Here is a 57,320-nt window from a genome sequence, read left to right on the forward strand (position 1 = left end):
GCGCGAGTTGCACCGTGCCGTTCTCCAGCGCCAGCGCGCGCGATGCCGAGTCCGGGATGATGCGGTAGATGATCTCATCCAGGTACGGCTGGTCCTTCAGATAGTATCCTTCATGGCGCACCAGATGGACATGCGAGCCGCGCACCCATTCCTTCAGCTTGAATGGGCCGGTGCCGATCGCCTTGTCATTCAGCGGGTTCTTGCGGTAGTCGGTGCCTTCATAGATGTGCTTTGGCACGATCGGCGCCGAGGTGCAGTCAAAGCAGCCGAGGAACGGCGCAAAGGGCTGCTTCAGCTTGAACACGACGGTGAGCGGATCGGGCGCCTCGGCCGAAGCGACGCGCGCAAAATTCTGCCGCGCGCGCGGATGCGTCTCGGTCAACACCTTCATGCAGCTGAACACGACGTCCTCGGACGTCATCGGCTTGCCGTCGTGGAAGGTGATGTTGGGAAACAGCTTGAACGTATAGGTCAGCCCGTCCGGCGAAATCTCCCAGGACTGCGCCATGCCCGGCATCGGCTTGAGGTCAGCGCCATATTTGAGAAGACTCTCGTAGATCTTGCCGCCGAGCGTCAGCGTCGGCTGCTGCTGGTTGAAGGCGGTGACCAGCAGCGGCGGCTCGGGCTGGATGATGGTGTTGAGTGTTCCACCGCGGGTCTGGCCGGCCGCTCGCGTGATGCCGAAGGGGATAGCGGCGCCGGCGGCCAGCATGGCCTGGGTGAATTCGCGTCTGTTCATCGAGCTCTCCGTGTCGCATATCGGCGTGAGAAGGACCTCGCCAGACGCCGTATTCGGCTTTGACGAATCTGGCCGGCGCGAGCATTGTTGCCAAACGCCCTGTCCCGCGCTACCTGATCGGGGACAAGAACCATCGCGATCGGGCCATATCTGGCCCGGAAGATGCATAAGAGCCTTGCAGAAAAGGACTTGGATCGGGAGTTCACGACACGTGAAAGTCGTAGCGCGGCGAGATGTGACTGGCGAATTGCGCACCTGCAGCAAACAGGAGGGCCCCGCAGCGGCCGCCAACTATGCCGGACAACTTCAGACGATCGCGCGGCCGGTCGCCGCGATGACCGCAACTTATCCGAACGAGAGCACCAGCACGCGGCACGCGCATCGGCGCGACCAGTTCATCCTGCAGATCACCGGCGTCACGGCGATGATGACCGAGCGCGGTCATTTCGTGGTTCCACCCGGCCATGGTTTATGGATTCCGGCTGGCGTTGTACATCAGTCGCGCGCCTGGGGTGAAGTCGAGGCCCAGACGATCTATGTCACGCCTGATCGCCGACGAGGAACGTCGGAGACGTGCCGCCTGATTCGTGCATCCTCGCTCGTCGAAGCCCTGATGGACGAGGCGGTGCGGATGCCGCAGACCTACGACCAGGACGGACGCGACGGCAAGCTTCTCGAACTCCTGCTCGCCGAGATCTCACACATGCCGGAGGTGACGCTTCACGTGCAGGTGCCACCGGACCCCCGCCTTGCGGCGATCTGTAAGGCAGTGCTTGGCGACCCCTCCTCGGACCTCACGCTCGACGACTGGGCAGACAAATGCAGCCTCAGCCGGCGAACGCTGACGAGGCTGTTCCGCCGCGAGACCGGTCAGAGCTTTTCAGTGTGGCGACAACGCGTGCGGCTCCTGGAAGCTTTGGCACGCCTGGGCGCAGGCGAACCCGTCACATGCGTAGCGCTGGACGTGGGCTATGACAGCCCGAGCGCATTCGCCGCCATGTTTAAGCGCGAGCTAGGCGCTGCACCGCGGCATTATCTTCGCTGGACAGATCAAGAAGTCGTGTTGCGCTAGTCGCTAGCGACGATGCCGGTTCGTCGAGATGAAAGCCGCGCCGAGACAGCCATTTTGTAGTAAAGGTGGTCGCGCCAGCGTGTGCGTTCGCCCGTAGCGGGGACCATCTTGCAGCAGAACCATGATGTGTCATCGCGTGCTGAAGCGTACAGGCGCCGTGATGGATCGCCTGGCGCCTGCCGGAGGTACCGGCGAGGCACGGTGCACCAGCGCGATCACCTCTCGTCGAGTTCAGCCGAGCCTGCCGAACGGGCGAGGCTTGCGGAGAGCACCTTGCCTCGAGGTCGTTCACTCCGTAGACGATGTCGTCCGATTGATCCATAGTATTGCAATCGAACGACTTGTGTTGCGCCTTCGCGTGCTTGCCGGGCGCGGCGTCGACTGCTGAAACAGCGTCCGGTGGTCCGGCGACATCGGGGGTAGAATGACGAGACTTTTCCGGCGAATGCGATGGTGTCGGAGCGGAAGTCGGTCGAGGAGGCTACGATGTTCGTCGGATTTGAGAAATAGCGGCGCGCGGCGGGCTGGAAGTACAGCAGTGATATCCGCCATGGTCCGACACGCAATTGTGCTGGCGGCGGCTTTTGCCGCTGCCTTAGCACCTGCCACATGCTTTGGCGAAAGCAGCAAGCCGTTGCCCGCCAAGGCGACGCAGGAATTGCCGGCCGAGCTGCTCGCGCTGCTCGAACAGAAGAAGATGCCGAAATATTCCCCTATCCTTGTGCGTCTTTTCAAGGACGAGGCAGAGCTCGAAGTCTGGAAGCAGGACACGGCCGGCCGTTTCCAATTGCTAAAGACCTATCCGATCTGCCGGTGGTCGGGCGATCTCGGGCCGAAATTGTACGAGGGCGACCGACAGGCTCCGGAAGGGTTTTATACAGTTACGCCTGAGTTGATGAACCCCAACTCCAATTTCTATCTCTCGATCAACCTCGGCTATCCGAACAGCTTCGACAGGGCAAACAAGCGAAACGGCAGCTTCCTCATGATCCACGGCGACTGCTGGTCGAGCGGTTGCTATGCCATGACGGACGAGCAGATCAGCGAGATTTATTCGCTGGCGCGTGACTCATTCCGCGGCGGCCGAACATCGTTCCAGGTCCAGGCCTATCCGTTCCGCCTGACACCGGTGAATCTGGCGCGCCATCGAAACAATCCCAACCTGCCCTTCTGGGAAATGCTCAAGGTCGGCAACGATCATTTCGAGACGACACAACTCGAACCCAAAGTGGATGTGTGTAACCGCCGCTATGTGTTCGATGCGCAACCTTCCCCAAAGTCGCCGCACCCTCTCGTGTTCAATCCGATCGAGAAATGCCCTCCCTTTGTCGTCAATCCGGAAATCGCGCGAAGGGCGCTGGAAAAACGGCGCGCCGACGAGCGCGCGTACGCGCAATTGCTTGAAGACAACGTGCCAGTTGCCCCGATCTACAGCGGATTCGACGGCGGAATGAACAAGGCTTTTCTCGCTCGGTACCCGGGCAGGGTGACGCTTGCGAAAGTGATGCCATATGCATCCTACCTGCCGCAATTGCCACCGATCCCGTGGACCGACAATGATGGTTCGTTGACGAGCAAATGGTTTGGTACCTGGTCCTCAAGATCGTCTGTGTGTGATACGGCGCGTGCCGGCTTCCCATCGCGCCAGTGCTGAACACCTGTTGCAACTCAACAGTCCAGAGTGTTGTCTCGCTCCCATTGGGTCAGATGGCGTGCGTAGTCGTTCCACTCCTCATGCTTCAGCTTGAGATAGGCGGGTACGAACTCCCCGAGGTGATCCCGCAGCACGCTTGAAATGTTCGAGCGCTCGCAAGGCATCGAGCAGATTCATCGGGAGCCGCTTGGCCGAGGTCACGGTGTGCCTGAAGGTCTCGCGGAACCTGCGGAGGCACGACCGATTGGCCGGGCGCATGAATTAGCAGCAATCGCTCTGTAGGTACGGCAATCGCTCTGGCGCAGCAGCAGACCCGATCCGCTAAATCATCGGCCGACATCCAAGCGGACGGAGAGAAACGATGATCTGGAAAAACATTGTCAGTCCTCGTGTGATCGCACCGGCTTCTGCGCGCTGGTCCGCAAAGTCTGTTTTTTTCTCGAAGGCGGCTGTGACCGTGTCCGACATCGCCAGCATTCTTCAGAACCTGTTTTTGGACCTACGCGATAGCTACCGGCCCGAGCTGCACTACATGCGTGGCCCTGGCCCGAAATGGCGGGCCAAGCATCAGCCTTGGCCAAAGTTCGCCGGACCAGAAGCGAACTGAGGTCCTGCGAACGGTACGCATCGGGGATGCTGCCGTCGGCAAGCTTTGTCGCAGAAACGGACAAGGCGGGGAGGATTCGGGAAAGACGCCCAAGTTGTCCTGCCCAAGAACTTTACCAACTCTAGATCACGAGGTCCCGTCCTGCCCAAGTTCCCCCGCGGCCTTGCCGGCTCCGCATCCATAGTCGCCGCCATGAAGACGGTTGCCGGTCTTCCGCCAAAGTCACGTGCAAGCTTTGCCAATGGCCGATGCGTTCGCGGCACCTATACCCCATCGGACCAGGCGAAGGAGATCACGAAATCCTGTAGCTTCACCAAGCCTTCGCGCCTCCTGGCGCGCTTCTCGGTGGCGGAAGGCCTAGACACCAACTACCTGTTATTGCGCGGATTCAGCTTCCGGCTTGGCAGCGATGGCGAGCGCTCGGATATTTTAACCCAGAGTGCCCCGGTTCATTTCGCGAGGACCCCCGACCAGATGCTGGCTTTCCTTCGAGCACGTACTCCAGGACCCGACGGCAAGCCGGATCTGGAAATGGTCGAGACATTTTCAGTTGCCAATCCCGAGACGCTGCATCAGGCGAGCTACATCGCCGCGCATCCGCCTGCCGCAAGCTTTGCCTCAACAACCTATTGGGGCGTGCACGCGTTTCCCGCGACGAATTCAAGAGGCGAGACAAGGTTCATCAAGTTCAAGGTCACGCCAGTCGGCGAACAGGCGGCGAGGCGCAGGGCCGCAGCCAACGCAAAACCCACCGAGCTGCTGCACGACCTCGAATCCCGGATCGCGGCTCGCGATATGAGGTTCAGTGTGATGGCGCTGCTGGACCGTCCGGGCGACCCGGTCATGGACGTGACCGTCCGATGGCCCGATGAGGACGGACGCGAAGCGGTACGGCTGGGAACGATCGTGATCACTCGTGTCGAAGAAAATGATGCCTGCGACGAACCCATGTTCAATCCGGCAACTCTGGCCGAAGGAATCGGTCATCCGTTGGACGAGATGTTTGCGGTGCGTCGCGCCGCTTACGCTATCTCGCAGGCAACGCGTCGCTGAGCGAAAAGGCTTCTGCCGGGGCTCCGATCACTTCTCGCTTTCCGATGCACCCTGCGCCTCGCGGCGCCACGTTCCCGGGCTGACGCCGACCACAGACGAAAACACCCTCGTGAAGTGGCTTTGATTGGCGAACCCGGCCGATATTGCAATTTCCGACAGCGACAGGTCGCGAACCGTCATCAGTTGCTTGGCCGCCTTCACACGCTGGCGCAGCAGCCACTGGTGCGGCGGCAGGCCGGTGGAGATGCGAAACGCGCGCGAAAAGTGGCTGATCGAAAGATCGAACTCGGCCGCGATTTCCTGCAACGAAAGCTTTCCGCCGAGATCGGACTCCAGCCTTTCGCAGACGCGCTTGACCTGCCACGGCGCAAGGCCGCCGCGATTCGGTTCAGAAGGACGTAGCCCGCCGTAGGCCTGGGCGACGTGTGCGGTGAGCGCGAGCATCATGTGATCGATGAAAAGCTGGTTCGTCTCGTCTGGTCGACGCAGCGCTTGTTGCAATGACGCGCCGATATGACGGACGACCGTGTCGTCATGGCCTACGCCGAGTTCACAGGCAAGCTGACCGACGCGCGGCATGCGGGGCTGCTCAGTGAGAGCGTCGAGCGCCGAGCGCGGCAAATAGAAAAACAGGGAGTGGAACGGCTTGTCGATCACGTAGCGCGGATCGCGCTTGAGGTCGTACAGATAGGTCGCTCCCGCGGGAACATCCGCTTTCATCACGCACTTGCCATTTTCCCAGAGTTCGCAGTCGGGATAATCGTGAAGTTTGAGGCTGACGACGAAAGCATCCTCCGCGGTAAAGGAACCGGAAAGACCCGGCACTGGATTGTCATCCCGGGTTTCGGTGACCGCGAGCTCCACCCCGCGCAGCGAACTCGTTATCAGCGAGGGCGGCGCATCCTTCAGGTGCAAAAACCGCCCGAGCTTCCGGCCGAAGGCGCTCGCCTGGGTCATAGGATAACTCTCTCAGCGAAGTTGGACTGACAAGCGCCCGCACGTGATTTCGTGAACCATTATCTGACGCTAGCGCACGGTCGTCCAGTTTCGTCGTGGCAGTTTCGTGACACAAAGCTCGATGTCTGCTCGAGAACGTCAGCGATTTTGTCCATTCGCTGCCGCTTACGACGGCTCCCGGCGTCGATTGCCTATTTCGACAGCAGTTAACCGCCACCGTCCGCCGCGCTGATTGCGACTTTAATCGCGGCGCGGGCGCCTAGCATCAGCTTACAGCAGGATCAGGCAAAGCACGGGAGTTTTGAGAAAGACGCTGGGCCTGTACCCGCTTAGAACGCGCGCCGAACGCTCAACGATGCTCCTCGAAGCTAGGACAGGTTTATGAGCCAGCCAATCTTGCGCGATCATTCGCACCAACAAAACCAGTCAGACGCTTCCGGCGCGCAGCAGCGTTATTTGCAGGTTGCCGACCGCCGTCCTGCCGATGTTGAGATGGCACGCGTGCTTCACACCAAACCACTCAGCATGGCTTTGGACCCCTCTGGGAGCGCGATCGCTCACTGGAAACATGAGCCATTGCACGACGTCGTCGAGCCTATGAGCCATCACGTCATCATGGCTTACAACGGCTCGATGCAGCGCATGGAGCGTCGGACAGGCAGATCGGTTGCGATCGGAACGTTTCGGCCCGGTGTATTGATAATCATTCCGGAAGGATCAAGCTCACGATGGGATATTCCGAAACCTGTTGATGTCGTTCAGCTCTATCTTCCTCACGCAGTGCTCAAGCGCGTCGCTGACGAAGCCAACACCGCCACACCGATCGACCTCGTGGAGCGAACGGCGCATCACGACCCCATTACGTCCCGATTGATCTTGAGCGCGACGGATGTCCTGGAGAGCAATGAGGCGCTGGATACGCTGTTCAGGCACCAATTAATAGACCTTCTGGCCACGCGTCTTCTGGCTGCGCACACCGGCTCGCCAACGACGATCCAGCCAACAATGGGCGGGCTTTCGCCGAAGGTCCTGCTCCGTGCCACCGACCGCTTGCGCTCGGACAGCGATTCGGACGTCTCGCTCGCGGCGCTGGCTTCGGATGCCGGTCTATCGCGCTTTCATTTCTGCCGTGCCTTCAAGGAAAGCACCGGGCTTTCGCCTCATGCCTGGCTGCGCCAGTACCGGCTCGAGCAGGCCATGAGCATGCTGCGCGATAGCGATGAATCCGTCGTCTCGATCGCGGCGGCCCTCGGCTACTCCTCCCAGACCGCCTTCGCCGCGGCATTCAAGAAACTGACCGGCGAAACGCCAAGCGACTGGAGACGTCACAAGCGTTGACGGCATTCGTTCTACCGTAACAAGCTTTTCCCGCACTTATGGCCGACCACGTCCATGGCTTTCCCCCAGGGCATCACTGCGGTTCTAGCGGTGAGTGGGAAATCGGCGGTGTTTGGAGCGGCGCGTTCTCGCACGATGACACTCATCGACCGGTCTCGACCTCGCGATGGGTATTCCCGGGTTCTTGAAACGTGATGTTGTAATCCGCAGATAACAGTCGAGCGCGTTGTCCGGCACGGCATCCCTGCGATCTCTTGGACCGCGATCCAGCCGGTCATTGACGCGTTGTCGCCGATGGCAATGCCGCCGCACCGGCGAACACTTGCGCGGACATCGATACCGATGTCTCACTCGCGAGGCGGGCCTGTCGAGCTTCCACTTCTGCCGAGCCTTCAAGGAAAGCACCGGGATCTCGCCGCCCGTTCGGCTGCGCCACAGTACCGCTCGATCACCATGAACATGCTGCAAGTCGCCGACGCATGGTTTTTTGTCGATGGCGGCGGAGCTCGGCTACGCGGTCTCGTACGCCCTCGCCGTGGCGTTCAGCGATCGCCTGGGCGAAAGCCCTAGCGCAACGCCGCGTGCGTTAGCAGCAATTGCTCTGCAGGTACAGCAATCGCTCTGGCGCAGTCGCATCTTCGGTCCGCTAGATCATGAGGGTGCCCCACGCCCCAGCAGACGGAGACAACATGCTCAGGAAGAACTTGGTCGACCGGCTTGCAATCACTTCACGCCGAAAAGGCTTCGTGACCGCACTCGTGTACGGACTTTCTTTGGGAGTTCGCTTCACTTCAGCAGCGGGGGAGGAGGTGGAAATTCCAGCGCAGGCGGTGCAACGCGCCAGTCCCGTGATTTCCATCATGTCCAAAGTAGGCGCCCAGCTCCCCTACCAGAACTGGGGCCCGAGCCCAGCTTTGCCCGTGACCCTTAACCGTGGCTGGGCATCCCCTTTCGGAGGCTGCCGCGCGGCTTGTGAAAATCCCACGCCGATGTCTTCGGCACCGAACTGCCTACCATAGGGCCCGCCGGTCTTCGGTCCGCCTGTTCGCGTCGACGTCGATCGGAGGATGCTTGCCACCAAAGAGAAGCGGCGGGCACTACCGAGAAAACCAAACCAAGGAGTAGATCACATGCGACTTGTTATCATAGGAGCCGGCTTCGCTGGCATGTACGCCGCACTTTCCGCAGCCCGCCTGCGCGATATCCAGGGCGTTTCGCCCGAGGAGCTCGAGATCGCGCTGGTCGCGCCAGAGCCAACGCTGGTAGTGCGGCCGCGGCTGTACGAACCGAAGCCCGAGACCCTGACGGCGCCGCTGCTGGAGGTGCTCAAGGCCGTCGATGTTACTTACGTGCAAGGCAGCGCCGAAACCATCGACGCCAAATCCCGCACGGTGGGCATCGTCGCCACCAAGGGTGCGAAGAAGACCCTTTCCTACGACCGGCTGGTGGTGGCGACCGGCAGCCGGCTATTCCGTCCGAACATTCCGGGCCTTAGCGAGCACGGATTTAGCGTCGACTCGCTCGATGATGCAGTCGCCCTCGACAAGCATTTGCGCGGCCTGGCGAAACGGCCGGCGGCGAACGGGCGTGACACGGTTGTCGTTGCCGGCGGCGGTTTCACCGGCATCGAGGCGGCCACCGAGATGCCCTCGCGACTGCGCGGAATCCTCGGCAAGGACGCCAAGACGCGCGTCATCATCGTCGACCGCAACAAGGCGATCGCACCTGATATGGGCGAAGGCCCCCGCCCTGTCATCGAGGAGGCCCTGCGCAAGCTCGGCGTGGAGACCCGGCTTGGCGCCGGCATTACATCGCTGGACGAATCCGGCGTCACGCTTTCCGACGGCGAACACATCGAGGCCGAGACCGTGATCTGGGCGGCAGGTATTCGCGCGGCACCGTTGACCCAGCAGATCCCGGCCGAGCGCGACAATTTCGGCCGCCTACTGGTCGACCGGGATTTGCGCGTGCCATCAGTGCCAGGTGTCTTCGCTACCGGCGATGCCGCCAGGGCCGCAAGCGACGATATCGGCAATTACGCGCTGATGTCGTGTCAGCACGCCACGCGAATGGGCGCTTTTGCCGGCAACAACGCCGCCGCCGAACTGCTGGGCGTTCCGACCAAGCCCTATCACCAGAAGGGCTATGTCACCTGCCTCGACCTCGGCGAAGCCGGTGCGCTGTTCACCGTTGGCTGGGAACGCAAAGTGGCGATGGTCGGCGAGGTCGCCAAGAAGACCAAGCAGGAGATCAACACCGTCTGGATCTATCCGCCGCAGCCCGAGCGTGCCGCCGCGCTGGCCGCTGCCGATCCGGAGCGTGTGACTGACGTGAGTGGCTTCTTCTAGAAGCTTCACGCGAAATGGGCCGCACTTCTCGCTGGCTGCGCGGCCAGCTCAACCGAGACCAGCCAGTGGCCTTGAACATGAAACAGGAGATCGAACATGGACGTAGACACGAGCCTTGCCAACACCTCACACCGCAGTGGACCGGGGTCCAACGAATTGGTTCCGTCGCGCTACGCGGTGCAGGTCGGCGACATTGACGTGCTGGTCGTCAGCGACGGCGTGCTACCGCTCCCAACCGCAATGTTGGCACACAACATCGACCCGGCCGTCCGGGCGACCTGGCTGAAAGACATGTTCCTGCCGCCCGACGCCTACGATTGGGCGCTGAATGTGGTCGTGGTGCGTAGCGGCGACCGGACCATACTCGTCGATGCTGGGCTTGGGCTCGACCCGGACTTGCACTTGCCGCGCGCCGGGCAATTGATCAAGCGACTGGAGGCCGCCGGCATCGATCTTGCGTCCGTGACCGACGTGGTGCTGACCCACATGCACATGGACCACATCGGTGGGCTGCTCGTCGAAGGGGTCAAGGAACGGCTACGTCCGGACCTGCGGATCCACGTGGCGGCCGCCGAGGTCAAGTTCTGGGAGGCGCCCGATTTCTCCCACGTCGCCATGCCGCCGGGTTTCCCGGACGCGCTTCGATCGACCGCCAAGCGGTTCGTGAAAGAGTACCGCAGCCAGCTACGGCCGTTCGAGGAGCAGTACGAGGTGGCACCGGGAGTGATCGTCACTCGCACCGGCGGCCACACCCCCGGGCACAGCGTGGTCCGCGTGGCGTCCGGCGGCGACCGGCTGACGTTCGCCGGCGACCTCGTGTTCGCGGTCGGGTTCGAGCACCCCGACTGGTACAACGGCTTCGAACACGATCCCGAGGAGTCGGCCCGCGTTCGTATCAATCTGTTGCGGGAACTGGCTGAGACCGGTGGACTGCTGGTGGCCACTCACCTGCCGTTCCCGTCCGTCGGACATGTGGCAGTCGACGGCGACGCCTTTCGCTGGGTGTCCGTCTTCTGGGACTACTGATCGCACAGTTCGATCGAGAGGCGCATCGTAAGCACCTCATTCGATAAGGGCCGCGTTACCGGCGCCGGAGCGCGGCCCGCTCACTCAAAATCCTCTTGGAGCTCGACCTCGATGAAACACGAGACCGTGCGCGCCTCGCAGGTCAACGGCTGCGCCTTCTGCATGCACATGTATATCAAGGAAGCCACCCGCCACGGTGAGTGCCCGCTCCCGTTGATGACCCCGGCGCAACCTGAGTGTCCGCGCAAAGATGCTGCTGGCTTCACGGACCCTCCGCACGGCGATCGCGCCTCGAAGCCGCGCGATGGGAGAGTGTGATGAACGTCGTTGTCTTTGGCTCAACGGGGTCGACAGGACGGCTCGTCGTTGAGTCCGCCTTGTCCGCGGGTCACGTCGTCACCGCCTTTGTCCGTGACCCGAAGCGCATGCCCTTGACGCATCCGAATCTCAGAATCGTCAAGGGCGATGCAATGGATGCAGCCTCGGTGGCATCTGCGGTCCAAGGTGCGGATGCGGTGATCTGCACGTTGGGGATGGTACCTCAGGCGAAGGAGGATCTGGGTCGACGCCAGCCCGGTGTCCCGGTTTGCTCGGTGGGAACCAAGAACATTCTGGCCGCCATGCCTCCAGGCCAGAGTCGACTCATCGTTGAGAGCTCGGTGAGTGTCGGTGAGAGCTACCACACCGGGAGTTTTGGCGCAGGCTTCATGGTCAAGCTCGCACTCAAGGAGGTGATGGCAGACAAGGAGGCGCAGGAGGCAGCTGTCCGGGAGAGTGACTGCGATTGGACGATCGTTCGACCGGCGACGCTGACATTCAAGCGTGCTCGCGGAAACCTGAAGGCCGGGACCGATCTGAGCTGGAACATCACCTCAACAGCCACCCGCGCGGACGTGGCCGAGTATTTGGTCAAGATCCTCGATGACCCCGCGACATACAAGAAGGCCATAACGGTGCGCAACTAGGTTTGGCGACGAATTGCGGTGAACCGCGATCTCCGCCGATGGCGGCCGGAACGCGAGTGAATGGGCAGAGCTGTCAGCGACAACAACCGTTGCAGGAGGGTATTGTGGTGCATGCTAACAGGAAGGCGGTCGGCTTGGTGCTGTGCCTCGGCGCTGTCGTGCTTGTGGCTGGTGGCTGGGCGTATGCCCATTCGAACGAGAGATTCACCGATAACGCCTATATTCGCGGCGAAATGACCTCGCTCGCGCCGAAGGCTGCAGGCTACGTCACGGCCGTGGAGGTTCAGGATAACCAGACCGTTCGTGCAGGCGACGTCCTGTTCCGGATCGACGATCGCGACTACCGCGCACGCCTGGCGCAAGCCGAGGCCAATGTCGAAGCCGCCCAAGCCCGCCTCACCAATGTCGATGCGGAGATCCAACTCCAGCATGCCCTGATACGGCAGGCCGAAGCTCAAAGACTTGCGAGCGTGGCCGAGCTGAATCTGGCGCGAAAGGCCTCCGATCGCCGCCGCGAACTGATCCGCACCAACGCGGTCAGCCAGGCGCAGGTCGATGAAAGCGATGCGGCGCTATCGAGAACCGAGGCGGGGGTGTCGGCGGCGGCGGCAACGGTGGAGGCCCAGCGGGCACGCATCGCCGTCCTTGCCAGCCAGCGCGAAGCTGCACTTGCTGCAGTGGCGCAAGCGCACGCCGCACGCGATCTCGCCCAGATCGATCTCGACCACACCGTGGTGCATGCGCCGGTCGACGGCGTCGTCGGCAACCGCCAGGTTCGCGTCGGCCGGCTTGTCACGCCGGGCACCTCCTTGCTCGATATCGTTCCGGTCAAGGACGTGTGGGTGGTGGCGAACTTCAAGGAAAGCCAGATCGAACATATCCGGCCCGGTCAACGCGCCCGCATCAAGGTGGACGGCTATCCGAACCAGACGATTGAAGGTGTGGTGGACAGCTTTGCGCCCGGCAGCGGTTCTGCGTTCACCCTGCTCCCCACTGACAATGCGACGGGGAACTTCATTCGTGTCGTTCAACGGGTGCCTGTGAAAATCCGCTTCGACAGAAATCCATTGCCCGGCCGCGTCGTGCCTGGCCTGTCGGCGCGTGTCGAAATAGATCGAGGAAGCGGCACATGACCGCGATCGCCGACGCCACGCCAGGCTACGACAGACGCGCGGCAGGAAGCATTCTTGTCGCAGGCATCGTGCTCGCCACTCTGACGGAGGCAATCGCAAGCACCGTCCTGTCGCTCGGACGCAACGACATCATTGGCGACACCCATGCGACTCCCGACGAGTTCGCCTGGCTGGACATCGGATACACCGCAACAAAGCTAGTCGGGTTCATGGCCGCCTCCTGGCTCATGACACGCACCAGTCCGCGCCGCCTGATCATCGGTTCGACGCTGGTCATGGGCACGGCCTGCGGCATCGCCGCCATCACGTATCGGTTAGATCTGCTGGTCGCACTCCGCATCATACAGGGCTTCTCCGGCGGCGCCTTGCTTGTCGCGGGACAGTCGATCATTTTTCTCGCCTATCCGCGATCCTGCCAGCCGATCCTTCAGGCTCTGTTTGCGATGGGGTCTGTGGTGGCTCCTGCGACCATCGCTCCGGCGCTCCAGGGATGGTTGATCGACAGCCAGTCGTGGGCATGGATTTTCTTCGGCGTTGTTCCGGTAGCCCTCGCCGCTATCGGACTTCTGCTGATCGCAGACGGTCCCAGGCCCGTTGCGGCTGCGCGCCTTCCGTTCGACTGGGTCGGCTTCTTGCTGATCTCAGTCACATTCTTCTGCTTCACCTATGTTCTCAACCAAGGCAGCCGATGGCGCTGGTTAGAGGAGCCTCGCATCGTGTGGCTGACCGTGATCGGCGCAGCCGCTTTGCTGGCATTTCTCGGCCAACAAGCGATGGCCAAAAGCCAAGGCCTGTTCGATTTCACCCTGTTCCGGTCGAGCGATTTCTCCTTCGCCTTCATCGTCAGTTTCGTCGCCGGTGCCGCCTTGTTCGGCAGCGCGTATCTGATCCCGTCGTTTGCCGTGTCCGTACTCGCGTTCACGCCAAGTGAGGCCGGCCAGCTCCTATTGCCGAGCGGCGCGCTTTTCGTCGGCGCGCTCCTCATTGCTGCCTTTCTCATGCAGGTCAGGGGCGCTCCCCCTATCGCCACGGTGCCGTTCGGAATCCTGATGATCATGGCCGCGATGTGGATGCTGTCCGGCTCGACCAGCGAAAGTGGCGCCGACGACATGATGGCCGCCATCCTGCTTCGCGGCTTTGGACTTGGCTTCCTTTTCCTGTCGATCACCCTTATCGCTTTCAGCGACCTCAACAACCGCAATCGAGCGTCCGGCATCGGTCTTTTCAACGCCGGGCGCCAGCTCGGAGGCCTCATGGGGGTAGCCGGGCTCCAGACCATGATCGACCACAATGTCACCACCAATGCCACGGTGCTTGGCGCGAGTGTCACCGCAGGCCTTCCCGCGGTCAGCGAGCGGCTGGGAACGACGAGTGCCATGCTCGCAGCACGAGGAATGGACAGCGTGGCCGCCGGCCGGACTGCGATGGGTCTGTTGGGTCGAGCCCTCACCGGTCAATCCACGGTGATCGCTTTCGACACCGCGTTCGCTGCCATCGCTCTTCTTTTCGTCATCGCTGCGCCGGTTCTGGTCACCATCAAGATCGCGTTTGCCCTGCACGCGAAGAAGCGCGCGGCGCAGTTAGCCCGAACCGAGGAGCCGTACATGACATACCCCGCGTCGAAACCCTCCCGCCAAGCCAATGTCGTGTCGAGGCCAGACCCTCGCGCCGAGATCGTGCTGGCGGTCAGCGAGGCTCTCGCCCATCCGAGCGGCGCGCCCGCTGACCTCGATAGTATTTTGGACCGAAGCGGATACTCGAAGGAAGACATTCTATCGGCATTCGAGAGCGTCGACGATCTCATCGTCGCGATCGCCGAACACAAAGCCTCACTCATATCGCAGCCATTGGTGAGGAGAGCGCGCCCCGGCACCGTAGACGATGCACGCGAGACACTCATCGCGTTCGGCCGGGTTGCTTGGGAGGAATACTCGACCACCCTGGTCGGGTTCGTTCGGATGATGATGACCGAGGGTGCACGCAATCCTGCGCTCAAGAAGCGGGTGCACGAGGCGGGACAAGGGATTGTCACACTCAAGCTACGGGAGTTTCTGTCCGCAGCAAATGAGCGGGGGATCCTGTCGATATCGGACGCTCAGCTATACGCCGAGCAATTGCTGGGACTACTGAGAGAACCGCTCTACCAGGCGCTGATGCTGACTCCGGCAATGAGCCTGGAAGCCCCAGCCGCCGACCGCGTCAGAGCCAGTATCGAAAGCTTCATTCATGGATGCGGGAGCACGCGGAGTATGAAGCGATGAGCGCAGCCAATGATATTGGCCGGTCAAGATGGTCTGGCCCGAGCGAGAGCCCTTCAAGACTGAAGGTCGTCGGCGACGTCCCGGCGGACCTGGCGAACAGCATCGACGATAATGGGTCCCTGGTGACGGTCGACCCCGCCGACTGGATCGTCTGTTTCGTGCCCGGCCTTCGACGGCAATGGTGGCATCGCTTCGTCCATCACAGGCATAAGCATGTCTTTGCCATGCGACCCACGAGCACGGGGAGTTGGCTGCTCGTTGAGCCGTGGTGGACGCGCATGATGGTGACGATCCTGCCACCGGCCGATGCCGTCAGATTTCTTCGGTGGGGTGCGACGGGCGATATCCTGCGGGTCCGCGAAGCGGTCCCGGGCAAGGCGAGCCAGCTTCGCGGTTGGTCGAACTGCGCGGTTCTCTCGGCGTTCTTGCTCGGCCGACCGAGCTGGACATGGACACCGCACGGTCTCTACCGGCAGCTACTGCGCGAAAGGTCAACGCGGCGCGAGAACGTGCAGCAACTTCTCGTCGACCAGTTCACCAAAGTCGTCAGCCATTACTCGTCCAACGCGCTGAGTGTCAGTGCCGACCAGCTTTCCTTGCCACTCAGGGAACTACTCATCATCATTGGGCGCAATCTCCTCGAAACGATGATGACGCCGTCGTTGCTGGAGGTCTGTCATACAGCCATACTTGAAGCGGACCGCTACCCCGATGCGACACGTGCCTACGCGCAACATGGACCTACGCCAGCCATCGCGGTCCTTACGAAAATTCTGGCAAAAGCGAAGCAGGCCGGAGAAATCGATCTAGCACATTGCGAAGCCGGCGCCCGCCAGTTTCTTGGGATGCTCCATGGAAACGTCCATCTGGAGGCCGTGCTTCAGCTCGGCGACGTACCAACGCTTTCCGACATCGATTTGCGCGCTCGCACCGCGGTGAAAGTCTTTCTCGACGGCGCCGAGCCTGACGAGAGGACAGGAATCGTTGCGCGAGCGGCATTGACGGCATGACTGGTGCCACTCGCAGCGACAATCCTGCTGTGAGGTGGGGTTGCCATGGCCAGGATGCGCCGGTCTCTCTACATACTCGCAGCGCGGCGCAGCTGCCCACATGCGTCGCCGACGACAAAGAAACGAAGTGGGAAGATGCCGGCTATGTCGGCCGGCTCTAATCCAGACAGAACGTTGAAAGCGGTTCTGTCGGGCGGCCTTCGAGTCGGCTTCGCCTCCGCCTCGGCGGGTAAAGTAGATCACAATGCCGAGAGTGGCCCCGCCGATTGGTCGCCAAAATCACCGTTTGAAAAACCGTTTCAGTTCGGTCGTCTCAAACGGTTCGCGAGGGCAAGTCCTTGAAGAACTTGGTGGGCGCACCAGGGCTCGAACCTGGGATCCGCTGATTAAGAGTCAGCCTTGGGTTGAGAACGATCAATGACTTGCTGGTCGCACGACCGGGCTTATCCGACTGAAAGTGGGCGTTCGTCGCACGATCAAAGTGCTGCATTTCACCGGCTAACATCCGCGCGGTCGGAGCATCCGCGGGGTAGACCCTGGCATCTGGTTGGCGCCGTGTCTCTTGCAAGCTACCGTTAGAGTGGCTCACGCGCGGATTGGAGCCTTTTCCGTTCCGATTGATCGAATCCTCGGATACCCTCATTCCGCCGCGTCAGCGGAACTGGCGAAGTTCGATAGATGGCTGCATGGAGAGCGGAGATGGGCCGGCTCGATAAGCAGATGGATCCGTTCCACCCTGCCGCGCATCTGACGACGGCGGATCGCGTCGCCGACAATCTTGGGCTTGAGCAAGTCGACACGTCGTCGTCCGTTGAACCGGCCCGAGAGAAAGCCGCCTCGTCACCCGCGCATTTTGGGTCGGGCCGGGCGGGGACCGGTGTAACGGGCTCTACCAATTGGATCGACCGAGCACGTCGCATCTGGCGGCGCCATCTCCAGCGCGATCAACTCCCCCGAACGACCGGGGGGTCGACGGGAAACTTCGAGCGCTGGTTGATCGCACTGCTGAGCGTCGGCTTCGTCGTGAGTTGCGTTTGCGCGATCATTGTCTTCATGCAGGTCAACGCGCGCAAATTGGAGATCGCAACACTGCAACGTGATATCATCGCACTCAAGCTACGCGTAGCCAGGCTCGATCAGATCGCAAGCACGAACGAGATGCGCGAAAAGGCAAGCCGTGGAATACCCAAACCGCCGTCGGAGATCCAACGCGACCAGGCTCCGCTCATCCTGTCACGTGAAGAGATTCAGCTTGTCCGAGACTATATCAAGCCTGCACCAGTTGCTGGTCCCGCGACTGAGACGACAAAGGTCGGCGATCCCGTCGTGGGAGAAACCGTTCCCTTTTCCTCTCCGATCACGGACAAGGTGCGGAAGCTGCTCGGCGCGAGATTTACCGTTCGCAATGGCGTTGTTGTCATCGTCCGCAGCGGCAGCCGTCACGCTGATGCTGTAATTGGGCCCAATTGACGAGAACTGGCCGCGATCGCAGTGGTCGATCGCCCTCTTAAGGCTGGTTGTTCGGTGGTCTTTCAATGAACCGCCGGCTGCCATTGAGAAGCTCGAGGTTATTGGCGATAACCGGGTTGCCTGGATCGAGCGAATAGGCCTTCTCGAACTTTCGGCGCGCCGCACTCAGATTGCCGCGCAGCATGTACGAATATCCCTGGTCATTCAGGACCTGCACGGTTTCGCCGCCCAGCCGGATCGCTTGGGCATAGGCCTGATCTGCGAGATCAAAGCGACGTATCCGATCATAGCTCGCCGCGAGTCCAACCCAGGCCGTCACGTCCTTCGGCGATTTCTCGACCGCATCCCTGAAATAGCGATTGGCTAACCCGTAGCTGCCGCGGTTGAAATGCTCCAAGCCCAGCCGTACCGGCTCGTCCGAGGGATAATATTTGACGTCGGTCGGCTCCTGCACGGGGTCCCCCCCAGGCGGCTCGACGGGAGCGACGACGGCAGCCTGCCTCAGCGTATGATCACACCCCGCAAGGCCGATCCCCAACCAGCAACAGGTCAGCATGAAGATGATACGTCGCATAACCCCTTGATCCCCCGCACGTCGCAGCAACTTCACTGCGCCGTTCGCAAACAACATCGCCAAAACCACGCACTAAAAATCGTTACCTGCCGCCTACGCCTACTCCACCAACCGGCACTGATACTCCAGCAGTCGATCCAGCCCCCAATCCTTCTATGTTGACGTTCTGGGTTGGGGCAGTCCGCACGCCCATTTGTTTCGTCGCATCGCCAATGTCGGGAAGCTGATCCACTGGCTGTTTCGTGTTGCCATAGCGAGTCACGGCGGCGCCCACGCGCCGCGCGTCGTACGTGATCCTGCGATCACCGACGTTTCGCGGCCATGGATGGATTGTGTGGGTGACCGCGTTGACCTCCTTGGCATTGCCGGCACTCATCGTGATGGTGTCTGAACGCTGGAAATAGCGGTCCACCTCGTCATGACCGGCCACCCCGTAACATCCCCCGAGCAGCAGCGGTGCGAACAGAGCCAGATACCTGATGGTCATCTCCCGCTTCCTTCTCAGTTGAGCGTTTTTACGACGGGCTGGTTCGCAACAGCCGGTGCCGGAATGGTCGCAGTGAGCTCGGGAGCGATGATGTGACCATAAGGTCCTTTAACGTCGCCGCCGGAGTTGACGTAGTCATTGTAACGCTTGCGGACTTCCATCTGGCCATTGAGGAAGAAATCGACGTCGTTGGCCGGAAGGCGAGAGTCGAGCGGCGACGCCAATTGCTGACCGGGTGCGGCCGGTGCGACCAGGCGCGGCGTCACGATGATGACGAGATCGGTTTCCTCCTGCTGGTACGACTTGCTGCTGAACAAGGCTCCAAGCACGGGCACCGAACCGATCCAGGGCAATTGCGAAACGTCCTGACGGTTGCGGGTTTGCAGCAAGCCGGCGATCGCAAAGCTCTGGCCGTCCCGCAGCTCCACCGTGGTCCGTGCATCGCGGCGGGTCAACGCCGGAACTGTCGTCCCCTGAATCGTCACTGCATTGGCGAAATCAAGCTCGCTGACCGACGGCTCCACCCGAAGGTTGATGACCCCCCGCGAGAGCACGGTGGGGACAAAGGCCAGTTCGACACCGAACTTTTTGTAGTCGATGGTGATGGTCGGAAAGCCGGCTGCGGTCGTGTTCGGGATCGGCACTGGAAACTCACCACCGGCCAGAAAGCGCGCTGCATCTCCGGAAAGCGTGGTCAAGTTCGGCTCGGCCAACCTGCGAGCCAATCCTTTGGTTTCCAGCGCAGAGATCAACAAGTCCACCGAACCGCCATTGCTGGTTCGGACGATGCTGGTCAACAAGCTTCCGAACGGGACCGGAGCTATGCCGCCCGCTGTGCCAAGAAGCGTACCAGCTGTTCCGAGTAACGGCAGGCTGCCGGTTGGGGGGGCACCGACTTGGCCGCCGCCAACGCCCAGGGGGCTATTAGCGGTGTTGATACCACCAATCGGTCGCCGGCCCGCCGTAGTGCTCAAATTGCCACGTCCCGTATTCGCGACGTTGGTCCCGTTGGCATTCGCTGCGTACAGGTTCACACCGAGGTCGCGGCCGGCATCCCGGGTGACCTCGAGAAAACGCACCTCCAGCATCACCTGCTGCGGCGCCGCGACACTCATCGCGTTGACGACAGTGCCCCCCTTCGCGACTGTGCTGGTGGCGATCGCCATGGCCCGCTCGGCCGTAACCGCATCGGCGGCCGTTCCGCTGAGCACCACCTGGCCCTCGGAAGCCGAGACGCGGATCCCGTGCCCGCCAGTGCTGCTGCGGATATTCTGCTGGAGATTGCCGGTATCGATCACGACCTCGACGTCGAGGATGCCGATCTGCTTCATCGAGGAGTCGAGCAGGATGACGTTGGTGGTGCCGGTCTGCTTGCCCTGGACGTAGATCAGGTGATCGCTGAGCGACTTCACGTCCACAATGTCGGGCGAGCCGGCCACGATAGTTGCGAAAGCCGTATCGACCTTGAAGGTGCGTGACTTGTTGACCACCACCTTGACCCGCTGGACGTCGTTCATTTCGCTGACGAAGACGCCGCCGCCGGAGGAGCCCCGCCGGTCTGCCGCTGTCGCGGGGTCAGCGGACGCAAAGGAGGCGAGCGCCGCGCCAAGACCCATCACGCTGAAGGCGAGAAGCCTCCTTATCTTACCCGAAATGCGACCGCCACCCATTCGAGTCCCCCCAACTGCGATCCGCGGCTCCCCCGCAAATCTACGTGCTCGATATCCCCAATAGTTCCCCTCTGCGCACCACGCCGCAGAGCTTACAAGATGTCCGACTACAATTCGTTACTTCGCGTTTCCAAGATCATCGTCCTTGATGCTGCCTGCGTGCAAGAAGAGACGCTTACCGCACAGCCTCAAGTGGCAAAGAAAACTTTCCAATGTTGCGGGCGCGCATCATTTCTCTCTGCAGCTCCGTTCAGAACTGCTGCAGCACGACCACGTTTGCGCGATTCCGTCGTGGCTCACGATCGAACGGCGTCGGCTCGTCGTCTCCAAACGGCACTTGGCCAGGCTCAGATTGCTTTGGCGCAGTTCGATTCCGAGGGGTTTGTCCAGCTCGAGCGCCGACCCGAGGCGATGTCGGCCAAGATGGGTAAGGCACGTTGCCATATTTTGCCTAGAAGGGAATTTGCGTTGACGCGCTCGGTGCATTGAGCGTCGTACCCCATATCGGCATCAGCATGGTGAAGCCGGCTTGAGAAGCGGTCACTGTCAAATTGGTGCCGCTGGATGCCACGCTCAGCGTCGGCGTGAGACCGCCGCGATACAGGAACGGCGCGGCAGTCTGCTTTGCGGTTGTGGACATGGGATCGCCCGCGCAGCTTGACGGCGACTGAGGCGGGCTTTGAAGCAAGGCAGGCGTGTAGCAGTTGATCATGACCGCTCGGGCCCCCGCGCTCGCGAGCGTCCGCAAGGACTGCATCGTGATCGCATAGCGTCCGAGATCGAAGATGGCGAAGATCAACGTGAAAAGGGACACAAAGGCGAGGATGAACTCGAACGATGCGATGCCCCGCTGATCGAGCTTTCTCATCACTGCACCAAGCGGACAACTTGGGTGTAAGGGACGGTGACCGGATTACATCCATCCGTGCTCAGGAAGCCGCCACCGCCCATGGTGAGAGTTTTGGCGATCACTTGTGAACAGGTCGTATTGGTACTTTGCGTCGCTCCGTTCCAGGTCACGTCGACGTGCGGGAAATACATCGCACCACCCAGCTTAACCGAACCACCGTTGATGGTGACCTGATTACTGCTCTTGCTCGGTGCTTGATCATCAATCAGCACGCCGTTCAGATCAGAAGAGAAAGTGTTGGTGTAAGGCGCGGACAGATTAACTACAGCGCCGCCAGAGATGGAAATGCTGGAATCCCCGAGTAATACAAGAGTGACGCCTAAACCTGTGCCAGCCGGTGGCCAGGGTGTGCAGGCACTGCAAGTGATGGTTCCGCCATTGAATCTTATCGTGCCATTGTAGAAAAAGTACGTGCCCGGACTAAAATCTACCGCGTTCCCGGTCGTGCACGTTAGGTTGCGGTACAGGTTAGTGCTGCTCGGCGGGGTATTAGGCGTCAACGTACCACTGCATGCCAAATCGTTTGGCTTCCCGCTCGAGGTCAAGCTATTGAACGATTGGCTGTCCAATTTGCTAAGTGGATTGTTGGCATACGGCATGAAATAGTTGTACGTGACGCCGGGATTGGCGCAGGTGCTGGCTGGACTACAGCCGGTTACACCCAAGACGGCCCATCCCGAACCGGTGAAAGAGGCAGTGCTGGCAAACTGAACACTGGCATCCGACATTATCGGGCAACCCGTGCCGTTGTTGCTGACGTTACCGGCAATCTTAAGCGCCCCTCCGCCGCCGTTCGGATCAGGTCCGAGCGCCAAGGCGCACACCTTGCTCGGCAGTTCAACCAGAGCGATGGCTTGAGCGGGGATGTTGACGGTCGTCAGACCCAGCACTGCCGACAAGTAGGCCGGCTGCTGCTGGCTGACCATGGCGCGAACGGCGTTACCGCCGCCTCCTGCGGGCGGCGTTGTGAACGCACCCGCACTGTAGCTGCCGATATCGATCTGCACGGCCCGCGAGATTCCTGCTGGAAGGCTTGTCGCACAGTTGGTGCCCGGATAGGCCGTGTCACCGGAGTTGCAGAACCCGTTCTGCGCCGCGAATTCCTTTGCTTGATAATCCACTGATGTATCGCAGAGCACACCAGCATTGTCGCATGCAAGTCGCAGGGCGCCCGAGTAGGCCGCTGCATCGGCGGCATTCTGCGCGTGCTGCCTGGTGACGTACCACGATCCCGCCTCGGCCCCGAGTGCGACCACGCCGATGAGCGGAATCAGCACGATGACTGTTGCGAATGCGGCCGAGCCTCGTCTGGAACGGAGCAGACTGCGCATGAGAACACCTACTGGAAACGTTCGGAGTAAGGCAGCGTGTACGTGCAACTGCTGGGGCACAGCACCGACGTCAACACAATCGGGGCCAAAGTGACGGTCGTCGAAAATGTAAAGTACTTGGGAGTCAAACCAAGGTTGCCGGAGTTGCAGGCTGTGCTTCCGCACATGACCTGGATGTTGCCGATGGTATGCCCGGCGACCGTTGTCTGGAGCGTCGACACCCAGGTCCCCGGGTTCGCCGGGTCGGGCGGACTCTTGTATTGAATGTATTGTCCGAATGAGCGCAAGGCCGACCACGCAGAGATAAACCGGAAGCCCGCGGCAGCGACGTCGGCAAGCGGCATCAGCAGGAACGACACCATGAAAATGTAAACGATGACCGTCTCAAACGCGACGGCGCCGCGCTGATCGGCGACGAAGGACCCTTTACGATACGCGCGCCTGCCTCCACGGGGACTTGCCACGTGCGATCGCGTCACCCGAGCCGCAGCGATCTGAACCATGTCCACCACAATCCGGCCACGCATAGCCGCTCACCAAACGTAAGGAATCACTCGCCAACGTGATGCTTCGTAACTCGAATACTCGGGGCAATTGCGCCGAAGCAGGTCTTCTTCGTAAAGGATTCGGCAGACCTGAATGCCTATATGCAGGACCAGGACCATCACCGTGACCGGTGTCAGGTATTGCAGGACGACGCCCAGCACCACGATTTCTTCGGCGACATAGAGCGGGTGCTTGATCCATCGATAGGGTCCGGTCTGGACCACCGAGCGCGCCTGCGGCACCAGGCTGAACGATCGACCCAGATGTCGGATGGTGACGAGCATCATGATCGTGCCGACCAGCACGCAAGCCGTCGATGCCAGGTTGGGCAGCGTGTCGTCGGTTTTGCCGAGGAAGCTGATCGACCACGGCAGATAGCTGCCGACGAAGGCAGCTATTCTTGGAAGCAGGCCATCGGCATGCGCCTTTGCCGGTGAGCGCGTCATGATCAACAGCGCCAGGAGCATGTAGAAGATGCCGAGGCAAAAGCTCGACAAGAGCGAGGGCCACGGATCGTGCAGCGACGCCCCAATCCTGACGGCGACGCAAAGAGCCAGCAACAAGAACCACAAGCTGCCAAGCAGCCGCATGATCCGGTCGTAAGATCCGCTCTTGGAGAGGGCAATTGTGCTCATGGCTACTTTCCGAAGCTGGCGAACGAACGCACGAGGTGAAGAACGGGACTTCCCCCCATGATGACGAACATGGCTGGGAGCAGGAACAGCACCATCGGAATGGTCAGCTTGGCGCCCAACTTGTGCGCCCTTTCTTCCAGCTTGGTGATGCGTTCCCGCCGCAGGTCGAGCGCGATACTGCGCAGCGCCTGGCCCAACGGCGTTCCGTACTGCAAGCTCTGGCTGATCATCGTGCCGAACCGGCGAAGACCATCCGAAGTGACCGCCAAATTCTCGAATGCTTCGACGCGGCTTGGCAGTATCCGGAGATCATCAAGGAGTCGGTGCAGCACCCAGGCCATGGCAGGATTGGTCGACTTCATTTCTTCGGCGACGCGCCCCAGCCCGCTTTCCAGGCCCATTCCCGCCTCGCTGCACACGATCAGCAAATCGATCATATCCGGCGTGCCCAGCCGAATGGCAGCATCGAAGCGCCGCTTCATCACCGACAGAGCCAATCGCGGACCCAAGATTCCGATCACCACACCCATCAGCGTGAAGACCAGCACGTCGGCAGGTCTCCTTCCCGAAAGTTGCGCCAGAAGCAGCGCAATGACCGGCAGCGCGAACATGCTGACGATCTTGATGCCGATCCAGATCGGCAAGGTTCTATGATGATTGAAACCAGATGAGTGGAGGACCGTTCGTAGCTCCTCCAGATTCTCCTCGGCGTAGAAGCGTCGATAGCGCATGCCCAGCCACGAGAACCAACCGGTCAGGTCTTTGAAGGGGGCTGAACGGTAAGGGATACCCATCACGGCGTTTGAGACCCGCGTGTCCAATGCACGGACGTGTAGTTCGCGGATGATTAACATGAAGGCCGCCGTTCCAGCTACGACTGCGAGGGCCACCAGCCCGAGTCCAAAAGTCATAGTTCTGTTTCCCGCCTGACCATCCAACTTATCACCAGATGCCCGATGAGCACCGAGACTACCGCGTAAGCCAGAAGCTTGTTTCCGGTCGGGTCAGTGAACAGCAGATCGATGTTCTGCGGATTGGCCGCGTATAGCAATGCTCCGGCAATCAGGGGCGAGATCGTGAGTGCTCGCGAGGAAAAGATCACTTCTCCCGCCAGCGCCTTGGCGCGAGCAGCGAGCGCAACACGCTGACTCACCGTGTCGCCCAGCGTCTGCAAGGTCTCGGCCAAGCTGCCGCCGGACTTCAATTGAACCGCAAGTGTCACCGCAAACATCGCATACTCTGCCACTTGCGTTCGCCGATAGACGCCTTCGACGGCTTCCTCCGGAGGTCTTCCCAGATTCATTTCGCTGCATACGATTGCAAATTGTCCAGACGTCGGTTGCGGCATTTCGCGCGCGATGGTGCGAAATGCTTCGTGCACAGGCAGACCCGATCGAACCGTACTCGTCACCAGCTGAATGGCGTCAGGCAGCTGCCGGAAAAGTTGACTGGCGAACCGACGTTGCTGCCAGCCAAACAGACCTCGCACGACTACCACGGCGGCAACCGCAGCCGCGACAGACACGTAGAAAACGGAAAATCCCAGCAGGCGATTAGCGTAGAAGATCGCTGCTACGGCGATAGCGGCAGCAAGCAGCACATACGCCGGATGCCAGGCGTGAACCATCTCGGGCCTGTAATTGGCCAAACGGTGGAGAAGCAGATATCGGGAGCCGGTTTCCGCCCGGCGAATGGATGGCAGGCTGGCCGGATGGGAGGCCGGTAGAGCGACCGCCAGCCGGCGGTCCATGCGTCGCTCCCGGCCGTCGAGCCATAACGAGCCGACGGCTGCGCACATCGCGAGCACCAGAACAGCGACGATCACGGCCTCAGGTATCATATCTGCCTCACTGCCTCGGCCCAGGCGCGATCGAGCCCGAAATAGACGAGACGGCTCTTGAATTTCGGGACTGCAAGGGTGGCCCGGTAAGTGCCCGAGATCCGCCCATTGTCGTCCTCCTCCTGGTATTCGAATGTTGCGATGTCATTGGTGGTGATCACATCCGATTCCAGCCCCATCACCTCGCTGATCTGGATAATGCGACGTTGCCCATCGCGCATGCGTTCGACTTGCACGATGAGATCCAGTGCAGCGACGATCTGAGTTCGAATGGCTCGCGACGGCAGATTCACCTGCCCCATCTGCACCATGTTCTCGATGCGGGTCAGGGCGTCGCGAGCACTATTGGCATGGACCGTGGAGATCGAACCATCATGGCCGGTGTTCATCGCCTGCAGCATGTCAAACGCTTCGGCGCCGCGCACCTCGCCCACGACGATCCGGTCAGGACGCATGCGCAGCGCATTCCACAACAGATCGCGCTGTGTCACCTGCCCCGTGCCTTCAAGGCTGGGAGGCCGGGTCTCCAGGCTGATCACGTGCGGCTGCTGGAGCTGCAACTCCGCCGCATCCTCGATGGTGACGACGCGTTCGCTGTGATCGATGAACTGGCTCATGGCGTTGAGCAGCGTCGTCTTGCCGGACCCGGTGCCGCCGGAGACCAGGACATTGAGCCGACACCGGGCGGCAATCTCCAGCAATTGTCCGACGGCTGCGGTCATCGAGCCGTTTTCGATCAGTGCGGCGATATCCAGGCGGCGGCTCGGAAACTTTCTAATCGAGATGCAGGGGCTGTGGATCGCCAGCGGCGGGAAGATGATGTTGACGCGGCTGCCGTCGGACAAGCGGCAATCCACCATCGGACTGGATTCGTCGATGCGCCGTCCAACTTGCGCGGCAATTTTCTGGGCCACCGATGCGATGTGATCATTGTCGCGGAAGCGCACCGCGATCCGCTCCAGCTTGCCGGCTCGTTCGACATAAACGTTGCTCGGCCCGTTAATCATGATGTCGTTGATCGATTGATCGAGCAGAAGCGGACGCAGCGGCCCATAGCCGGTCATGTCGTCGGCAATCTCGTCCGCCAGTTGAAGCTGCTCGCGACCCGACAGTTCGAGCCGTTCCTCATTGGCGATGCCATGGATGATTTCCTCGATCTGGCGCCGAAGGACGTCACGCGAAACAGTTGCGGCCACCGATGGCTCAATCTGCTCGATGACGCGTTCGCGCAGTGAAGCTGGCATCACCGGCCGGTCAATCGAAGCCTCGTCGCGCCTTGAGGTTGATGCAGGCACGCTTGGCGTCGTTGCAGCCAAGCTCGGCGTCGATGCAGGCAAGCGAACCGGCGTTTCCTCGTCGCGCCTACCAAACTTTCTCATAGCCCCAGCAGCCTCCGCAGCCGTCCCTTCTGCTCGGCGCCAAGCCCCGTGATCTCCCGTACGATCGGCGCGAGATGGCGCCGCAGTGCAGATACGTGCTTCAGCGCGGGAATTCCGAGATTGACCGCCTGGGTCATGCCCTTCCCGAGATCGGGTACGACCATGTCAGGCTCTGTCCCCAACGCCTTGACCACCGCGGCCCTGGGAAGGCCCCCCGGGCGATTGGCACGGTTCAGCAAGGTGAAGACCCGATCCCTGCCGGCAATGTTGGTGACGGCGGCCCGCAGTGCGTGGGCATTGCGAAGTCCGGTCACCTCCGCCTCCAGCAGCACCAGCACGTGCCGGGAAAGAGAAATCACCGGATGGATGGATGACGGAAACGGGACCGGGACATCGACAACGATGTAGTTGAATCGTTGGCGGAGCAGGCCAAGGACGTGCCTCACGCCCGCTTCGGTGATGTCGAGCTGAGCGTCCAGTTCCTCATCGGCGGAGATCAGGCTGACTCGCTCGTTGACTGCGATTGCGGCGCGCTCGAGGAACAACGTGTCCGCCCGCATCGGGTTCTCCAGGGCGATGCGCAGGCCTGGTCCGGGCTGAACACCCAGCATCACGGCTGTTTCGCCGCCTTGAAGATGAAGATCGAGCAGCGCGACCTTGGCCTTGGTGGTCTCCGCCAGTTGCAGCGCGAGATTGATGGCGATGCTCGTTGCGCCGGCACCGCCCTGCGCGCCGCAGATCGAGATCACATGCCCGCCTCGGTCGGTCGGCGCCGGCGCACGATCGCCAAGCAGCTTTGGGCGCAGCTGGTCCAGCACCATGTCCCGCGTGATCGGCCTCGGCAGGTACTCGGTCAGGCCGAGCTCCATGAGCGCGCGATAGAAGGTGATCTCCCTGCTTTCACCGATCAGAGCCACCCGGACATCGGGCGGACAGACGCCGGCCAGCCGCTCCAGTTCGGCAAATGGATCATCGATTCCACTGATGTCCGTCACCAGGGCGAATAGTTCGGTGTCCGTTTCGAGCATCCGTATGGCATTGCGGATCGTGCCCCGCTTGATCGAAATGTTGCTGCCTTCAAGGCCCTTGCGCAGAGCCGCGGCACTCAGTTCGTCATTGACGAAGCAGACGATGCGATTGCGGGCGACAACAGACGTCGCTTCTTCGGGCGTACTGATGGCCGCTATGTTAACGCTCATCAACGTTTCTCCAGCAACTTGCCTGCCTGAACCACCATCGTCGCCCCGCGGCGGGACACTTCCGACCCGTCGCAGTTGATCGGAACGTCGCCATCGGCAGATTCCTGTTTCCTGACCGAGTATTGCTTTATCTGACCACCGGAATGAACAACGACCGCTGCAGTCCGGCCAGCAATCGCATTTTGGCGGGCGATTTCCGGCGACACATCGCAGCTGGACATGGCGCCAGTGTCCGCCGTATCCCACTGCTCGACTGCGGCCCGCACCGCCAGGGAAAGCGTTCCGAGCTGCCTTGCGACCGTGATCTTCTTGACCTGGTCCGGGGCAAGCTCCAACGACACAGTCTGCGCTTGCTTGCCGGCCACCGAGCCGGCTACCGAGCTTACGGTTCGGCCACCCTGCATGATTTCCTGGTCAATCGCGATGACTCGAACGTTTCCTAGAACGGTCTCGCTCAGGGCCCGGCGCGCGGGATCTGCCTTCTCGAACACCTGGGTCAACAAGACATCAACATGATCGCCCGGCCTGATCAGCCCCGACACGCCAGACTCCTCGTCCACCTTGATGCTGATCGCACGGCTATCCGGTGCCAGGACGCTGGCCAGGAAGCCACGATCCCGAGGTCGCAATACGTCCTGCAAGGTGATGGGACTGCCAGCGTCGACGAACTTGCGGACCAGAGAGCCGGGAAGTCCGGCCTTCGAGTCCGGTGTTTCCAGGATCGCCCCTGCGGGAAGGCGTTCAGGCGACACCGAGCGCACGGCGAAATCTTCTTCGCGGGCCAATGTACCTTTCGACAGCGGACGTGCCGCGACAAAATACCCGACAGTCGAAGGAGGCGCCGGCCCTTGCGCCGTAACCGTTACGGGAACCTGTTTCGGCAGGTTCATGTTGTAGGCGATCAGCCCGAATGCGGTGGTTGCGAGCAAGAGCACCAGGATGATCGAGAGGCGCAACGTGGATGACATGTCAAAATCCTCTGCTCGAGATGGTCCAGATGCCACCGCACGCTATGGCCACCCCGTAAGGCAGGGGCGCGTGTCGCACGTGGCGCCAGCGCTCGATCGCGTAGACGCGCCGTGCGAGCGACGAACCGACCGGCGCCAATTTCGGATATGGCAGGACGCGCATCACCAGATGCACCAGGGCAAGAACGCCCCCGGCCAGCGCGGTTACCGCCAGCAACTCAATCAAGCCCGTCGGCGGCAGGCCAATGGCCAAAGCTACCAGTAACTTGACGTCGCCTCCGCCAATCCCGCCACGCTGGTAGAGCGCGAGCAGCAGCAGGAACAGGAGCGTCGCGGCGATGAGGGATTCGGCAAGTTGCATTGGGCTGGCAAGCTGACGGGCGATCCCGAGCAGCGCCAGCAAGAGACAGACGTCATTTCGGATCGTGCGGGTCGCGACGTCGAGCGTTGCGACATACAGCAACAACGAGATTGCCAGTATCGAGACGATGGAAGAAACCCAGCTCATGCATGCCTCAGGGTGGTGGGAAGGCACAGCAACAATAAGAATGGAGAGAAATAACATTCGGAGGGGGACACATTCCGATGCCCCCCTCTGGCCGGACGGCCGTATCAGACTGCCGCAGTAAAAGCGGTGGTGATCGCGGTGATCCCGCCTGTCAGCGCGGTTCCGATCGCACCGCCGGCCCCAACGCCGAACACAGCTGACACTGCGCCGATGATGCAAACCGCGACGATGATGTACTCGAATGACACCACGCCGTCCTGGTCCGTCCGCAGACGCTTCAACGCTTCCTTGGTCTCGATGAAATGATGCAACATAGAGGAATCCCTTCTTTCAAGATGGATTTTTCAGACACCTTGGCAACTTCAGCGGCTGCGGATTTATCTCCGGCCCCGCCAGCGACAAACTATTCATTAAATGTCTATTATCGTCAACATTTAATATATAATACATATTTCATATTAAGCTACCGCAAAATAACCCGTCGCGACGACCCAACAATCGACAAAACCGTCGCAATACAAATACGATAGCCGACCCAACAATTGAATCCCGACAAGAGCGCCGGCTGAGAGCCGGTAAAGAATCACCGGATTATTACGGATGAGCAGCGTTTAATAAGATTCATCGATGCTGCGCCCAGGCCGGCGCGCATGGAGCAAGTTTCGCCGACGTGCGGCGGCGCGAACAGCACATCTGTGCACGACGGCTGAGGTGATCCCTTAAAAAATTCCGATCGCACTGATCGCTGCCTTGCAGCCGCATGATTCCCGTCAGTTGCACCGGTGTGCCGCAATCATAGGGGCTCCTGGACCCCACCTTGCGAGGCGGACCATCGCGGGATGGTGGTACGCTCTAGAGCGTAGCGCGCAGCCAGGACCCGTCATCATTGTTACGGGCTCGGTAGCCGGCGCATCTGCCCTGGGTGCGGGAAAAGCAAAACAACCGATTATTTTATTATTGTATATAATCATGATGACTCCATCACAAAATTAAAAAATATGTTGGGGAAAAGAAAACCTGGGAGGTTGGAATGGAAGCTGCCCGCCGCTTTCGCGCAATGGCCTTGCTTTGCCGTCAGACTGCTGTACTCCAACCTGCGCGAAGCTGGAAATTGCTTGCAGAGGCAGAGTACTGGGAACATCTGGCCGCCGCGGCCTTAGCTCATTGAGCTTCAGTCGGGCGTTCTTTGTCTTCCGTTTTCGTCGACTTCCTAGTTAAGTCCTTTTCTGAGGCATGTGATGTCGAGTACGCGTCAAATTTCTTCTAGTGCTGTTCTGAGCGAACGGCACCAGGCGCTTCTGGAGGAGCTCAGAGAGGTGGAGAAACTTCGAAGTAAGCTCCGACATCTAGAAACAAAACCAATCGGCAGAAGGCGGCGTACCAAAGCGAGCGGCATAGCTAGAGCCGTTTAGAGACCCGCCGGATCCGAGGATAACCCGGCTCACTCGCGCGGTCGATGCACGGATTGCCCGCGTTCCTCGCGTCCACCTCTACCTTGAAAGAGGACTGGGCGGCTTTCATCTGCGCCTAGCGAGCCTCGGCGATGACGTCGCTACGACGCGTCGCCAACCAGCCAGGCCGGGGTGCCTCACAACACTTGAACGAACTCGGCGGCGAGACCGGCCGCCCATTCAGGGTCGGGCGTTAGCTCCGACTTTCACTCGACGTTGCACTTCGGAACACCGCAACGAGCCGATCGCCTTCCCAAAGCTCAACGTCGTGCTCGTCATGCATTTGCTCGGCTCGGCGTCTCGCCGCCTGCTCGTCAATACAGTCGAGCTTTGCAGTGCAGATCACTTGCCGGCTGCCGTCCACCACGAAAACCTTATACCGCATGATGCCGTCCGATCCAAAAAGGTGACGATCATCGTACCCGAATGTCCGGTTAAGGCAGCGCCAAACTAAGTGCGATGCAACGGAACCATTGTACGTGTGGCAGTTCGGCGATACGTGCTCGTTCAATCCGTCGGTCGCGCGGCGGCAGTACCTCGTATGTCGCCACCTCAGTGGCGTAGTCTCACTGCGTGCCGAAGCGTGTGGCTCGAGCTTAAGAGCGAGAGGCCACCAAGCGTCATCAGCAGCCCACCGAGCCAGCCCGTCCAGCTGCGCGCTTCGTCGTGCCCCTCTGCAGTGCGCGGGCCCAGCGGCATATCTTGAGGTGGGTCGGCAGGCGCGGCGGCGAGAAACTGCCCAACGTTGACTTGATCCGGCACGGAGTGTTCGTGCTTGAGCTGGTTGCGGGGAATATCTCCGACGGGAGCCGCCGACATCAGGGTAGCACCCGTGCCGAGATCGGAAGTGGCATCTGCTACCTGCATTTCCGTTACAGGCGTCTGGGATTGCTCGGGCGGTGCAGAGCGCAGCAACTCCGCGCGCGCATCAACGATCACGCTCCGCGTGGTCTGCGTGGTCCGGTTCTCGTCGAAACTGGCGCTACGGTCTTTGGCCGCGGGAGCCCGAATGGGTTTCTTCACCGTCGCGATGCCCTCGGCCAGGAACCAGCATCTGCGACGACCGTCCGTTCGGTAGACCCAATGCTGTCCGCCACTGGTCGAGGTACCGGGACGCGGCGCGCATTCGGCTTGCGGCGGAGGGGTGGTTACCGTGGGTTGGGACGTAGCAGTATTGAAGAAGTCGGTTAGAGGATTGGAAGACGCAGGCGTCGCCGAAAAACCTCCGACAAGGAGCAAACTGGCGAAGTACAATCGCAAATGTCCGGACATCGGAAACTCCCGGGTGCGCCCCCGCTTGAGCCTTAGCGGCGACAACGGCCCCCATGCGGCTTAAATCGGGCAACGCGATGAATTAATGGTATTCTTGGCCACCTAATTTATATGCCGGTCCAGCACTCCAGGGATGCCTGCAACAAGGATAGGCCGATGGATTCATCGGTCATCTGAGTTGCGCCGGGCCTCGATCCGCGGCGTAGCCGCCCGGTCGATTGCGATAGTTGCGCCCGTTCCCGAACACCAAAGCAAAACTTGCCGGGGGATGAGTTCGTGGATGTCGCGATAGGTGGACACCCCCGCTACGAATTAAATACTCCATCGCGATATTGCCATCGTCGCGCCTTTCTCCCTGCCACCTAGCGGATTTAAATGTGGATTGTGCGATCAATATTTAACTGGCGGCTTGCCTGCTCCCTGATTCCCGACTTGTGTGCCCGGGCCTTCTGCCCAAGATTCGGATTGGAGCCATGAACACCGCGCATTTTAATTCGCTCTCCGTTGACGAGCTCTGGACCCTTCACCAAGAGGTCGCCGCCAAACTCACTCAGAAAATGTTGGTGCAAAAAGCACGTTTGGAGGAAAGGCTGCGCAGCATTAGACTGGCCAGCGAGGTCACACGGCTCAATTACAAGCGCCGTCGTCCATATCCGCCCGTCCGTCCCAAATATCGCAATCCGAAGAACCCAGCGGAGACATGGTCGGGTCGTGGCAGGCAGCCGCGATGGCTGCGGCCGCAGCTTCGAAGCGGCCGAGACTTGGACGATTTCCTGATCGATCAGGCTTCAGCTCAAAAGCGCCAGACAAATTGAGCGCCGATTGCGGCATTTTGGGTTGGGAATGCTGGCGCCGGCTGTTTCCCGATCTGAGATTTTCACATTATCGTTTTAACGCGGGTCATGACTATGGTTGGAGCCATTGGCCGTAGCGACCGCACTTGCGATCCGGCTGACGGTCTCGCTGAATCGCTCGGGGGGCCCGCGGCGCAGTGAAGACATCGACGAGAACTCAAGCGCACGATGGCCCGACTCTAGTCGTGATGCTCTCTGAAGTGCCGCCTAACCGCATTCCACGCTCGAAGGGCTGGAAGGAGGAGGACGACGAAAAGAACTCTGATTGCAACTGGAGTCATCCCGCGCTGCAGGAGTGGTGGTTCGCGACCATCCGAGCGACCGGCCGTCGTGTTGATCGTCGCCGGAGATGGAATTGCTGCGTGCCGAGTAGGTGCCGGTCTGCGCGAGGGCAGGACAGCTACAACGAACAGAACGTTCACCAGCAGCCATATTCCCACTATGAGAAGGACACTACGCACGAGAACGACCATCGTTGATCTAATCTGCCGAGCTTACTCCTGCCTCATGCCCGGCACGCAGCCGGCAACACTGCGTTCGCGGACGGAACCGTTTCGCTGCAGCCGGCACATTTGGCATCCGCCGATGCCATCAGGCCCTGAGCGCTTCGCGAACGCCCAGGATCGCTCGCAGCCTAGTCGGGCGCAACACTCGCGTCTGTGCGCTTTCGAACATTCATGCCCCTTCAGGTATGCCCGTTCTGTGCATCATCGGGCGAGAGCCGGACAGAGATAGCTCATCAGCCAGGACGGCCGACCTCAGCCCGCAGTCCCTGAACAGGGGCCGGGTCATGGAGCATGGCCAAATATCGCAGCACGATGAGCGACGAATTTGGCGGTCCGCATCGAACCAGTATCGAGTTTCGGCAGTTGACTCCCGGTGAATCCGAACAAGCAAACTGATTGTTCGGGCCGAGGATAATATTAAAAGCTACGCCGGCACACATGAAGGACCTCCGAGGACGTTTGGAAAAGGTCCGCGCTGACGCCAGAGAATTTACGCTGATGAGTCAGCGGGCGACGGACATAGAGAAGCGCGAGCTGTTCAAGCGCTTGGCGGATGAGCTCGCCTTCGAGGCTCTCGAGCTCGAGCTGATCGTGAAGAAAAATCAGCCACCTGATCCGTGCGACAAGCACGAGGTCGTGGAATTTACGTTACCCTCTCAGCGAAAGCGCGGCTGACGCGAAAGAGGTTAAGCCGGCTAGATCGTGCGTGCATAACGGATCTTTGCGCATGACCCCGCCAGCGATCGCTGGCCGCCGCATCGAACTGCCCATTGCGCTTCGCGGGCCCAGATCCGGAACATTCTGGTTCTGCAGCAAGCGGTATCTTGCTGCGCCGGACAGAACACACCGTCCGTTTTGCCCGCTCCGATTTCCTATTCTACGACAAGCACGTGACCGACTTGTCCCATCGGATCTGCGCGCTGTATCGAATGGGTGAAGATATAGAAACTAGGGAAACACCGAATAGCAAACCGGCCGTGTCCACTCCAACAAAAACGTCGCACCAGACGCGCTTTGCTCTATCGAAGAATTTAAAGAAGCCCTTGCGGGCTTAAAGGTGGTGGGCGCACCAGGGCTCGAACCTGGGACCCGCTGATTAAGAGACATGCTATGGCCGTTGATTCTTCAAGAGAATTTTTCCAACTGGGCCAAAATCCCACCATTAGAGATCAATGACTTACAGCGAAATATCCAACCGCGGAGGGCACCTGACGGTTTGGGGACACGCGACAAGAGATGGTCGCGGAATCCCCTCTAGCAATTTAAATAGGTTGGCAGTCGCTTCCAAATGAGACCAGATCTCTCAGGAGGAACAGTCCCGGGCAAGGGGCGCGAGAGTATTTGGGAGGGGACACCGCGGTCACCCTCGCTTGCGGGCAGCAGTCAATAGGAAGGTTCGGCTACCTAAAAAAGCAGCACCTTCCTGGCACTGCCGACAACCGCGGCATTTCAGCATTGGCTTCTTCGAAAGCAGCACCGAACGGCAGGCAATCCCGTACAAGCGCGCAAAGATGGTTCAGCGCCAATCGGGAGCTGAGACATGTCCCAGTCAGTACACGTCCGACCTTTTCGTGACCTCCTCGACAGCGGGGGCGTCGTTGAGGACCCGGAGCGGATCGCCACCTACACAATGGATCAACGTCAGCTTTTCACGGGTTCGACGTTTGCCGTGCTGAAGCCGGCGACGACACAGCAAGTCGCCGATATCGTACGGCTGGCGGCGCACTACGGGATCGGAATCGTTCCGCAAGGCGGCAACACCAGCTATTGCGGCGGCGCTACGCCGGACGCGTCCGGACGCCAGGTTATCGTGAGCCTCGAGCGGATGGACAGGATCCGCGAAATCGATCCCGTCTCCATGAGCATCTCTGTGGATGCCGGCGCCATCCTGAAGAACGTCCAGGACGCCGCGGCGGCTGCGGGCCTTCTGTTGCCGCTCAGCCTCGGCGCGGAAGCCAGTTGCCGGATCGGCGGCAATATCGGCACGAACGCCGGCGGGCTGTCGGTCGTGAGGTACGGGATGACGCGCGATCTGCTGCTCGGAATCGAGGCGGTGCTGGCGGACGGCACGGTGGTCTCCGACATGCGCAAGTTGCGGAAGAACAATACCGGCTACGACGTCAAGCAGTGCTTCGTCGGAAGCGAGGGGACTCTCGGCATCGTCACGGGCGCAGTGTTGCGTCTCGCGCCCTTGCCGACCCGCCGCGCGACTGCCTGGCTGAAGCTCGCGAAGGACGCTCCAATCGCCGAGCTTCTCACGCTGATCCGCCGCGAATCGGCGGATCTTCTGACCACGTTCGAATTCATGACATCCCGATCGATTACGCTCGCGACCGAAGCAATAACTGACCCGCCCTCCCTCGGCGCGGGCCCCGGAGGCGCCGTTCTCGTCGAGTTCGCCTCTTCCTCACGCCATCTCGATCTCGACGAACTGATGGAAGCCGTTCTGGCCGAGGCGATCGAGACCGGCTGCGTCGATGACGCATTGCTGGCGCAGAGCGGATCGCAGCGAACCGCGATGTGGCGGCTCCGGGAGACCATCCCCGAAGGCGAGAAGCGCCGGAACGGATCGGTGAAGCACGACATCTCGGTACCGCTTTCCTCCATTCAGCGCTTTCTGGACCTGGCCGGCTCGCAGGTACGATCGTATGACGCCGACCTTGAACTGTCCGTCTACGGCCATGTCGGCGACGGCAATCTGCACTACAACGTGCTCGTTCCTCGCGATGTCGACCGGCTGGAATTCACCAAGCGGATCGAAAGCAGCCTTTCGTTGCAACTCTACGACACGGCCGCCGCGCTCGGCGGCACGTTCAGCGCGGAGCATGGCGTCGGTCGCTTCAAGAAGCACCTTCTAGCCCGGTACAGCGATCCTGGGCGTATCGCGGCCATGCGCCGGATCAAGACCGCCTTTGATCCGGCGGACATCATGAACGCCGGCGCGATCGTTTGCCCAATGGGAGGGAAGTCTGCCAGTTGAACCATCAGCCGGCGTGCCGATGCTTCCGAACGGCGGGGCTTCGGCCGATGCACCCCGATCAGCCAAATCCTCTCGTGCATAAAGAAAGAGCCACTCCGAAGGAGTGGCTCAAGTTGGGGAGGAAACGCTCCTTGGGGACTGCAGGGCCTGATTTCCGGCTCGATCTTCAGATGGCGGCTATGTCCAGCCTCGAGCCGTCGGTCAGACGCGACAGCCGGAACGGTGCGGGATCGACGCAAGGCGTGTCGTTGACGACCAGCTCTGCGGCCAGATAGCCGAGCCCCGGGCCCAAACCGAAGCCGTGACCCGAGCAGCCGGCCGCGAGGACGAGGCCCTTCACCCCGTCCACCTGCGACACCACGGGCACCGCGTCCGGCGTGCAATCGACGAAGCCGCCCCAGGCGCTATCGATCTGTATTTCGCCGAGTTGGGGGAAGGTTTTCCGGACACTCGCCACCACTTGGCTCACCAGCCATTTCAAGGGCGGAGGATCCAGCACGCGATTCTGCTCGAATATCCGATCGTCGTTGGTCAGCAGCGCCGCCATTGAATCCGGCCCCGAAACGAACGATTGGCCGACGCCGAGCCTGACGTTCTTCAGGCGACGCAAGAACTGCGGCATGAACTCCCGGCTGTATCGGATCGCCTGGGGCGTGATTTCGAGGTTCGCCTTGCCGCTGATCGCAAGCGTATAGCTGCCATCCAGTCGGCGCGTGATCGTGCAGTACGGTGTGGAGACCGCCTCGCCGATGTTGATTGTCGGGGTAGAACGCAGCGCGGTCTGCCGGATGCTCGCCTGGGGGAAACTGATCCCGAGCGGCCGAAGGAAGCGCGAGGACCAGGCGCCGGCGGCGCACAGCACCGCGCTGGTTCTGATGTAGCCCTTCTCCGTGTGCACGCCCGCGATCTTGCCATTGGCCAGGTCGAGCTTCCGCGCAGCGCATCCCTGGTGGATCGTGGCGCCCAGAGTTCTGGCCGCTTCGGCGATAGCCGGCGCGGCGAGCGCAGGTTCGGCCTTGCCATCCCGCTCCGAATAGGTGCCGCCGACCCATTTGTCGCGCGCTTCGGGGACGCGCTCGGCCACCTCCGCCCGACTCAGCACGCGGGTGTCGACGTCGTACTCCCTGGCGACCTCGCGCCACTTTTCCCAACCCGCGAGCACAGCCTCGTCATGGGTCGCATAGACGAGACCGCAGCGACGAAATCCAAGGTCCCGATTGACATCGCGCGTGAGTTCGTCCCACAGCCGCATGGAGAGCACCGAGAGCGGCAGTTCGCGCCGGTCGCGGTTCTGCTGGCGGCACCAACCCCAGTTTCGGCTCGATTGTTCACAGGCGACGTGGCCCTTCTCGAGCAGCGCCACGGAGAGGCCGCGCTTCGCCAGGTAATAGGCGGCCGTAGAGCCGAGGATGCCGCCGCCGACGATGACGACGTCGGCCTCGGCCGGAAGACGCTCATCGCTGTGAATGCGCTCGACGTGGGGCGACATGTTCCAACGAACCTCGGCTGCCAAGAATGCGGAAGCAAAGTTCCGATCAGCCCTTCATCGCATCGTGCGGTCGATAGAATGTGCTGAAATCATCAAGGACTTCGCAAGATGTTCGGGTTTTTAACCACTTGAGTGATACGAGCTGCTCTAGCGGGACCGAGTCCCAGTTCAGCGCAGAAGCATTCATCGGTAAAATCCGAGAACGGCCTTGGTCTCAAGATACTCCTCCATGCCCTCGATGCCGTATTCGCGACCGTTGCCGGAGCGCTTGTAGCCGCCAAAGGGAGCATTGGGGTCCCAGTCAGGATAGTTGAGATGGACTTGACCCGACTGGATCCGCCCCGCGACGGTTCGCACTGTCTCCATATCGGTGCCCTGCACGTGGGCGCCGAGCCCGTAGACGGTGTCATTGGCGATCGCGATCGCCTCGTCCACGGTGTCGTAGGGAATGATCGACAGCACCGGACCGAAGATTTCCTCCTGCGCGATCCTCATGTCGGGACGGACGTTCGAGAAGATGGTCGGCCGCGCATAGAAGCCAGTCCGAAGATCGCCGGGCCGACCTCGCCCGCCGATGACGAGCTTGGCGCCTTCTTCCAGGCCGACACCGATCATGGTCTGCACGCGCTCGAACTGCGGCCGGTTCGCAACCGGGCCATGGGTCGTGCTTTCCGCAAGGGGATCGCCGACCACCAGCTCTGAAGCGGCCTCTGCCGCCAAGGCCTCGACCTCTTTCATGTGTGAGCGAGGCACCAGCATGCGCGTCGGCGCGCTGCAGGATTGGCCGAGGTTGCGGAAGGCGGCCGCGACGCCCAGCGGAACGGCACGGCCAAAATCGGCATCAGGCAAGATGATATTCGGTGACTTGCCGCCGAGCTCCTGGGCAACGCGCTTGACGGTGGGTGCAGCCGCTTGCGCGACGAGAACGCCAGCCCGGGTCGAGCCGGTGATCGAGATCATGTCCACCTGCGGATGCGACGCGAGACGAGCGCCGACGATCGGGCCTGTTCCATTGACGAGGTTGAAGACGCCGGGCGGACAAGCGGCATCGTCCATCACCTCAGCGAAAAGCAAAGCACTCAGCGGCGACAATTCGCTCGGCTTCAACACCACCGTGCAACCAGCCGCGAGCGCCGGGCCGACCTTGGCTGTGATCTGGTAGAGAGGCCAGTTCCAGGGGGTAATGAGACCGCAGACCCCAATCGCCTCTCGCATGATCGCGGTGCTGCCGCGTGGGGTGACGAACGGATAGTTCGCAAGGTTGTCGCGTGCGACACGGATGTGCTCGGCGGCCAGCGGCACCTGGGCTCGGCGCGCATAGGTGATGGCAGCTCCCATCTCGAACGTGAGGACCTGCGCGAACAACTCCAGCCGCTGGAGAAGCAAACCATGAACCCGATCAAGCAGCGCCGCTCTTTCAGCAGGCGGTGTCGTGGACCAGCCGGCGAAGGCTCGTCTGGCAGCTGCTATGGCGCAGTCCACATCATCGTCGTCGCCAAGCGTAACCTCGGCGATCGACTGCTCCGTCGCCGGATTGACGACGGATGCTGCGGCCGCGACTGATCCGATCGGCTTCCGCCATTCTCCGTCGATGTAGAATTTTCCGAGCAAGCCGGCTTCCGTCAGGTGTCGAAGGGGCGAGGTCATTGGAAGCGATCCTTTCGACGGCCTACCAGCCGCGCATCCGGGGCCATCGCGCTTCGATCGCCTCGCTGTCCGCGGAAACGACGTTGTACAATTCGTGTTGCGACGCCGTCGCACAGGCGTGATTGGGCAGGATGCGGACCTTCGCGCCGATCGGAAGATCGGGCAAAGCGTGCGCCGACCCGGGTCTGACGGCGAGGATCCCGTGCTCCTGGCTCGCTTGGGAAACAATCAGGTCGGGAAAGACTTTGCCCGCCACGTCGCAGACCAGACCGTATCCCTGGTCGGCCGGCTGTGCCGCGGTGCCGCGGTCGCGCGACAGGGCCATCCAGCCCGCATCGACCAAAATCCAGCCCTTCTCGGGCTTCTTCCCGATCACAGTGGCGAGCACCGAGATTGCGATGTCGTCGGTCGTACAGACACCGACGCCGTGCATGACCAGATCGAAGAACATGTAGACGCCGGCCCGCATTTCCGTGACGCCGGTCAGGTCGTCGGCGAAATGCGCGGTCGGCGTCGAACCGACACTGACGACACGACATTCATGGCCGGCCGCGCGCAATGTCATCGCGGCGGCGACGGCCACGGCGCGCTCGCTCTCCGCAGCCGCGACAAGGGCCGCAGGCGTACTGAGGCCGTAGGATTCGCCGGCATGGGTGAGAACGCCGGCGATCTTGACGCCGGCCTCGGCCATGGCGGCCGCAACGACCACGAGTTTCGGATCGGTCGCGGTCAGCCCACCGCGATGACCGTCGCAGTCGATCTCGACAAGGGCGGACGGTGTCACACCGGCTGCGCGCCCGGCCGCGCCAAGCATGGCAGCCTGCTCAGGCGAGTCCAACAGCACCTTGATGTCGATGCCTGCTTTCTGCAAGCGCATCGCTCTGTCGGAGGTGTGCGGCGCCAGACCTACCGCATAGGTCATGTCCCGGAAACCGTGCTGTGCGAAATACTCCGCCTCCGCCAGGGTGGAGACAGTAATTGGCCCGGGCACGGACCGATAGACGCGCCGGGCGACGTCAATGGATTTTCCGGTTTTCATGTGGGGCCGCAGCACCACACCGCGCGCGGCCATGCGCGAGGATAGACGGGCAAGATTGCGATCCAGCCGGTCCCTGTCGAGCAGGAGGGCGGGAGTTGCCAATGCGGCCAGCGTCGCGGCGACCTTGCCACTCTGGATATCTGTCCCGCGCATCGCCTGGCCTAGCACTTCGATGTCTCCTAGCCGAACGACTGGTTGGCAATTGCGAAGCTGCGCGCCGGACCGGTCGATTGCGCCGGCATCCCCAGGGTCATGGTGGTGGCGTCGCTGACATGCTGCAGGCCAATGCTTTCGAGCCACGGCCCGAGTTGCGATGCCGCAGACGTATCGATGCGGACGAAGCGCCCACCAAGGCGTGCGAGCGCTGCCTCGATCAGCGCACGTGCATCGGTCGGGCTTTCGGCCGCAACAGGGCCAATGACATGCCCGCGACCGAAAAGCCGGGAGATGGCGTAACCGCGGGCTATGCCGTCACGGTGCAGGACATAGCCATCGGCGTTTTGGACGAGCCGATCCAGCATCCGTTGCCTTTCCCAACCGGTGGCCTCGCGATCGAGCCGCACGACTGCATCGAAATCCGATGCAGCCATTGCCCTGACGAGGTCCGAGCGCGGCGACCTGCCGGTTTCGCTTGGAATTCCCTGATGCTGGTGGATGACCCCGATCGGCACGAAGCCCCGGCGTCGGTAAAGGGCGATGCCTTCGGCTGTCGAATTCAGCGCGACCGTTCGTGGGCGCGCGGACGTCAGCAACGCGTCCATGAGTCGCGCCCCGTAGCCGCGGCCCTGAACAGCCTTCGCGACGATGATCATCCCGGCGGAAGCATGCGTGTCGCCATATGGCCACCACGCCGCCGTTCCGATCACCGCTCCGGCGCGCTCTAGGACGAAGCCACGGCCCAACTGCAGCGCGACATCCCAATCCTCGATCCGGTAGGGCCAGGACATCTCTTGCGAGAGTCTTAGCGCGCCCTCCCGATGCGATCTGGCGAATGGAAGCAGGACCACATCTTCATGGACGCGATCTTCGGCCGCTGCGGTCGTCATGATGGGGCAAGTCTCTTTCGGTTTGCCGGCCAGATCGCCAGTGCCAAGACGAGGGCTATCCGGGTGATCCTCGCATGGTCCGCAGCCTATCTTGCGGCTCACAGCATTACGTATCGGACTGGAGCCAAGTTCGGCACAGCATTTCAATGATGATGCGATTGAACGACCGATCTGCTGTCAGCGGCTGGCGCGCCACAGAGCGATGCGGTCCCGCATGCGATAGCCCTGAATGAACGCGGGCATGAACCAGGGATTGCCGCGATAGAACGGGATGAAGGCGGGAGGGCGGAAGTCAAAGGCAGTGCACGCCTGCGCGTCATGTCCCATCAGCTTGTGCGCCGCATGCATGCCGACCCATGGCGCCCAGACCACGCCTGAACCGCAGAAGCCGGTGGCATAGACGATGCCGTCCTGCTCGAAGATGCGAGGAATCATGTCGCGGTTCATGGCGACGTTGCCGAACCAGCTGTGCGAGAGGCGAACGCTCTCCAGTTCCGGAAACAGATTGACCAAGCCCTTGCGCAGAAGCAGCTTCGGAGCGATTGGATCGCCGACGCGAGAGCTGTCGCGGCCACCGAGCAGAATGCGTCTGCCGTCGGGCGAAGGCCGGTAATAGAAGCCGACCTCCCGATTCTCGGTGATCATCATCCCTTTCGGCATCAGCCGCGCCATGACGTCGGGCGCGAGCTCCTCCGTTGCAATGATCCGGCTGCGCACCGGGACCAGCCTGCGGCGCAGGAAGGGCACGGCACCATCGGTGTAGCCGTTGGTACAAACCAGCACCTGACGCGCCTGCACTGGACCGGCCGCAGTGACGACGCGGAATGCGCCATCTCTTTCGATTGAAGTTACAGGCGTCCGGGCGTGCACTGCCAATCCGGAAGTGAGCGCAACCCGCAGCAATTCGGCGTGGAATTTGGCTGGGTGCAGTCCGCCGATATCCATCCGAACCGTACCGCCGCGATAGACATCCGTGCCGATGTACTTGCGCTGCTCGGCGTAAGGAACCGCATAAGCTTCTATCCCGAGTCTCTTCGCGAGCCTTTCTGCAGTACGAGCCATGGCTTCGTATTGCTCATAGCCGAAGGCGCCCTTAAACTGCCCCACCGGCTGGAAGTCGCAGGCAAGGCCTTCCGTCTTGATGAAATCGTACAGGAACTCGCGTGCGGCCTTGCCTTCCGCCTCGATCGCCAGCGCCTTCTCTTCGCCGAAACGCTTCGTGAGCGTTGCGTAGTCCGGCCGAATGGACCCACTGGTAATTCCGCCGTTGCGCGTGGAAGCTCCCTCGCCCGGATCCATTGCGTCAAAGGCTGCAACCGAACGCCCCTCGCGCGCGAGCGTCAGACCAGCCGAAAGTCCCGCATAGCCCGCACCAACGATCAGCACGTCGAGCCTCTTGGGCAGTGGTTGCCGAGGCAGCGGCTTGAGCGGGGCGGCTTCCCACCAGTATGGCGTCGCCTTCTCGTCTACTCTGGGCGCATGCATGGCATTCGTGTCTCTTATGTCTTGTGGTGTCCAGCCGAGGCTTGGCTCGGCTGATCAGATGTGATCGTTTCGAACGTCGAGGGCATCTCGCAAGCCATCGCCGATGAAGTTGAAGCTCGTCACCGCAATCGTAATCGCGGCGCCGGGAATGATCGCGAGCCATGGAGCGCTCGCCAGATATTGCTGGGCGCCATTGAGCATGTTGCCCCAGCTCGGCAGCGGCGGCTGGATGCCGTAGCCGAGAAAGCTGATATAGGCTTCCAGAAGGATCGCACGGGCGACGGCGAGGCTTGCGGCGACGATGATTGGACCCATGGCATTGGGCAGGACCTCGCGGAACATGATGTGCCTGCGGCTCAGTCCCACCATGCGCGCAGCCTGGACAAACTCGCGCTCGCGCAGCGAGCGGACCTCGGCCTCGACGATTCTGGCGGTCTCCATCCAGCTCGTGACGGCAATGATCACGGTGATCATCACCGGGCTCGGCCGCAGCATGGCGGCCAGCGCCAAGACGAGGAAGATCGAGGGATAGGAAAGGAAGCCGTCCACCACGCGCATCAGCGCTGCCCCGACCCAACCGCCGCGATAACCCGCCGTCACACCGACCAGGGTGCCGATCAGCGTCGACAGCAGCATCGCGGAGAATCCCACCAGCAGCGACACACGCCCGGCCTCCAATAGCCGTGCAGCCAAGTCACGTCCGAGGGGATCGGTGCCGAAATAGTGGTGCCCGCTGAGAGGCGGCGCAAAGCGGGCACGCAGATCGATCTGGAGGGAGTCGTAGGGCAAGGCATAGGGGCCGATAGCGCACGCCAGCACAAGCAGGGTGATCATCGCGATGCCGACAAGCGCCAGATGATGGCGCATGAAGCGCGCCACCGCACGGCTGTGCCACCACCGAGTAGGAGCTGCGTGCACGACAATGGTGGTCATATCTGCTGCCTCCTGGTAACAGGGCGAGCCGGCGGGCTCAGCCCAGACGAATGCGCGGGTCGACGGTAGCGATGACGATGTCTGCGATCAGGTTGCCCAACACGACCAGGATGGCCGAGAATATCAACAGTCCCATCACCATCGGATAGTCACTGTAGCCGAGGCTGTCGAGAAACAGCCGCCCCATTCCCGGCCAGGTGAAGACAGTCTCGGTCACGAGTGCGCCGGTCAGAACGCTGGGCAATTGCATCCCGGCCAGGGTGATCATCGGCAACAGCGCATTGCCGACGACGTGCTTGAGCAGGATGCGTCGTTCGCTCACGCCCTTGGCGCGGGCGGTCTTAACGAAATCCTGACTTAGCGCATCGAGCGTCGCCGTGCGCATGTAGCGGCTCCAGATCGCGACATGAACCAGCGACAGCACCAGGCTCGGAAGGATCAGATGGTGCAGATAATCCAGCACCGAGCCGTCGCCGATCGTGTACATGTTCCCTGCAGGTACCCAACCGAGCTTCAGCGTAAAGATGTAGATGCCGATGAGGCCGAACCAGAAGGTCGGGACCGACAGTGCCACCATGGCACCCACCGTCGCGCAATAGTCGAACAGGGAATAGCGGTGGGTAGCACCGCGAATGCCGATCCAGGTGCCGGCCGCGATGGCCAATACGGTGGACGTGCCCATCAGCAGCAGCGTCGCCAACAGATGTCGGCCAATCACCGACAGCACCGCCGAGCCATCGCGGAAGGAGTGTCCCCAGTCGCCCCGGATCAGCCGCGAGGCCCAGTCGAGATACTGAAGCCACAGGGGCCGGTTCAGCCCAAGCTGGGCTGCGAGGCGCTCGACGTCCTTCTGGGTCATGCCGGGATCGAGCCCGAATTGCGCGAGAGGGCCGCCAGGCATGAGGTTGAGAACCGTGAAGCCGATGATCGAGACGATCACCAGCAGCACGATGCTCTGCGAGAGACGGTTGAGCAGGAAGCCGGACATGCGAGCCCTCCATTAGCGTGACAGGACCACCGGCCGCTCCTTGCAGGGCGGCCAGGACATCAGCTCGCCCAGTACCAGGCCAGCGCATTCCAGGATTCCGTGCGCGTATTGCCGTTCGGCACGAAGCCGTTGATGCCCTTCTTGAGTCCTTCGACCGCATTGCTCTGGTACAACGGAAGGAACGGCAGGTCGCGACGAACAAGTTCCTGGACGCGAGAGTAGATCGCGCGCCGGGCTTCAGGATCGAAGGTCCGCGCGCCCTTGTCGAGCAGAGCGTCGACCTCCGGATTCGCATACTGCGCATTGTTCGAGCCGCGACCACCCTTGGCTCCGATCGAACGCGAGTGAAGGCGATTGGTGACGTCCGGATCGGCACCGATCAGGTACGAGCTGCCGACGATCACGGAATCGAATTGCGATTGCATCCAGAACTCGCCCCACATCACGGCGGCGGGCAGGTTCGATATCTTCATCTCCACGCCCAGCTGAGCAAACGTCTGCTGCAGGAATTGCTGCACCTGCTCGCGGAGCGGATCTCCGGAGGTGGTCGAATTGGTGAACGACAGGCGAACACCGTTCTTGGTCCGAATGCCGCCTGCTCCCGGAGCCCAGCCCGCCTCGTCGAGAATCTTGCGCGCGCGATTCAGATTGAACTGGTGCAGCGGCAGGCCGGCATTGAAGTAGAAGGACTGCCGCGGCATGAACGTCTCCGTCGGCGTCGGCACGCCGTAGTAGAGTCCCTGGATGATCGCCTCCTTGTCGATCCCCGCATAAAGCGCCTCGCGGACCGCATGCTCCTTGAACTGCGGGCGCTCGAGGTTCAGGTAGAAGGACTCGAACGAGGCCCTTGGGACCAGCGTCACCACGCGGTTCGGCAGCTTCTTGGCTTCACCATAATGATCGGGAGTGATGTAGGGCTGACCGACGAGATCGATGTCGCCGCTCTTGAACTGGGTGTAGAGGACGGTGAGATCGGGAATGTACTTGAAGACCAGCCGCTCGATATGAGGGCCTTCACCGAAGTATTCGGTGTTGGCCACGAGTTCGAGATGGTCACCGGCGACCCGCTTGCCCCACTTGAACGCGCCGGTGCCGACCGGCGCCTGGTTGAAGGCGGCATTGTTCGGATTGGCCTCTTTTTCCAGGATGTGCTTGGGCACGATGAAGGTTTCGGTCAGGAACGACAAATACGGCGCAAAGGCCTCTTCCATTCGCCACGAGATCTCCGTGGGTGAGACCACCGTGATGTCCCGCACGAGAGAATGGCCGGACGTGCGCCAACTCCGGAAGTTGGGGTTCGTGATCAGCTCGAGCGTGAACTTCACGTCCTCGGCGCTGAAAGGCTTGCCGTCGTGCCAACGGACATCGTCACGCAAACGAATGCGCCATTTGAGACCGTCTTCCGAAATGCCGCCGTTCTTCTGGCTTGGCACTTCCAATGCAAGGTTGGGCTGAATGACGCCTTGAGGATCGATGCGGAAGAGTGCGTCGAAGACCGAGAAATGCACACCATCGTCGACTTCAATGTGGGCCATCAGCGGATTGAAGACGGTCGGCTCCTGCCCAAGTCCGACGATCACGCGGCCGGTTGGCTTTGCCGGAGAGGTGCGCGCGAGGGCCGGCTTGCCCAAGAGATTGGGCGCGAAGATGCCGGCGGCTCCGCCAATTGCCACCATGCGCAGGGCATCGCGCCGCGAGTAGTTCGATGTCGCAGAACGCTCGGTCATAACGTCTCTCCTTAGCTGTTGTGTCCGACGTGGCTTTCATCTTGAGGCATGCTCCCGGGCTGCTCGCCGGGGATCGCTGCCACCAGTTCTCGCGTGTAGCTGGATTTCGGGTTGAGGAAGATCTGGGACGGCGGCCCCCGTTCAACGATCTGTCCTCGATGCATGACGGCAATTTCATCGCAGATCTGGCTTGCGACGCGCAGATCATGGGTGATGAAGATCATCGAGACGCCCGTCTCGCGTTGAATCTGATCCAGCAGCCTCAAGATCTGGGCCTGGATCGATACGTCGAGCGCAGAGACCGCTTCGTCCGCAATCAGGAGCTTCGGCTTGAACATCAGCGCCCGCGCGATACCGATGCGCTGGCGCTGCCCGCCGGAGAACTCGTGCGGATAGCGGTCGAAGGCTCCTGCATCGAGGCCGACATGGGACAGAAGGTCCCGCGCCCGCTCGGCAGCCTCGCTGTATGGCACCCCATGCGCAACGGGACCGACCGTGAGAATATGCCCGACCGTCGATCGCGGATTCAGCGAGGCAAAGGGATCCTGGAAGATCATCTGGATCCTGGGCCGCAGCGATCGAAACTCGGCCTCGGAAAGCCCGGCAATGTCACGCCCTTCGAACAGAATCGAGCCGCTGTCGCACTCCATGAGCTTGATCAGCAGCCGACCGAGCGACGACTTGCCCGAACCGCTCTCCCCAACGACGCCGAGCGTGCGGCCCGACGTGAGGTCGAAACTGACCCCATTGACCGCAGGCACGATGCGTTGCGTGCGCAAAAACGCGCTGCCGCTGCGATAGGTTTTTGCGAGGCATTCAACCTTGAGAATGGCAACTGGGTCACCAGCTTCCAAGGGCACACGGTTTTTGCCGGTCAGGTGCGGGACGGCTGCGATCAGTCGGCGCGTATAGAGGTGGCTTGGCGACTTCAGCACCTGCTCGGCACTGCCCTGCTCCACGCAATGGCCTTTCTCCATCACCACAACGTAATCGGCGATCTCAGCCACGACGCCGAAATCGTGGGTGATGAACATGACGCTCATCGCCTTGCGGCGCTGAATGTCGCGGATCAATTTGAGGATCTGCGCCTGGGTCGTCACGTCCAGGGCGGTGGTCGGCTCGTCTGCAATCAGGATCGCGGGCTCGAGAGCCAGAGCCATGGCGATCATCACGCGCTGCCGCTGTCCACCCGAAAGCCGGAATGGATATTGATGATACATAAGCTGCGGATCGGGCAGACCCACTTCAATCAACAGATCAATCGCCCTGCTGCGACGGGAGGCCGGCGTTCCGACGTCGTGCGCAGCCATCACCTCTTCGATCTGCGCGCCCACGGTCATCAGCGGGTTGAGCGCCGAGAGAGGGTCTTGAAAGATCATTGAAACGATGCGGCCGCGCAGGCTGCGGAGCTTGTCGGGCGAGAGGCCCACCATGTTCTCCCCATCCAGGTGGATCGCACCCGAAGAGACCCGGATCGCTTTCGGTAGAAGCCCCATGATCGCATTCGCGGTGACCGACTTGCCCGATCCGGATTCCCCGATGATACAGAGAATCTGCCCGCGTTTCAGATCGAAAGAGATATTCTCGACGGCGTAGGCTCGCTCCATTCCTTCCGGCAGACTCACGGTCAGCTCGCGCACCGACAGCGCGACATCGACGGGGCTTGCCACCTGGATGCCAGAGGCCATGAAAGCATCCTCCTTTTTCAAGCCGGTGCCGTCATCTTGCTGCGGCCGGCGCCTTCGGCTCCTTGCGCCTCCACGCTCCTTGGACAGGTCGATAATTCGCCGCTCAACTTGCCATTCCTTCGTTGGAGGCTGCGACATGATTCAGGCCTCTTCGCGCAAGAAGCAAGAGCTGTTGCTTAGAGCGCAGCACCGACCTAATTGGCCAGCTCGATCGAAGCGAAGCTCAGTTGGCATCCACGTCATGGCTTGATCGCTTCCGCGAAGGCCTGCTCCTGGACAAGGCTCATGCAAGTTGCCTCTTTGGACTTCGACCATCGATCGGTTGGTTCTGCCGATCTTGACGATGTCGATCACCGCAGAGTCGCCGAAAGCCGGCATCGAAGCAGCAGGAACTTCTGAAAACGAAGTCCGATTTGGCATTTCAGTCTGCGCCGCGAGACCCGCCGTGGCGCCCAGCCAGGAGGGAGCGCAATGGATTGCGCGAGCGCGTGCGTCTGGCTGGCCGCCTGCAAGCTGCGATGCAAGCAAAGTATTTTCGCAATAATAGCCTGTGTCAAAGGCAGCAAACCGCAGGATATTCGGTCTCACGGCGAAAGTCCGTGAGGGCTGCGGCAATTCCTCGGTTACGCTACGGCAACCACCGGAGATCCCCAATCCGATGAGCGCGCCGCTCCTGCATATCGAATCCAATCCATCCCTACCTCGTGAGGCAGACGTCGTTGTGATCGGCGGCGGCGTCGTAGGCGTGTTCACAAGCTACTATCTCGCCCGCCGCGGCTTCAAGGTTGCTTTGCTTGAAAAGGGCCGCGTCGCCGCCGAGCAGTCCAGCCGCAACTGGGGATGGTGCCGCCAACAGAACCGCGATGCGCGCGAGTTACCGCTTGCGACCAAGAGCCTGGATCTCTGGGAAAGGGTTGCCGGAGAGACCGGTGAAGATACGGGTTTTCGCCGCTGTGGGCTTTTGTATCTGTCGAACGACGACAATGAGCTGGCCGGCTGGGCAAAGTGGCGAGACTTTGCCAGGACCGTCGGGGTCACGACGCACATGCTGAGTGCGGAAGAAGCGAGCGAGAGAGGCAGGGCGACCGGTCGCAAGTGGAAGGGCGGCGTCTTCTCGCCGACAGACGGCACGGCAGATACTTCAAAGGCCGTGCCCGTCGCCGCGCGCGGCATCATGGCGGCGGGTGGCAGCGTGCACCAGCTTTGCGCGGCTCGTGGCATAGAGCTCACTGCCGGCCGCGTCAGCGGAGTGGTGACGGAAGCGGGCACGATCCGGACGAAGACGGCGGTCATGGCAGGAGGTGCATGGGCGTCCTCGTTCTGCAACCAGCTGGGAATTCGCTTCCCGCAGGCATCCGTTCGCCAGTCTATTCTCGCCGTGGCCCCTGGCGCCGCCGGCCTTCCTGATGCCCTTTACACCGGGCTCGTCTCGCTCACGCGGCGCGGCAATGGCGGATACACGCTCGCAATCAGCGGGCGCGCGCGAGTCGATCCGACGCCGCAGCAATTCAGGTTCGGCCGCGAATTCCTGCCCATGTTCGCCCGCCGCTGGCGAAGTCTCAGCCCTGGGGCTTTCGAGGGCCTGCGGCACGGCCATGAATCCCTGGCGAAATGGGGGCTCGATGAGGTGACCCCGATGGAGCTGAACCGGACGCTCGATCCTCGCCCTGACATGAGGCAGATTCGGGCGACACATCGACGAGCTTGCAAGCTCGTGCCGGAACTTGAGCGCGTCGAAATCTCAAACGTCTGGGCCGGCTACATCGACAGCACGCCGGACGGCATTCCAGCAATCGGTGAAGTTGAGTCCATTCCAGGGTTCATCCTTGCGGCGGGATTCAGCGGCCACGGTTTTGGAATTGGCCCAGGCGCGGGTCATATGATCGCCGACATCATCACGGGTGATCCGCCGATCGTCGACCCGCGCCCCTACAGGCCGGCGCGGCTGAAAAAGAGCGCCTGGGGCAAGGTCAGCGAGTTCTGAATTGCAGCTTCCGCCTCGGTGGGAAAAGACGCTGGTTGATGCTATGACAATGCATATGACGCTGAAGTCTCAAAGCCCTCACGCCGTTGTCGGCCCCATCTGATGGCACTGCTATGAAGCTCGATAAGATCGACATCAGGATTTTATGCGAACTGCAGAAGAACGGGCGGATCTCCAACGTCGAGCTCGCAGAGCTGATCAACCTTTCCCCGAGTCCGTGCCTGATGCGCGTCAAGAGGCTCCAGACGGAGGGCTTCATCACTGGCTACTCCGCCCAGATCGATGTTGCCAAGCTCGGACAAACTCTAACCGTCTTCGCTGAAATCACCCTGAAGAATCACCGGCAGATCGATTTCGCGCGCTTTCTCACGACCATTGAAAAGATCGATTCCGTCGTCGAATGCCACCTCGTTTCGGGCGGGTACGACTATCTCGTCAAGTTCATCACGGCGGGTATCAGCGAATACCAGGCCGTCATGGAACGGCTGGTCGAGATGGATATCGGCATCGACAAGTATTTCAGTTTTGTCGTGCTGAAGTCCCCGATCGTGAAATCCCATCTGCCGCTGGAAAGCATATTCAACGGTTGACAAACAGGCGCAGCGATTATCCTCTCATCGCTGCGCGCACGTCCCTATCTTCCAGCGTCTGGTCCAGCGTAGTCCTTGTCCGCTCGATGATGCCGTCGATGTCCGCATCCGTGCAGCAGAGCGGCGGCGCATAGCCGAGCACGCCCTGGGCAAAGGCGCGGATGACGAGACCGTTGTCCCATGCGCGGTCGAAAATACGGCGCGCTGGATCGGCTTCCGCCGGCAGCGGCGTCTTGCGCTCCTTGTCAGTGACGAGCTCAATCGCAGCCAGCATGCCGCGACCGCGGACATCGCCGACGAGCGGATGATCCGCCAGCGCGCGAAGGCCTTCCATGAGACGGCATCCCGCCTTCCGGCCGTTTTCCAGCAAGCCGTTTTCGTAAAGATCAAGGCACGCAAGCCCGACAGCTGCGCTGACGGGATGTGCCGAATAGGTGTAGCCGTGGCCGATGGCAGCCTTGCCGGCGCCATCAGCGATCGTGTTGTAGACGCGGTCGGACATCAGAACGGCCCCCATCGGCACATAGCCCGAGGTAAGCCCTTTTGCCGTTGTCATGAGATCCGGCACGACGTCGTCCTCTTCACAGGCGAACAACGGACCGACACGGCCAAAGCCGGTGATGACCTCATCGGCAACGAACAGAATGTCGTGCTCCTTGCAAACAGCGTGCATCGCTTTCATCCAGGACGGCGGCGGAACGAGGACGCCTCCGGACCCCTGTATCGGCTCGACATAGAAGGCCGCGACGCGTTCGGCGCCGAGCTCGGCGATCTTGGCGCGCAGAGCCGCGACCGACGCCGCAATGATCGCCTGGGGATGCGAACCGACGGGGTTCCGATAGGCGTAGTGCGAGGGAATTTTGTGCTGCCAGCTGTATGGCACTCCAAATCCCGCATGAAAAGCCGGCAGCGCGGTCAGGCCAGATCCTGCCGTCGACGATCCATGGTAACCAGATTCGACGGAAATGAACTGGTCCTTCTGCGGCCTACCCTTGGCATGATAATAGTAGCGGATGAACCGGATCGTGCTGTCGACGGCGTCGGAGCCGCCCAAGGTGAAATAGACATGGTTCAGATCGCCAGGCGCCAATTCAGCCAGTCTGGCGGCCAGCCGGATGGCCGGGTCGGAGCCCAATCCGAAATAACCCGTCGCATAGGGAAGTTCGCGCAACTGCCTGGTGGCCGCTTCGACGATGCTGTCCTGCCCATAGCCGGCATTGACACACCACAGGCCGGCGAAGCCGTCCAGCAATTGACGACCCGAGACATCGGTCAGCGTCGCGCCTTTCCCTGACTTCAGCACGCGGACGCCAGTCGCCTCGTGGCTGCGATAGGATGAGACCGGATGAATCAGATGCGCGCGATCGAGTTCAACCAGCGAGTTGCTCAACATGTTGTCCTCCAGATCAACCGCACGCTTGTGCGGCACTCCCAATGTCTTCGGAGCTCAACGTAAGACGCCCGGAACAGCAGTTGCTCCCAGGCATGACATGGACGGAAGGCGTTTTGACTTTGATTGACGATCGACGCGGCATCTTGTGCCGGCATCGGCCTGTGCCTGGCATTGGCGCTCAACTCGGAGGCGCCTTTTCACACAACTCTCTGCCACGGCGCCGATCCGATACGACACAATCTGCTCTCCGTCGCCGCGACAGCGGTGCTTTATCCGGTCCTCTGCTCGCTATGATCCCTGTCGTACCGGACCGCGGTGCGTGAGGACCGAAAAGGATCGAGCGATGGCAACGTTTAGACCGAAATACATCACCTTCGACTGTTACGGCACGCTGACCAATTTCGACATGGCCGGCGCGGCAAGGAGGGTCTACGGCTCTCAACTTTCTGCCACGACGATGGCAAGCTTCATCAAGGATTTCGCTGCCTATCGCCTGGACGAAGTTCTTGGCGCGTGGAAGCCGTACTTCGAGGTCGTGCACAATTCAGTAGAGCGCGCTTGCAAGCGCAACGGTATCGTATTTCGGCCGGAGGATGCCCAGCGCATCAATGAAGAGATCCACACGTGGGGTCCACATCCGGACGTCCCGGCGGGTCTGGCCAAGGTTGCCAGGGAGATTCCGCTGGTCATCTTGTCGAACTCAATGAAGAACCTCATCATGTCCAACGTGGACAAGCTCGGCGCTCCCTTCCACACGGTCATCACGGCCGAGGAGACTGGCGCCTACAAGCCGCACATGAAAGGCTTCGAATACATGTTCGACAAGCTGGGCTGCGGCCCGGAAGATATCACTCACGTCTCCTCCTCGTTCCGCTACGATCTGATGACCGCCTACGATCTGGGCATCAAGAGCAAGGTCTGGGTGAACCGCGGTCACGAGCCCGCGAACCCCTTCTATGAATACACCGAGGTGGCTGACATCGGAGGGCTTGCCGCAGCAGTCGGCCTGGAGCCCCTGCGCAAGAGCGCGTGAGCGCAGTTCCCTCAGGTTCTCTCGTTGCGCTTCAGTTCTTCAAAAGCTTCAATCGAGATCGGTGCGCCGTGAAGCAAAAAAGGGGGCGGTTCGACCGCCCCCCTTTTTTTTTGCTTCAGATATTGGGCCGCTCAGTCCAGGCCGCCGACGTGGAGCGCCTTGGTCTCGAGATATTCTTCTATCCCGAGTTGAGATCCCTCGCGTCCTAGGCCCGACTGTTTGACACCGCCGAAAGGCGCCACCTCGGTCGAGATCAGGCCGGTGTTCAAGCCGACCATGCCGAACTCGAGCGCCTCGGCAACACGCCAGGAGCGCTTGAGGTTTTCCGTGTAGAAATAGGCGGCAAGGCCAAAAGGCGTGCCGTTGGCGATCGCAATCGCCTCGTCCTCGGTCTCAAAGCGGAAAAGCGGTGCGACCGGCCCGAAGGTCTCTTCCGAAGCCAGGAGCATCTCAGTTGTTGCGCCGCCGAGCACGAGAGGGCGGGCATATTGCCGACCTTCCGGCACCGCCTCACTCTCCGAGATGATCTTTGCGCCCTTATCCAGGGCGTCCGTGACGTGTCGCTTGATCTTCTCGATCGCCGCGCTGTTGATCATCGGCCCGATTGCGACCCCCTCTTCCGTCCCGGCACCGACCTTCATTTTTTCAACCTGGCTGGCGAGCTTCTGGGCGAAGGCGTCGTAGATGCCAGCTTGCACCAGGATGCGATTGCAGCAGACGCACGTTTGCCCGCCATTGCGGAATTTTGACGCAATCGCCCCCTCGACCGCCCGGTCGACGTCGGCATCGTCAAAGACGATGAACGGCGCGTTGCCGCCGAGCTCGAGGCTGAGCCGCTTGATGTTGTCGGCGGCGCCCCTCATCAGCAAAGCGCCGACGCGTGTCGATCCGGTGAACGAGATCTTGCGGACGGTTTCATTGGCCATCAGCTCCGCGCCGATGTCCGCCGGCATGCCCGTCACGATGTTGATCACGCCCGCCGGGATTCCGGCCCGCTCAGCCAGGACAGCGATGGCGAGAGCTGAAAAAGGCGTAAACTCAGATGGCTTGATGACCACTGTGCAGCCCGCAGCAAGCGCTGGTGCCACTTTGCGGGTTATCATCGCGTTGGGGAAATTCCAGGGCGTGATGATCCCGCAGACGCCGACCGGTTCTTTCAGCACCAGAATGCGACGATCGACGCTGGGCGCCGGGATTGTCGATCCGTTGATGCGGCGGGCCTCTTCGGCAAACCATTTGACGAAGGATGCCCCATAACGGATCTCTCCGAGAGATTCAGCAAGCGGCTTGCCCTGTTCCAGCGTGAGCAGAAGAGCCAAATCCTGCTCATGGTGCCGCATGAGCTCATACCAGCGCTCCAGCAGCGCAGCGCGCTCTGCATGAGCCCGGGTCTTCCAGTGCTTGAACGCGGCGGCCGCCGCGTCAATTGCTGCCCTGGTCTCGTCTCGGCCCATATCCGGGATGGTGCCAAGCACTTTCTGGCTGGCAGGATCAATGACATCAACGGTGGCTCTCGTGCTCGCGTCCCGCCAGTTGCTGCCGATCAGCGCATGCTGGCGAAACAGATCCTTGTCCTTCAATGCAATCATGGGCTTGTTCCTTGGTTTCGGGCCCGACCTCACCATCACTGCCTGGATTTGCGCGTGGCGAGACGAAGCCATCTCATGCGAGCAGTACAGAACCGCACGCCGCATTTTTCCTTGAGAATGAAGTGTCTGGCCGCGTTGAATCTGGTCAGGCGCGGTCTCGGAGGTCGAATATTCTGAGGGCCGCTAGTGCAGCCCTCAGCATCGTCTCAATCATAATGACAGACGTAGATCTTTCGCACGGTCTCGATCGTGCGCCAGACGCCAACGAAGCCGGGTTTCATCACAAAGCTGTCGCCGGCGCGGTACCTCCTGGTCTCACCACCCTTTTCCTCGATCTCGATGAGACCCGAGAGAATGTGACAGAACTCGAACGTGGAGCCCTTGATGGAATGAGTCTCGCCGGGTGTCGCTTCCCAGACACCGGTCAGCACCTTCTCGCCTTTCGAGGCGTCCTGTGCCCAGGTCTTGAACGATGGATTCCCGGAGATGAGCCGTTCCGGAGCAGGCAAGGCGTTCTTCGGTGCGAAGTCCGGATTGGTGTCAATGGTGACCAGAAGGGACATGGCTTCTTTCCTGTTAGTAACCGAGTGTTCGATCGACAAGACCGATCGGGTTTCGTCCAGCGCGGTGGCGCCGGATGTTCTCTATGACCGATTGTGCCGCCGTATGCGGTTGGGTCACGGATGCGATATGCGGCGTGATGATCACCTTCGGATGGGACCAGAGTAGATGGCCGTCCGGCAGCGGCTCGGGATCGGTGACGTCAAGCATGGCGGCTGCAAGGTGCCCGCTGTCGAGCGCCTCGATGAGTGCGCCCTGGTCAAGCTGCGGGCCGCGGCCGACGTGGAGCAGCCTCGCTCCAGCTGGCAAAAGCGAGAAGAGCCTTGCGTTCAGGATGCCGCTTGTTTGCTCCGTCAGGGGAAGAAGACAGACGAGGATATTCGTTCCTCGCAGGAAGTTGCCAAGCTGGGCGTCCCCATGAAAGCAGGTGACTCCCTCGACAGTTTTTTCGCTGCGGCTCCACGCGGCGATGGGAAACTGGAACGGCTTCAGGCGGTCGATTGCAGCTTGCGCCAGCATGCCAAGCCCCAGGAAGCCAATACGCCGATCGGTCGCCTGGGACGTTGGAAGCGCTTGCCAAACGCCCCTTCTCTGCTGCCCTTGGTAGGCCAGCATCTCGCGATGCAGCGTCAGCACACCAAGGACGACGTATTCCTGCATCATGCGTATGATGCCATCCTCGACCATGCGCACGAGCTTCACGTGGCCAGGTATGGTCTCCGGATTGAACTGATCGACGCCGGCGCCGATGGAAAAGAGCAGCTCCAGATTACAAAAGCGCGAGACATCGTCTGGCACGTTCCAGGTCAGCAGGTACCGTATCTTTTCCGGATCGATAGCTTCGCTGCAATGGTAAAATTCCAGGTCAGGGAGCTCACACGCAAAAGCCTCCCGGAAGACTGCGCCCCTGGCAGCATCAGAATTGAAAAGAAATGCCATCGATGCACGTCTCCGCCTCGCTCGGTATGTCGACGACGTCGGGAAAAGCGACTAGCCTTGCAAGACTTTCGCGGGGATTCACGGCGATCCGGTCTGCCTCCACGATTTTTGCCGAACACCGAGAGGATAGCCGCGAGCCGGAGCTTTCCCTGCCGAATTACGTTGCAAGACAGGCCGAAGATTTCGAAAAGAGGGCCCAAACAGGGGAAACCTGCTGGCTTTCCGTGCGATAGTGGGCGAAATAAGCCCGCTACCCTGGCGGAAAAGAAAAGGCGCGATGTGCGAAAGATTGGCATCCCGCGAAGGAACGGACGAGTCGAGATGGGACGAACGGTACGTGTGAAGTCCTTTGAGCTGGCCGCGAAGGACATCAACGACGTTGATGTGACGCTGCTCCACGCACTCTCAACCGGGGTTGGCTGGCCGCATCGACCCAAGGATTGGGA

General features: G+C 61.2%; 50 protein-coding genes and 3 pseudogenes (2 of these 53 only partly in view). 22 read left to right on the forward strand and 31 right to left on the reverse strand.

Annotated elements, in window-relative coordinates:
- Positions 1–739, reverse strand: the beginning of a protein-coding gene (locus tag I6F16_RS17880) for an ABC transporter substrate-binding protein (RefSeq protein WP_036029296.1). Its footprint begins 839 nt before the window's first position; the window shows 739 of its 1,578 coding nt (coding positions 1–739); it begins with the start codon at positions 737–739; its stop codon lies off the left edge, out of view.
- A 211-nt stretch (positions 740–950) separates the two neighbouring features.
- Here I6F16_RS17880 and I6F16_RS17885 point away from each other — a divergent pair, with 211 nt between their 5' ends.
- The 3 genes and pseudogenes from I6F16_RS17885 (at position 951) to I6F16_RS17895 (ending at position 3,465) form a co-directional block, all read left to right on the forward strand.
- A complete protein-coding gene (locus tag I6F16_RS17885) occupies positions 951–1,811 on the forward strand; it encodes a helix-turn-helix transcriptional regulator (protein WP_057026658.1) in 861 nt (286 codons plus the stop codon).
- Positions 1,812–2,237: 426 nt separating this feature from the next.
- Positions 2,238–2,321: pseudogene (locus I6F16_RS17890) on the forward strand (nitroreductase); the annotation flags it as partial.
- A 40-nt stretch (positions 2,322–2,361) separates the two neighbouring features.
- Positions 2,362–3,465 carry a murein L,D-transpeptidase family protein gene (locus I6F16_RS17895; protein WP_249785526.1) on the forward strand — a complete coding sequence of 368 codons (1,104 nt, stop codon included), beginning with the start codon at positions 2,362–2,364 and terminating at the stop codon, positions 3,463–3,465.
- Between the two features lie 14 nt (positions 3,466–3,479).
- Here the strand turns inward: I6F16_RS17895 and I6F16_RS17900 are convergent.
- Positions 3,480–3,672, reverse strand: a pseudogene (locus I6F16_RS17900) (type III glutamate--ammonia ligase); the annotation flags it as partial.
- Between the two features lie 154 nt (positions 3,673–3,826).
- Between I6F16_RS17900 and I6F16_RS17905 the strand changes: the two are divergent.
- Both I6F16_RS17905 and I6F16_RS17910 read left to right on the forward strand, forming a co-directional pair.
- Positions 3,827–4,072, forward strand: a complete 246-nt coding sequence (locus I6F16_RS17905) for a hypothetical protein (RefSeq protein WP_109142908.1) — start codon at positions 3,827–3,829, stop codon at positions 4,070–4,072.
- A gap of 192 nt (positions 4,073–4,264) precedes the next feature.
- Positions 4,265–5,125: a catalase gene (locus I6F16_RS17910; RefSeq protein ID WP_225114619.1), complete on the forward strand. Its 861-nt coding sequence runs from the start codon at positions 4,265–4,267 to the stop codon at positions 5,123–5,125.
- 27 nt (positions 5,126–5,152) lie between these two features.
- Here the strand turns inward: I6F16_RS17910 and I6F16_RS17915 are convergent, their stop codons facing one another.
- The gene (locus I6F16_RS17915; RefSeq protein WP_225114618.1) at positions 5,153–6,082 is read right to left on the reverse strand and encodes an AraC family transcriptional regulator; all 930 of its coding nucleotides are present in this window, start codon (positions 6,080–6,082) and stop codon (positions 5,153–5,155) included.
- Positions 6,083–6,574: 492 nt separating this feature from the next.
- On the opposite strand from I6F16_RS17915, the gene I6F16_RS17920 reads away from it, so the two are divergent.
- The 9 genes and pseudogenes from I6F16_RS17920 (at position 6,575) to I6F16_RS17960 (ending at position 17,633) form a co-directional block, all read left to right on the forward strand.
- The gene (locus tag I6F16_RS17920; RefSeq protein ID WP_225114641.1) at positions 6,575–7,420 is read left to right on the forward strand and encodes an AraC family transcriptional regulator; all 846 of its coding nucleotides are present in this window, start codon (positions 6,575–6,577) and stop codon (positions 7,418–7,420) included.
- Between the two features lie 1,130 nt (positions 7,421–8,550).
- A complete protein-coding gene (locus I6F16_RS17925; protein WP_225114617.1) occupies positions 8,551–9,768 on the forward strand; it encodes an NAD(P)/FAD-dependent oxidoreductase in 1,218 nt (405 codons plus the stop codon).
- Between the two features lie 96 nt (positions 9,769–9,864).
- Entirely contained in the window at positions 9,865–10,794 is a 930-nt protein-coding gene (locus I6F16_RS17930) for an MBL fold metallo-hydrolase (protein ID WP_225114616.1), read from the forward strand.
- A 317-nt stretch (positions 10,795–11,111) separates the two neighbouring features.
- Positions 11,112–11,759 (forward strand): NAD(P)-binding oxidoreductase, encoded by a 648-nt coding sequence (locus tag I6F16_RS17935; protein WP_225114615.1) that lies wholly within the window; start codon positions 11,112–11,114, stop codon positions 11,757–11,759.
- 89 nt (positions 11,760–11,848) lie between these two features.
- Positions 11,849–12,892 carry an HlyD family secretion protein gene (locus I6F16_RS17940; protein ID WP_225173900.1) on the forward strand — a complete coding sequence of 348 codons (1,044 nt, stop codon included), beginning with the start codon at positions 11,849–11,851 and terminating at the stop codon, positions 12,890–12,892.
- Positions 12,889–14,466, forward strand: a pseudogene (locus I6F16_RS17945) (DHA2 family efflux MFS transporter permease subunit); the annotation flags it as partial. The gene I6F16_RS17940 and the pseudogene I6F16_RS17945, both read left to right, overlap by 4 nt.
- A gap of 30 nt (positions 14,467–14,496) precedes the next feature.
- Positions 14,497–15,153: a TetR/AcrR family transcriptional regulator C-terminal domain-containing protein gene (locus I6F16_RS38005; protein ID WP_225114639.1), complete on the forward strand. Its 657-nt coding sequence runs from the start codon at positions 14,497–14,499 to the stop codon at positions 15,151–15,153.
- Positions 15,150–16,163 carry a TetR/AcrR family transcriptional regulator C-terminal domain-containing protein gene (locus I6F16_RS17955; RefSeq protein ID WP_225114614.1) on the forward strand — a complete coding sequence of 338 codons (1,014 nt, stop codon included), beginning with the start codon at positions 15,150–15,152 and terminating at the stop codon, positions 16,161–16,163. Before I6F16_RS38005 ends, I6F16_RS17955 begins: the two co-directional genes overlap by 4 nt.
- 699 nt (positions 16,164–16,862) lie before the next feature.
- Complete coding sequence (locus tag I6F16_RS17960) at positions 16,863–17,633, forward strand: hypothetical protein (protein WP_109145690.1); 771 nt, start codon at positions 16,863–16,865, stop codon at positions 17,631–17,633.
- 37 nt (positions 17,634–17,670) lie between these two features.
- On the opposite strand, the gene I6F16_RS17965 is transcribed toward I6F16_RS17960, so the two are convergent.
- The 3 genes from I6F16_RS17965 to I6F16_RS17975 all read right to left on the reverse strand — a co-directional run bounded on the left by I6F16_RS17965 (position 17,671) and on the right by I6F16_RS17975 (position 20,364).
- Positions 17,671–18,207 (reverse strand): tetratricopeptide repeat protein, encoded by a 537-nt coding sequence (locus I6F16_RS17965; protein WP_085969012.1) that lies wholly within the window; start codon positions 18,205–18,207, stop codon positions 17,671–17,673.
- Positions 18,208–18,289: 82 nt separating this feature from the next.
- Positions 18,290–18,694 (reverse strand): hypothetical protein, encoded by a 405-nt coding sequence (locus I6F16_RS17970; RefSeq protein WP_036008116.1) that lies wholly within the window; start codon positions 18,692–18,694, stop codon positions 18,290–18,292.
- A gap of 14 nt (positions 18,695–18,708) precedes the next feature.
- Positions 18,709–20,364 carry a type II and III secretion system protein family protein gene (locus I6F16_RS17975; protein WP_225173901.1) on the reverse strand — a complete coding sequence of 552 codons (1,656 nt, stop codon included), beginning with the start codon at positions 20,362–20,364 and terminating at the stop codon, positions 18,709–18,711.
- A gap of 99 nt (positions 20,365–20,463) precedes the next feature.
- Between I6F16_RS17975 and I6F16_RS17980 the strand changes: the two genes are divergently transcribed.
- Positions 20,464–20,853: a hypothetical protein gene (locus tag I6F16_RS17980; protein ID WP_146207697.1), complete on the forward strand. Its 390-nt coding sequence runs from the start codon at positions 20,464–20,466 to the stop codon at positions 20,851–20,853.
- On the opposite strand, the gene I6F16_RS17985 is transcribed toward I6F16_RS17980, so the two are convergent.
- The 12 genes from I6F16_RS17985 to I6F16_RS18040 all read right to left on the reverse strand — a co-directional run bounded on the left by I6F16_RS17985 (position 20,816) and on the right by I6F16_RS18040 (position 32,154).
- Positions 20,816–21,232 carry a TadE family protein gene (locus tag I6F16_RS17985; protein ID WP_225114731.1) on the reverse strand — a complete coding sequence of 139 codons (417 nt, stop codon included), beginning with the start codon at positions 21,230–21,232 and terminating at the stop codon, positions 20,816–20,818. The two genes, I6F16_RS17980 and I6F16_RS17985, sit on opposite strands and share 38 nt — an antisense overlap.
- Entirely contained in the window at positions 21,232–22,605 is a 1,374-nt protein-coding gene (locus I6F16_RS17990; protein WP_225114732.1) for a pilus assembly protein TadG-related protein, read from the reverse strand. The genes I6F16_RS17985 and I6F16_RS17990 overlap by 1 nt, the downstream gene beginning before the upstream one ends.
- A gap of 8 nt (positions 22,606–22,613) precedes the next feature.
- Entirely contained in the window at positions 22,614–23,108 is a 495-nt protein-coding gene (locus tag I6F16_RS17995) for a hypothetical protein (RefSeq protein ID WP_225114733.1), read from the reverse strand.
- 30 nt (positions 23,109–23,138) lie between these two features.
- On the reverse strand, positions 23,139–23,741 hold the full coding sequence (locus I6F16_RS18000; RefSeq protein WP_225143698.1) for a methyltransferase: 603 nt from the start codon (positions 23,739–23,741) through the stop codon (positions 23,139–23,141).
- A gap of 47 nt (positions 23,742–23,788) precedes the next feature.
- Positions 23,789–24,697 (reverse strand): type II secretion system F family protein, encoded by a 909-nt coding sequence (locus I6F16_RS18005; RefSeq protein ID WP_036031699.1) that lies wholly within the window; start codon positions 24,695–24,697, stop codon positions 23,789–23,791.
- A complete protein-coding gene (locus I6F16_RS18010; RefSeq protein ID WP_036008132.1) occupies positions 24,694–25,626 on the reverse strand; it encodes a type II secretion system F family protein in 933 nt (310 codons plus the stop codon). The genes I6F16_RS18005 and I6F16_RS18010 overlap by 4 nt, the downstream gene beginning before the upstream one ends.
- Positions 25,623–27,005, reverse strand: a complete 1,383-nt coding sequence (locus tag I6F16_RS18015) for a CpaF family protein (RefSeq protein WP_036008135.1) — start codon at positions 27,003–27,005, stop codon at positions 25,623–25,625. The genes I6F16_RS18010 and I6F16_RS18015 overlap by 4 nt, the downstream gene beginning before the upstream one ends.
- Entirely contained in the window at positions 27,002–28,204 is a 1,203-nt protein-coding gene (locus I6F16_RS18020) for an AAA family ATPase (RefSeq protein WP_036008138.1), read from the reverse strand. Before I6F16_RS18020 ends, I6F16_RS18015 begins: the two co-directional genes overlap by 4 nt.
- Positions 28,204–29,172, reverse strand: a complete 969-nt coding sequence (cpaB, locus tag I6F16_RS18025; protein ID WP_192893116.1) for a Flp pilus assembly protein CpaB — start codon at positions 29,170–29,172, stop codon at positions 28,204–28,206. The genes I6F16_RS18020 and cpaB overlap by 1 nt, the downstream gene beginning before the upstream one ends.
- Before the next feature lies 1 nt (position 29,173).
- Positions 29,174–29,680, reverse strand: a complete 507-nt coding sequence (locus tag I6F16_RS18030; RefSeq protein ID WP_225173902.1) for a prepilin peptidase — start codon at positions 29,678–29,680, stop codon at positions 29,174–29,176.
- Between the two features lie 104 nt (positions 29,681–29,784).
- Positions 29,785–29,994 (reverse strand): hypothetical protein, encoded by a 210-nt coding sequence (locus tag I6F16_RS18035; RefSeq protein ID WP_036008144.1) that lies wholly within the window; start codon positions 29,992–29,994, stop codon positions 29,785–29,787.
- 1,689 nt (positions 29,995–31,683) lie between these two features.
- A complete protein-coding gene (locus tag I6F16_RS18040) occupies positions 31,684–32,154 on the reverse strand; it encodes a hypothetical protein (RefSeq protein ID WP_225114734.1) in 471 nt (156 codons plus the stop codon).
- Positions 32,155–32,876: 722 nt separating this feature from the next.
- Between I6F16_RS18040 and I6F16_RS18045 the strand changes: the two genes are divergently transcribed.
- The 3 genes from I6F16_RS18045 to I6F16_RS18055 all read left to right on the forward strand — a co-directional run bounded on the left by I6F16_RS18045 (position 32,877) and on the right by I6F16_RS18055 (position 36,743).
- A complete protein-coding gene (locus tag I6F16_RS18045; RefSeq protein WP_074448231.1) occupies positions 32,877–33,218 on the forward strand; it encodes an H-NS family nucleoid-associated regulatory protein in 342 nt (113 codons plus the stop codon).
- A gap of 983 nt (positions 33,219–34,201) precedes the next feature.
- Positions 34,202–34,438 (forward strand): hypothetical protein, encoded by a 237-nt coding sequence (locus tag I6F16_RS18050; protein WP_109142896.1) that lies wholly within the window; start codon positions 34,202–34,204, stop codon positions 34,436–34,438.
- 865 nt (positions 34,439–35,303) lie between these two features.
- Complete coding sequence (locus I6F16_RS18055; protein WP_225173903.1) at positions 35,304–36,743, forward strand: FAD-binding oxidoreductase; 1,440 nt, start codon at positions 35,304–35,306, stop codon at positions 36,741–36,743.
- A gap of 166 nt (positions 36,744–36,909) precedes the next feature.
- Here I6F16_RS18055 and I6F16_RS18060 read toward each other — a convergent pair whose 3' ends face one another.
- From I6F16_RS18060 to I6F16_RS18100, 9 genes are all read right to left on the reverse strand, one after another.
- Positions 36,910–38,232 carry an FAD-binding oxidoreductase gene (locus tag I6F16_RS18060; RefSeq protein WP_036008157.1) on the reverse strand — a complete coding sequence of 441 codons (1,323 nt, stop codon included), beginning with the start codon at positions 38,230–38,232 and terminating at the stop codon, positions 36,910–36,912.
- A gap of 183 nt (positions 38,233–38,415) precedes the next feature.
- A complete protein-coding gene (locus tag I6F16_RS18065) occupies positions 38,416–39,879 on the reverse strand; it encodes an aldehyde dehydrogenase family protein (protein ID WP_225114736.1) in 1,464 nt (487 codons plus the stop codon).
- A gap of 22 nt (positions 39,880–39,901) precedes the next feature.
- Positions 39,902–41,071, reverse strand: coding sequence for an alanine racemase (locus tag I6F16_RS18070; protein WP_225114744.1), 1,170 nt, complete (start codon positions 41,069–41,071; stop codon positions 39,902–39,904).
- Between the two features lie 26 nt (positions 41,072–41,097).
- Complete coding sequence (locus tag I6F16_RS18075; RefSeq protein ID WP_225148550.1) at positions 41,098–41,964, reverse strand: GNAT family N-acetyltransferase; 867 nt, start codon at positions 41,962–41,964, stop codon at positions 41,098–41,100.
- Positions 41,965–42,141: 177 nt separating this feature from the next.
- Entirely contained in the window at positions 42,142–43,449 is a 1,308-nt protein-coding gene (locus I6F16_RS18080) for an FAD-binding oxidoreductase (protein WP_225114738.1), read from the reverse strand.
- A 54-nt stretch (positions 43,450–43,503) separates the two neighbouring features.
- Positions 43,504–44,382 carry an ABC transporter permease gene (locus I6F16_RS18085; protein WP_036025129.1) on the reverse strand — a complete coding sequence of 293 codons (879 nt, stop codon included), beginning with the start codon at positions 44,380–44,382 and terminating at the stop codon, positions 43,504–43,506.
- Between the two features lie 37 nt (positions 44,383–44,419).
- Positions 44,420–45,370, reverse strand: a complete 951-nt coding sequence (locus I6F16_RS18090; protein WP_036025127.1) for an ABC transporter permease — start codon at positions 45,368–45,370, stop codon at positions 44,420–44,422.
- Between the two features lie 59 nt (positions 45,371–45,429).
- Complete coding sequence (locus tag I6F16_RS18095) at positions 45,430–47,097, reverse strand: peptide ABC transporter substrate-binding protein (RefSeq protein ID WP_225173904.1); 1,668 nt, start codon at positions 47,095–47,097, stop codon at positions 45,430–45,432.
- An 11-nt stretch (positions 47,098–47,108) separates the two neighbouring features.
- Complete coding sequence (locus I6F16_RS18100; protein WP_225114745.1) at positions 47,109–48,785, reverse strand: ABC transporter ATP-binding protein; 1,677 nt, start codon at positions 48,783–48,785, stop codon at positions 47,109–47,111.
- Positions 48,786–49,443: 658 nt separating this feature from the next.
- Here I6F16_RS18100 and I6F16_RS18105 point away from each other — a divergent pair.
- Together I6F16_RS18105 and I6F16_RS18110 are read left to right on the forward strand one after the other, a co-directional pair.
- On the forward strand, positions 49,444–50,769 hold the full coding sequence (locus tag I6F16_RS18105; RefSeq protein ID WP_225173905.1) for an FAD-binding oxidoreductase: 1,326 nt from the start codon (positions 49,444–49,446) through the stop codon (positions 50,767–50,769).
- 113 nt (positions 50,770–50,882) lie between these two features.
- Positions 50,883–51,359 carry an Lrp/AsnC family transcriptional regulator gene (locus I6F16_RS18110; protein WP_027544593.1) on the forward strand — a complete coding sequence of 159 codons (477 nt, stop codon included), beginning with the start codon at positions 50,883–50,885 and terminating at the stop codon, positions 51,357–51,359.
- 16 nt (positions 51,360–51,375) lie between these two features.
- Here the strand turns inward: I6F16_RS18110 and I6F16_RS18115 are convergent, their stop codons facing one another.
- The gene (locus I6F16_RS18115) at positions 51,376–52,752 is read right to left on the reverse strand and encodes an aspartate aminotransferase family protein (RefSeq protein ID WP_225114740.1); all 1,377 of its coding nucleotides are present in this window, start codon (positions 52,750–52,752) and stop codon (positions 51,376–51,378) included.
- A gap of 343 nt (positions 52,753–53,095) precedes the next feature.
- Here I6F16_RS18115 and I6F16_RS18120 point away from each other — a divergent pair, with 343 nt between their 5' ends.
- Positions 53,096–53,785, forward strand: coding sequence for a haloacid dehalogenase type II (locus I6F16_RS18120; protein WP_036025117.1), 690 nt, complete (start codon positions 53,096–53,098; stop codon positions 53,783–53,785).
- A gap of 131 nt (positions 53,786–53,916) precedes the next feature.
- Here I6F16_RS18120 and I6F16_RS18125 read toward each other — a convergent pair whose 3' ends face one another.
- From I6F16_RS18125 to I6F16_RS18135, 3 genes are all read right to left on the reverse strand, one after another.
- Entirely contained in the window at positions 53,917–55,374 is a 1,458-nt protein-coding gene (locus tag I6F16_RS18125; RefSeq protein ID WP_225114741.1) for an NAD-dependent succinate-semialdehyde dehydrogenase, read from the reverse strand.
- Between the two features lie 206 nt (positions 55,375–55,580).
- Positions 55,581–55,937 carry a cupin domain-containing protein gene (locus I6F16_RS18130; RefSeq protein WP_109142887.1) on the reverse strand — a complete coding sequence of 119 codons (357 nt, stop codon included), beginning with the start codon at positions 55,935–55,937 and terminating at the stop codon, positions 55,581–55,583.
- Between the two features lie 13 nt (positions 55,938–55,950).
- A complete protein-coding gene (locus I6F16_RS18135) occupies positions 55,951–56,874 on the reverse strand; it encodes a glyoxylate/hydroxypyruvate reductase A (RefSeq protein WP_036008189.1) in 924 nt (307 codons plus the stop codon).
- A 321-nt stretch (positions 56,875–57,195) separates the two neighbouring features.
- Between I6F16_RS18135 and I6F16_RS18140 the strand changes: the two genes are divergently transcribed.
- Positions 57,196–57,320 carry the beginning of a GNAT family N-acetyltransferase gene (locus tag I6F16_RS18140; protein WP_036008192.1) on the forward strand. Its footprint extends 751 nt past the window's final position, so the window shows 125 of its 876 coding nt (coding positions 1–125); the start codon lies at positions 57,196–57,198; the stop codon falls past the right edge of the window.

Source organism: Bradyrhizobium sp. IC4060 (assembly GCF_020193715.1).
Classification (GTDB): Bacteria; Pseudomonadota; Alphaproteobacteria; order Rhizobiales; family Xanthobacteraceae; genus Bradyrhizobium; species Bradyrhizobium yuanmingense.

Bases quoted from the DNA above. Each gene is read 5' to 3' on its own strand.
- I6F16_RS17895 (WP_249785526.1), top strand. From the start codon at position 2,362: ATGGTCCGACACGCAATTGTGCTGGCGGCGGCTTTTGCCGCTGCCTTA.
- I6F16_RS17905 (WP_109142908.1), top strand. From the start codon at position 3,827: ATGATCTGGAAAAACATTGTCAGTCCTCGTGTGATCGCACCGGCTTCT.
- I6F16_RS17910 (WP_225114619.1), top strand. From the start codon at position 4,265: ATGAAGACGGTTGCCGGTCTTCCGCCAAAGTCACGTGCAAGCTTTGCC.
- I6F16_RS17915 (WP_225114618.1), bottom strand. From the start codon at position 6,082: ATGACCCAGGCGAGCGCCTTCGGCCGGAAGCTCGGGCGGTTTTTGCAC.
- I6F16_RS17920 (WP_225114641.1), top strand. From the start codon at position 6,575: ATGGCACGCGTGCTTCACACCAAACCACTCAGCATGGCTTTGGACCCC.
- I6F16_RS17925 (WP_225114617.1), top strand. From the start codon at position 8,551: ATGCGACTTGTTATCATAGGAGCCGGCTTCGCTGGCATGTACGCCGCA.
- I6F16_RS17930 (WP_225114616.1), top strand. From the start codon at position 9,865: ATGGACGTAGACACGAGCCTTGCCAACACCTCACACCGCAGTGGACCG.
- I6F16_RS17935 (WP_225114615.1), top strand. From the start codon at position 11,112: ATGAACGTCGTTGTCTTTGGCTCAACGGGGTCGACAGGACGGCTCGTC.
- I6F16_RS38005 (WP_225114639.1), top strand. From the start codon at position 14,497: ATGACATACCCCGCGTCGAAACCCTCCCGCCAAGCCAATGTCGTGTCG.
- I6F16_RS17955 (WP_225114614.1), top strand. From the start codon at position 15,150: ATGAGCGCAGCCAATGATATTGGCCGGTCAAGATGGTCTGGCCCGAGC.
- I6F16_RS17960 (WP_109145690.1), top strand. From the start codon at position 16,863: ATGGGCCGGCTCGATAAGCAGATGGATCCGTTCCACCCTGCCGCGCAT.
- I6F16_RS17965 (WP_085969012.1), bottom strand. From the start codon at position 18,207: ATGCGACGTATCATCTTCATGCTGACCTGTTGCTGGTTGGGGATCGGC.
- I6F16_RS17970 (WP_036008116.1), bottom strand. From the start codon at position 18,694: ATGACCATCAGGTATCTGGCTCTGTTCGCACCGCTGCTGCTCGGGGGA.
- I6F16_RS17975 (WP_225173901.1), bottom strand. From the start codon at position 20,364: ATGGGTGGCGGTCGCATTTCGGGTAAGATAAGGAGGCTTCTCGCCTTC.
- I6F16_RS17980 (WP_146207697.1), top strand. From the start codon at position 20,464: ATGTCCGACTACAATTCGTTACTTCGCGTTTCCAAGATCATCGTCCTT.
- I6F16_RS17985 (WP_225114731.1), bottom strand. From the start codon at position 21,232: ATGAGAAAGCTCGATCAGCGGGGCATCGCATCGTTCGAGTTCATCCTC.
- I6F16_RS17990 (WP_225114732.1), bottom strand. From the start codon at position 22,605: ATGCGCAGTCTGCTCCGTTCCAGACGAGGCTCGGCCGCATTCGCAACA.
- I6F16_RS17995 (WP_225114733.1), bottom strand. From the start codon at position 23,108: ATGGTTCAGATCGCTGCGGCTCGGGTGACGCGATCGCACGTGGCAAGT.
- I6F16_RS18000 (WP_225143698.1), bottom strand. From the start codon at position 23,741: ATGCGGCTGCTTGGCAGCTTGTGGTTCTTGTTGCTGGCTCTTTGCGTC.
- I6F16_RS18005 (WP_036031699.1), bottom strand. From the start codon at position 24,697: ATGACTTTTGGACTCGGGCTGGTGGCCCTCGCAGTCGTAGCTGGAACG.
- I6F16_RS18010 (WP_036008132.1), bottom strand. From the start codon at position 25,626: ATGATACCTGAGGCCGTGATCGTCGCTGTTCTGGTGCTCGCGATGTGC.
- I6F16_RS18015 (WP_036008135.1), bottom strand. From the start codon at position 27,005: ATGAGAAAGTTTGGTAGGCGCGACGAGGAAACGCCGGTTCGCTTGCCT.
- I6F16_RS18020 (WP_036008138.1), bottom strand. From the start codon at position 28,204: ATGAGCGTTAACATAGCGGCCATCAGTACGCCCGAAGAAGCGACGTCT.
- cpaB (WP_192893116.1), bottom strand. From the start codon at position 29,172: ATGTCATCCACGTTGCGCCTCTCGATCATCCTGGTGCTCTTGCTCGCA.
- I6F16_RS18030 (WP_225173902.1), bottom strand. From the start codon at position 29,680: ATGAGCTGGGTTTCTTCCATCGTCTCGATACTGGCAATCTCGTTGTTG.
- I6F16_RS18035 (WP_036008144.1), bottom strand. From the start codon at position 29,994: ATGTTGCATCATTTCATCGAGACCAAGGAAGCGTTGAAGCGTCTGCGG.
- I6F16_RS18045 (WP_074448231.1), top strand. From the start codon at position 32,877: ATGAACACCGCGCATTTTAATTCGCTCTCCGTTGACGAGCTCTGGACC.
- I6F16_RS18050 (WP_109142896.1), top strand. From the start codon at position 34,202: ATGAAGGACCTCCGAGGACGTTTGGAAAAGGTCCGCGCTGACGCCAGA.
- I6F16_RS18055 (WP_225173903.1), top strand. From the start codon at position 35,304: ATGTCCCAGTCAGTACACGTCCGACCTTTTCGTGACCTCCTCGACAGC.
- I6F16_RS18060 (WP_036008157.1), bottom strand. From the start codon at position 38,232: ATGTCGCCCCACGTCGAGCGCATTCACAGCGATGAGCGTCTTCCGGCC.
- I6F16_RS18065 (WP_225114736.1), bottom strand. From the start codon at position 39,879: ATGACCTCGCCCCTTCGACACCTGACGGAAGCCGGCTTGCTCGGAAAA.
- I6F16_RS18070 (WP_225114744.1), bottom strand. From the start codon at position 41,071: ATGCGCGGGACAGATATCCAGAGTGGCAAGGTCGCCGCGACGCTGGCC.
- I6F16_RS18075 (WP_225148550.1), bottom strand. From the start codon at position 41,964: ATGACGACCGCAGCGGCCGAAGATCGCGTCCATGAAGATGTGGTCCTG.
- I6F16_RS18080 (WP_225114738.1), bottom strand. From the start codon at position 43,449: ATGCATGCGCCCAGAGTAGACGAGAAGGCGACGCCATACTGGTGGGAA.
- I6F16_RS18085 (WP_036025129.1), bottom strand. From the start codon at position 44,382: ATGACCACCATTGTCGTGCACGCAGCTCCTACTCGGTGGTGGCACAGC.
- I6F16_RS18090 (WP_036025127.1), bottom strand. From the start codon at position 45,370: ATGTCCGGCTTCCTGCTCAACCGTCTCTCGCAGAGCATCGTGCTGCTG.
- I6F16_RS18095 (WP_225173904.1), bottom strand. From the start codon at position 47,097: ATGACCGAGCGTTCTGCGACATCGAACTACTCGCGGCGCGATGCCCTG.
- I6F16_RS18100 (WP_225114745.1), bottom strand. From the start codon at position 48,785: ATGGCCTCTGGCATCCAGGTGGCAAGCCCCGTCGATGTCGCGCTGTCG.
- I6F16_RS18105 (WP_225173905.1), top strand. From the start codon at position 49,444: ATGAGCGCGCCGCTCCTGCATATCGAATCCAATCCATCCCTACCTCGT.
- I6F16_RS18110 (WP_027544593.1), top strand. From the start codon at position 50,883: ATGAAGCTCGATAAGATCGACATCAGGATTTTATGCGAACTGCAGAAG.
- I6F16_RS18115 (WP_225114740.1), bottom strand. From the start codon at position 52,752: ATGTTGAGCAACTCGCTGGTTGAACTCGATCGCGCGCATCTGATTCAT.
- I6F16_RS18120 (WP_036025117.1), top strand. From the start codon at position 53,096: ATGGCAACGTTTAGACCGAAATACATCACCTTCGACTGTTACGGCACG.
- I6F16_RS18125 (WP_225114741.1), bottom strand. From the start codon at position 55,374: ATGATTGCATTGAAGGACAAGGATCTGTTTCGCCAGCATGCGCTGATC.
- I6F16_RS18130 (WP_109142887.1), bottom strand. From the start codon at position 55,937: ATGTCCCTTCTGGTCACCATTGACACCAATCCGGACTTCGCACCGAAG.
- I6F16_RS18135 (WP_036008189.1), bottom strand. From the start codon at position 56,874: ATGGCATTTCTTTTCAATTCTGATGCTGCCAGGGGCGCAGTCTTCCGG.